We start from the raw sequence: 54,273 nt of genomic DNA, 5'->3' as shown, positions 1-54,273 counted from the left end.
CCCAGCCCCGGTCCTGGTCACCGAGGAGGCGGTGCATGGCGAGCGCCTCGGAGGCACGGGCGCCCAGCACCCGGCCGAACTCCTCCGGGCCGTGGTAGCCGAAGAGCACCAGGCGCCCCCACTGCCGGCCCCGCGCCTCCAGCGGGGCGACGACCCAGCCGTCCGGGCCGACCGTCACCGCGCCGCTGCCGGCCAGTTCGGCCACCTGGCCGGAGACCCGCTCCCAGTCGCGCAGCAGGTCGTTGAGCGAGCCCTTGTCCCCGGCCGAGGCCAGCACGCGCTGCGCGAGGTTGACGACGACGGCCGGGCAGCCGCTGTGCGCCGCTATCTCGTCCAGGACCTGCTGGAGGCTGGCGCCGGAGAGGTTGAGCGCGGTCAGCGAGGAGCGGACCCGGTCGGAGAGGTCGAGCGCGGCGAACCGGCCGTGCACCAGCCGCGCGTGCACCTCCTCGGTGAGCCGCGCGAACGGTGCCGGCCGGTGCAGCACGATCAGCGGCACCCCGCAGCGCTCGGCGGCCCGCCGCATCGGCTCGGGCGTGGTGCGGAACGCCCGGCCGAGGCCCAGGACGACCGCCGCGACGTCGGCGCGCTGCATCGACTCGACGTACTCGCGCTGCGCCCGCTCGTCGCCCGCCAGCAGCAGCCCGGTGGTCAGCACCATCTCCCCGCCGCTGAGCATGACCCCGACGTCCAGCGCCTCGGCCACGTGCAGCCAGCGCACCGCGCGGTGCAGATGGGCGGAACCGGCCACGACCTCCGGCACCCAGGGCGTCACGAGGTCGAGGTCGAGGACGTCGCGCACGGTGAGCCGCCCCGCCGTGCTCGCCGGGGGTGTGTCCGGTCTGCCGTCGCTCACGCGCCCACGCCCGTCCCTCGTGCTGCCAGGGGTGGGAGTCTAGTCACCCGCACCCCGCCCGGGGCCGGTCCGCGCGGGGGATCAGAGGCCGTAGACGCGCCGGGCCGTTCCGGAGAAGACCTCCTGCCGCTCGCCGTCGTCCAGCGCGTCGGTGAGGGCGTGGGCGGCGTCGACCACCTCGGCGTACGAGGCGGCGAGCCGGCACACCGGCCAGTCGGAGCCGAACATCAGGCGGCCGGGCCCGAAGGCGTCGAGCACGGTGGCGGCGTAGGGCGCGAGGTCCGCCGTGCTCCAGGTGTCCCAGTCGGCCTCGGTGACCATGCCGGACAGCTTGCACACGGTGTTGGGCCGTGCGGCCAGCGACCGCAGGTCGTCGCTCCAGGGCCGCGTCCCGCCCTCGGAGATGGGCGGCTTGCCCAGGTGGTCGAGGACGAACACCAGCTCGGGCACGAGGCCGGCGGCGCGGGTCGCCGCGGGGAGCTGGCGGGCGAGCACCACCAGGTCGTAGACGAGCCCCGCGTCTGCCACCGCGCGCAGCCCGCGCAGCACGTCGGGACGGAGCAGCCACTCGGGGTCGGCTTCGCCCTGCACCTGGTGGCGGATCCCCACCAGGTGCTCGCCGCCCGGCAGTTCGCGCAGGGCCGCGAGCCGGTCCGCGACCGCGGGGTCCGTCAGGTCGGTCCAGCCGACCACCCCGGCGACCAGGTCGCTGCCCGCGGCCAGCGCCAGGAACTCCGGGGTCTCCGCGGCCACCGTGACGGTCTGGACGAGGACGGTCGCGGTGACCCCGGCGGCTTTCGCCTCCGGCTCCAGGTCGGCGAGGGAGAAGTCGCGGCGCAGCGGTGCCAGCTGCTCCCCGGTGATCCAGTCCTGGTCGCGCACCGACAGGTCCCACAGGTGGTGGTGCGCGTCGACGATGCCTTCCACCGCGGTCACAGCTGCCACACCACCGGCAGCGGCGCCCCGGCGCCCTCGGCGGAGTAGTCGTGGGCGACCTCCAGCAGCTCCGCCATCCGCGCCTGCCAGGCGATGTTGACGGGCAGCCGCTCCAGCGCGGCGAGCATCGCCGGGTAGTCGTCGACGTCCAGCAGGTGGAACAGGTCGCCGCCGCTGCGCCAGATCGTCCACTCGCGCACGCCCGCGCCGCGGATGGCGGCGGTCAGCTCGGCGGGCACCTCGCGGTGCGCCGCCTCGTACGCGGCGATCCGGTCCGCTCGCACCTTCGTGTGCAGGGCGACCCTCATGACACCTCCTCGTCCGGTACGGGTACGTCCGCGCGGAGCAGGCCCTCGGCGCGCAGGTCGGCCCACATCGGGGCCGGGAGCGGCAGCCGCAGCATCGCCGCGGTGTCCCGCGCCTCGTCGGCGGAGCGCAGCCCCACCAGCGTGCTCGCGACGGCGGGATGGGCCGCGGGGAAGCGCAGCGCGGCCGCGCGCAGCGGCACGCCGTGCCGGCCGGTCACCGACCGCAGGCGGCGGGCGCGGGCGAGCACGGGCTCCGGCGCGGGGGCGTAGTCGTACGTGGCGTTCTCGCCCGGGTCGATCAGCAGGCCCGAGTTGAAGGCGCCGCCCACGATCACGCTCGCGCCGCGGGCCGCCGCCAGCGGCAGCACCTCGGCCAGGCCCTCCTGCTCCAGCAGCGTGTAGCGGCCGGCCATCAGCACCACGTCGACGTCGGTGTCCCGCAGGAAGCGGGCGAGCATGGCGGTCTGGTTCATGCCCGCGCCGATCGCGCCGACCACGCCCTGCGCGCGCAGTTCCTCCAGCGCCGGGTACGCCTGGCCGAAGGCCTCCTCGGCGTGGTCGTCGGGGTCGTGGAGGTACACCACGTCGACGCGGTCCAGGCCGAGGCGCTCCAGACTCGCCTCGATGCCGCGCCGTACGCCGTCGGCGCTGAAGTCCCAGACCCGGTGCAGCCCGGCGGGCACGGCGAAGCCGTTCGCCAGGTCGTCCCCGCCCGGTCCGCCGGGCTCCAGCAGCCGCCCGACCTTGGTCGAGACGGTGTACTCGGACCGCGGCCGGTCGCGCAGGGCGGCGCCGAGCCGGCGTTCGGACAGGCCGAGCCCGTAGTGGGGCGCGGTGTCGAAGTAGCGGACGCCTGCGTCCCAGGCGGCGTCCACGGCCGCGCGGGCGGCGTCGTCGGCGACCGGGGTGAAGAGGTTGCCGATCGGGGCGGCGCCGAAGCCCACCTCGGTGACGGCGACTTCGCTGCGGCCCAGGGTGGTGGTGCGCATCGCGGTCCGGGCCCTCACTTCCCGGCCGGGCGCAGCCGCAGCCCGGCCATGCCGCCGTCCACGGCGAGCGCGGTGCCGGTGACGGAGGCCGCGGCGGGGCTCGCCAGGTAGACGATGGCGGCGGCGACCTCGTCGGCGGTCACCAGACGGCCCATCGGCTGCCGGGCGTCGAGGGCGGCGCGTTCCGCCTCGGGGTCGTCTGCGGCGTCCAGCAGCCGGGCCACCCACGGGGTGTCGGCGGTGCCGGGGTTGACGCAGTTGACCCGGATGCCCTCGCGGACGTGGTCGGCGGCCATCGCCAGGGTCAGCGAGAGCACGGCGCCCTTGCTGGCGCTGTACAGCGCGCGCTGCGGCAGCCCGGCGGTGGCGGCGATGGAGCAGGTGTTGACGATCGCGGGACGGGCCGAGCGCCGCAGGTGCGGGAGCGCGGCGCGGGTGGTGCGCACCATCCCGAGCACATTGACGTCGAGCACCCGGTGCCACTGCTCGTCGGGGTTGTCCTCGACGGTGCCCGCCGCCCCGATGCCCGCGTTGTTGACGAGGACGTCGAGGCCGCCGAGGGCTTCCGCCGCGGCGTCCACGGCGGCGCGCGTGGAGGCGTCGTCGCTGACGTCGGCCTTGAAGCCCGTCAGCTGCACCGGCAGTCCGTCCGGCGCCAGGTCCAGTACGGCGACGCGGGCGCCGCGCGCGGCCAGCAGCCGTGCGGTCGCCAGTCCGATCCCGGAGGCGCCGCCCGTCACCAGGGCCCCGAGGCCCTCCAGGTCGCGCAACTCCTCGCTCATGCCGTCCCACCTTCCTGCCGTGCCCGGTCCGCCACCCAGAACGTACCGTCGGGGTAGCGGTACGCGTCGATCGATTCCGGCCTCATCTGCGCGGAGAAGCCGGGTGCCACCGGAGCGGTGTAGTGGCCGCGGCGCATGACGACCGGCGTCGTGAAGTGCTCGTGGAGGTGGTCCACGTACTCGATGGAGCGGTCCTCGGTCGTGCCGGACAGTGCCACGAAGTCGAACATCGACAGGTGCTGCACCAGCTCGCACAGTCCGACGCCGCCGGCGTGCGGGCACACCGGGACGCCGAAGGCGGCGGCCAGCAGCAGGATGGCCAGGTTCTCGTTGACCCCGCCGACCCGCGCCGCGTCGATCTGCAGCACGTCGATCGCGCCGGCCTGCAGCAGCTGCTTGAACACGATCCGGTTCTGCACGTGCTCACCGGTGGCGACCCGGACCGGCGCGACCGCCTTGCGGATCGCGGCGTGGCCGAGGACGTCGTCGGGGGAGGTGGGTTCCTCGATCCAGTACGGGTCGAACTCGCCCAGCGCGGTGACCCATGCCACGGCCTCGGCGACGCCCCACCGCTGGTTGGCGTCGATCGCGATGCGCACGTCCGGGCCCACGGCGGCGCGGGCCGTGCGCATGCGCCGTACGTCGTCGCCCAGGTCGGCGCCGACCTTCAGCTTGATCTGGGTGAAGCCGTCGGCCACGGCCTGCTCGGCGAGGCGGGTCAGCTTCTCGTCGGAGTAGCCGAGCCAGCCGGGCGAGGTGGTGTAGCCGGGGTAGCCGTGCTCCAGCAGTTCGGCGGTGCGCGCGGCGGCGCCCTTCCGGCCCGCGCGCAGCAGTTCCAGCGCACGCTCGGGGGTGAGGGCGTCGGCGATGTAGCGGAAGTCGACCTGGGAGACGAGCCATTCGGGCTCGGCCTCGGCCAGCAGCCGCCACAACGGAAGGCCCCGGCGCTTGGCGGCCAGGTCCCACACGGCGTTGACGACGGCTCCGATCGCCATGTGCATCACGCCCTTCTCGGGCCCCAGCCAGCGCAGTTGGCTGTCGCCGGTCAGGTCGCGGGCCACGGAGCCGGGGTCGGCGCACAGCTCCTCGACCGGCCGGCCGACGAGATGGGGGCGGAGTGCCTCGATCGCCGCGACCTGGACGTCGTTGCCCCGGCCGATGGTGAAGACGAAGCCGTGTCCTTCGTGGCCGTCGTCGGCATCGGTCCGCAGTACCACGTACGCGGCGGAGTAGTCGGGGTCCGGATTCATCGCGTCCGAACCGTCGAGCTCCCGTGAGGTGGGGAAGCGGATGTCGTGGGTGTCGATCGCGGTGATGCGGGCGGAGGTTGCGGACAAGTGGCTGCCTTTCACGCTCGGCCTGGCCAAGACATCGGAGGTCTCGCGCCACGGTGACTCTAGGCCCCCGGGACGGGGCTGGCAATCCATTCCTCGGATGTCTCGTCCCTCGAACTCCATTCGATCGTGTCCGTATAAGGGGTTGTCAGGGTCGCGGGACGGACTTACCTTCCTGTCGTCCGGGATACCTCGGATGAATCGCCCCGGCTTACCCGGACAGGGAGAACACGGCATGAAGCCCGCCCGCACGCGCTCCACCGCCGCGATCGCCGCGGCCGTTCTCGTCACGGCCGCGCTCGCCACCGCTTGCAACCGCGGCAGCACCGGCACCGCCGCCGGCTCCGGCGACGACAAGCCCGCCATCGGCATCGACCTGCCGCGCTCGGACTCCGACTTCTGGAACTCCTACGCGCAGTACGTCGAGAAGGGCATCGAGGACGACGGCCTGAACGCGCTGCCGCGGAGCAACTCGCAGAACGACATCACCAAGCTCGTCGCCAACGTCCAGGTCTTCCAGAACACCGGGGCCAAGGCCGTCGTCATGGCGCCACAGGACACCGGCGCCATCGCCTCCACCCTCGACACCCTGGCCGGCAAGAAGATCCCCGTGGTCAGCGTGGACACCCGCCCCGACAAGGGCGACGTCTACATGGTCGTCCGCGCCGACAACAAGGCGTACGGCACCAAGGCCTGCGAGTTCCTGGGCGAGCAACTGGGCGGCAAGGGCAAGGTCGCCGAGTTCCAGGGCGCCCTGGACTCCATCAACGGCCGCGACCGCTCCGAGGCGTTCGCGGCGTGCATGAAGGAGAAGTTCCCCGGCATCACGGTCTTCGAGCTGCCCACCGACTGGAAGGGCGACGTCGCCTCCGCCAAGCTGCAGAGCCTGCTCGCCCAGCACCCCGACCTGAACGGCATCTACATGCAGGCGGGCGGTGTCTTCCTGCAGCCGACGCTGGCCCTGCTCAAGCAGAAGGGCCTGCTCAAGCCGGCCGGGCAGAAGGGCCACATCAGCATCGTCTCCAACGACGGCATCCCGCAGGAGCTGGACGCCATCCGCAAGGGCGAGATCGACGCCACCGTCTCCCAGCCCGCCGACCTCTACGCCAAGTACGCGCTGTACTACGCCAAGGCCGCCGCGGAGGGGAAGACCTTCAAGGCCGGCCCCACCGACCACGACTCGACGATCATCAGCATCCCCAACGGCCTGGAGGACCAGCTCCCCGCGCCGCTGGTGACCAAGGAGAACGTCGACGACAAGGCCCTGTGGGGCAACAACATCGGCTGACCGTCCGTCCGCACCCGAAGAACGGAAGACCACCATGGCGGACCCCGCCACCGCGCCGCCGGCCGTGGCCGAGGCGACCGGGATCAGCAAGCGGTTCGGCGCCACCGTGGCGCTGCGCGACGCGGGCATCTCGGTCGCCCCGGGCGAGTCGCACGCCCTCGTGGGCCGCAACGGCGCCGGCAAGTCCACCCTCGTCGGCATCCTCACCGGCCTCCAGCAGCCCGACGACGGCACCCTGCGCTTCTCGGGCGAACCGGCGCCCTCCTTCGGCGACACCGACGCCTGGCGCTCCCGGGTCGCCTGCGTCTACCAGCGCTCCACCGTCATCGGCGACCTCTCCGTCGCCGAGAACCTCTTCCTCAACCGGCAGAGCCCCGGCGCGCTGCGCCCCATCCGGTGGACGGCACTGCGCCGCCGGGCGGCCGAACTGCTCGGCGAGTACGGGGTCGACATCGACCCCGCCGCACGCGCCCGCGACCTCACCGTCGAGCAGCGGCAGTTCGTCGAGATCGCACGCGCCCTGTCCTTCGGCGCCCGCTTCATCATCCTCGACGAGCCCACCGCCCGGCTCGACGCCCGCGGCATCACCCGGCTCTTCGACAAGCTCCGCGACCTGCAACGGCAGGGCGTGGCCTTCCTCTTCATCTCGCACCACCTGCAGGAGGTCTACGACCTCTGCACCACCGTCACCGTCTACCGGGACGCCCGCCACATCGTCACCGCCCCGGTGGCCGAACTGGACCACGACGCCCTGGTCGAGGCGATGACCGGGGAGAGCGCCGCCGCGCCCGCGGCCGGTGCCCCGGCGGGCGGCCGGGCGGCGGCCACCGGCGGCGCGCCGCTGCTGGACGTGACCGGCCTGACCCTGCGCGGCGCCTACGCGGACGTCCGCCTGGAGGTCCGCGCCGGCGAGGTCGTCGGCCTCGCCGGGGCCACCGCCAGCGGCAACGTCCGGCTGGGGGAAACCCTCGCCGGGCTGCACCGCGCCGACGCCGGGCGGATCACCGTCGCGGGCCGGGAGGTGCGCGGCTCCGGCGTCCCCGCCGCCCTGGCCGCAGGGGTGGGCCTGGTCCCCGAGGACCGCCACCACCAGGGCCTGGTCGGCACTCGCAGCGTGGCCGAGAACGCCACCCTCACGGTCACCGACCAGCTCGGGCCGTTCGGCACCGTACTGCCCTCACGGACCCGCGAGTTCGCCGAGCGCATGATCAAGGACCTGGACATCAGGACGCCGGGCGCGGCGACCTCCGTCTCCGCGCTCTCCGGCGGCAACCAGCAGAAGGTCGTGGTCGCCCGCGCCCTGGCCACCGACCCCCATGTGCTGGTCGCGGTACGGCCCACCAACGGGGTGGACGTGCGGTCCAAGGAGTTCCTGCTGGGCAGGATCCGCAAGGTCGCCGACGACGGGCGGGCCGCGCTGGTCGTCTCCGACGAGCTGGACGACCTCAGGGCGTGCGACCGGATCGTGGCGATGTTCCACGGCCGGGTGATCGCGGAGTTCGGCCGGGGCTGGCGTGACGAGGAACTGGTCGCCGCCATGGAGGGCGTGGCCGCCCGTCCCGCGCAGGAGCGGGACACCGAGCAGGGAGAGGAAGAGGAAGGGTAGCCATGTCCACCACCACTGACGTCACCGAGCCGCCGGTGCCCACCGCCGAGGCGGCCGCGGCCGGGACGCCGCGCCGCGTACCGGGCGGGCTCGCCCGCTTCCGCGAACTGTCCCTCGTCCCCGCCATCCTGGTGCTGGGCGTCATCGGCTTCATCGTCTCGCCGGCGTTCCTCACCTCCGACAACCTCATCGGCGTCGCCCAGCAGTCCACCGAGCTCAGCCTGCTCGTGCTGGCCCAGGCGCTGATCCTCATCGCGGGCCGGATGGACCTGTCGCTGGAGTCCACGATCGGCGTCGCGCCGGTCATCGCCGTCTGGCTCGTCCTGCCCTCCGCGGGCGGCCGCTTCAACGGACTGGAACTGCTGCCGGTCTGGACGGCGATACCGGTGTGCCTGCTGGTGGGCGCGGTCATCGGTGCCGTCAACGGCTTCTTCATCCTCAAGCTGCGGCTGAACGGCTTCATCGTCACCCTCGGCGCGCTCACCATGCTGCGCGGGCTGCAGATCGCCATCTCCGAGGGCCGTTCCATCGTGGAGCTCCCCGGTTCCTTCACCTACCTCGGCCACGCCTCCTGGGCCGGGGTGCCCGCCGCGATCTGGGTCTGCGCCCTGCTCTTCGCGGTCGGCGGCTGCGCGCTCGCGTGGCTGCGGCACGGCCGGGCGCTGTACGCGATCGGCGGCAACCCCGAGGCCGCGCGCACCGCGGGCATCCGGGTGGACCGGATCACCTGGGTGGTGCTCATCGTGGGCGGCGTGCTCGCGGCCTTCGCGGGCGTGCTCTACAGCGGGCACTACGGCTCGATCTCCGCGGACCAGGGCAGCGGCTGGATCTTCCAGGTCTTCGCCGCGACCGTCATCGGCGGGGTCAGCCTCAACGGCGGCCGCGGCACGCTCTTCGGGGCGCTGACCGGTGTCCTCACCCTGCAGCTCGTCGTCAACGTGATGACCCTGGCGGGAGTGCCCCCGCTGTGGAACCAGTTCCTCAACGGGGCCATCATCATCGTCGCCCTGATCATCTCCCGCTTCGCCTCGGGCGAGAAGCAGGAGTGAGGACGCGGGGCCGGGGCCGGAGGGATCAGTAGTAGCCCTCGACCGGGACGCGGGCCTCGTCGTACAGGGCCGGGCCGTCCTGCGGCACGTGCGGGAAACCGGCCTTGGCGGCGGGCGACTTGAGCCCGGTGAGCTGGTCGGTGGACAGGGCGTAGACGACCCGGCCCAGGCCCGAACGCTCGATGGCGCCCGCGCACATCCCGCAGGGCTGGCAGCTGGTGTACAGGGTGGTGGCGGCCGCGGTGGCCGGATCGAGCTCCCGGGCCGCCCACCGCGCCAGCTTCAGCTCGGGGTGGGCGGTGATGTCGTCGTCGCTCAGGCTGCTGTTGCGGTCCTCGGCGAGCACGGCGCCGTCCGGCCCCGCCAGCAGCGAGCCGAAGGGCGGGTTGCCGGACGCACGGGCCTCCGCGGCCAGTTCGACCGCCCGGCGCAGCAGCCGGGTCGTCATCTCGTCGGTCATCGTCACTCCGTTCGTGAGCGGTGGGCGGCGACGGCCGCGAGCGCCTGCCACGCCGTCTGCGGGCGCAGGATCTCGTGGGGGTCGCCGTTGAAGGGGTCCAGGACGACGGTGTCCGCGCCGAGCGCCCGCAGTCCGTCGAGGTCGGCGGTGATCTGGTCGAGGGTGCCCTCGCCGGCGAGCCGGTCCGGCCCGGTCACCGGTTCCGGCGTGAGCCGCAGCGCGATGCGCGGCGCGAGGGCGGGTACGGGCCGCCCCCGCTCGCGTGCCTGGGAGGCGAGGTCGCCGACGGCCTCGCGCAGCCAGGTCAGGGTGAACCGCAGCGGATGCCACGCGTCGCCGACGCGGACCGCCCGCCGGCGTCCCGCCGCGCTGTTGCCGCCGATCCAGAGCGGCACGGGGCCGCCGGCGTAGTCCGCCTCGTCCTTCCAGGCCTCGCGCAGTGCCGCCAGGTACTCGTCCGTCAGCGCGCCGCGCCGCTCGTAGGGGACGCCGAGCGCCGCGAACTCCTGCCGCGCCCAGCCGACGCCCACGCCGAGCACCAGCCGTCCGCCGCTGAGCGCGTTGAGGTTCGCGGCCATCCGGGCGGTCAGCAGCGGATGCCGGTGCGGCAGGATCAGCACCGTCGTCCCCAGCCCGATCCTGTCGGTGACGCCCGCGAGCCAGGACAAGGTGGTGAAGGGCTCGTAGAAGGGCGCCGGGTACTGCTCCGCCACGTCCGGCGTCACCACGACGTGGTCGGAGACCATCAGCAGGTCGAAGCCGAGGCCCTCCACCGTCCGCGCCCAGTCGCGCAGCACGCCGGGATCGGTTCCGGGCCCGAAATTGGGGACGTTCACACCGATTCGCACTCCGTCAGGCTATCCAGCCGGAGGTCCCGCCCGGAAGGCATTCCTCGCGGTGTGGGCGACGCCCGGCCGTGGATCCGCCGGTATCTTCGCCGTATGGCCGAGAATCTCGACGCGACCGACTGGGCGATCCTCACCGAGCTGCAGCGCGACGGGCGGGTCCCCCTCACCGAACTGGCCCGCCGGGTGAGCCTCAGCGCCTCCGCGACCACCGAGCGCGTCCGCCGGCTGGAGACCCTGGGCGTCATCACGGGCTACCGCGCGGAGGTCGACCTCGGCAAGGCCGGCTACCCGGTCCTCGCGGTCGTCCGCCTGAAGTACCCCGGCAGCCGGCACGAGCCCCTGCACCGGCTGCTCGCGGAGCGTGCGGAGATCCTGGAGTGCCTGCGCACCACCGGGGAGGAGTGCTACGTGCTGAAGGTCGCCGCCGCGTCCATGGGCCACCTGGAGGAAGTCATGGACGAGCTGGCGCAGTTCGGGAGCGCGACGACCAGTGTGGTCTACCGGCAGACCCTGCCGTACCGGGGTCCCGGCGGCGCTCCTTCCGGCATGCTGTGAGCGTGGAGTCTGCGAAGGTCGTCGAAGAGCTGTGGCAGCGGATCCAGGCGCGCGACTGGGCCGGTGCCGGTGAACTGATCGCCGAGGACGCCGTGGTGGAGTGGCCCGTGAGCGGCGAGCGCATCGTCGGCAGGGCCAACTTCCTCGCCGTCAACAGCGAGTACCCGGGGGGCTGGTCGATCCGCGTCCTGCGGGTCGTGGGCGACGGCGACCAGGCCGTCTCGGAGGTCGAGGTGCCGCACGTGGACCTCGGGCTCTTCCACGCGGCGTCGTTCTGGACCGTCCGCGACGGGCGGATCGCCGCCGGACGCGAGTACTGGACGAGCCCGGGCACCGACCCCCGCCCGGAGTGGCGCGCCCGCTACGTCGAGCCGATGTAGCGGGCGCGCGCCCTCGTACCGGGCGGGACGGTCAGCCGCCGATCGCCGGGTCGCTGGTGCTCTCCCGGCCCGTCTCGACGTGGCCGGCCAGCCGGCGCCCGAAGGTGGCGTCGTGGTCGGAGGTCACCGACAGGTCGTACCAGCCGTGGCTGCGGTGCGTCTCGGCCACGTGCACGACACGGGCGCCCGGACGCAGCCGGTGGGACGCCGGCTTGTGCTCGCCGTAGCCGTCCCTGACCGTGAGCGTGACCGTCGAGTGGCCGTGGTTGGTCAGGACCAGGCGCACGGCGCCGCTCCCGCCGTCGTGGCGGGCGCTGACCTCGGCACCCGCCGCCGCGGCCCGGCCGGCGAACCGGCGCAGGAAGCCGTTGGGGCCGTGCACGGTGAGGTCGTAGTCGCCGTGGGCGCCCGCGGCGACGTTCCAGGCGCCGGTGAGCGAGTGCCCCGGCCCGACGGTGTACGTCCACGGACCGGAGGCGTCCGTGGTGGAGGTGACCAGGAAACCGGCGCCGGCCTCGCCGTGGGAGGCGAACTCGATCCGCAGCGAGCCCGCGGCGCTGACCCCGCCGTCCGCGGCGAGGTCGTACGGGACGGGCCGCGCGGGGCGCAGACCGCGCTCCTGACGGGGCAGCGAACCCTTCGCGGGAGGGACCGGGGAGTAGTCGGGGTGGCGGTCGCCGTCCGGCGGGAGGTAGCCGTCGGTGCCGGGCAGCCGCGGGGTGCGGCTGTCCTTGTGCCGGAAGTCGAAGGCCGTCGTCAGATCGCCGCAGACGGCGCGGCGCCAGGGGGAGATGTTGGGCTCGGTCACGCCGAAGCGGCGCTCCATGAACCGGATGATGGAGGTGTGGTCGAAGGTCTGCGAGCAGACGTAGCCGCCCTTGCTCCAGGGCGAGACGACGAACATCGGGACGCGCTGACCCAGCCCGTACGGACCCGCCGGGCGCCCGCTGTCGCCGGCGTACACGTCGCGGGTGACGTCGACGGTGGACCCGCCCTGCGCGGACGAGCCGGCCGGGAACGGCGGCACGACGTGGTCGAAGAACCCGTCGTTCTCGTCGTAGGTGATGAACAGCGCGGTCCTGCTCCACACCTCCGGGTCGGAGGTGAGCGCGTCGAGGACCTGCGAGATGTACCAGGCGCCGTAGTTGGCGGGCCAGTTGGGGTGCTCGGTGAAGGCCTCGGGGGCCACGACCCAGGAGACCTCCGGCAGCTTCCCGGCCTTGACGTCGGCGCGCAGGAGGTCGAAGAAGCCCTCGCCCTTGCGGGCGTCGGTGCCGGTGCGGGCCTTGTCGTACAGCGGGTCGCCGGGCTTGGCGTTGCGGTACTGGTTGAAGTACAGCAGCGAGTTGTCGCCGTAGTTGCCGCGGTAGGCGTCCTCGATCCAGCCCCAGCCGCCCGCGGCGTCCAGGCCGTCGCCGACGTCCTGGTAGATCTTCCAGGAGACCCCGGCCTTCTCCAGCCGCTCGGGATAGGTCGTCCAGGAGTAGCCCAGTTCGTCGTTGCCGAGGACCGGGCCGCCGCCCTTGCCGTCGTTGCCGGTGTGGCCCGTCCACATGTAGTAGCGGTTGGGGTCGGTGGAGCCCATGAAGGAGCAGTGGTAGGCGTCGCAGATGGTGAAGGCGTCGGCGAGCGCGTGGTGGAACGGGATGTCCTCGCGGGTCAGGTGCGCCATCGTCGTGGCGGACTTGGCCGGGATCCACTGGTCGTACCGGCCCTTGTTGAAGGCGGCCTGGGTGTCCTTCCACCCGTGCGGCAGGTCCTCAAGGAAGGCCAGACCGAGGTCGTCGGCGTCCGGGTGGAAGGGCAGCACCTCCTTAGTGCCGTCCGACTGGTGCCAGACCGGCTTGCCGCTCGGCAGCGTCACGGGGTGCGGGTCCCCGAACCCCCTGACACCGCGCAAGGTGCCGAGGTAGTGGTCGAAGGAGCGGTTCTCCTGCATCAGGACCACGATGTGCTCGACGTCCTTGAGGGAACCGGTGTTCCTGTGCGCGGGTATCTCCGCCGCACGGGCGATGCTGGTGGACAGCGCGGTCAGGGCGGCCGTACCGCCCGCCAGTTGCATGAACCTTCTGCGGTCAAGGGCGTTCATGAAGGGCCTGTCTCCCGGAAGATGCGATGGGCCGTCGGATGTGCGGAGCCGTCAGCTTCCTCAACTTGTCCGAACAAGTGGGGGCCAGTACACGAACCGTTCGGGAAACCTGCCCCAACCGGGCCACGGTCGGCGGCGCCGTGACCTGGCCTGCCGTGCCGCTGGGGCGTGCGGGCAGAGCGTGCACACTGAGCCCATGAACCGTCTCGAACGCTGGGAGCTGCAGACCAGGGCGCCGCTGCTCGCCCTGGCCGTGGTGTTCGGCGCCGCCTACGCCCTGCCGATCCTGGTGCCGGCCGCCGACCCCGCGCTCATGACCACCGCGCACTGGACGGAGCGCACGGTCTGGGCCCTGTTCGCCGCCGACTACGCGGTCCGGCTGGGTCTGAGCGAGCGCCGCTGGGAGTTCGTCAAGCGCCAGCCGCTCAGCCTGGCGGTGGTCGTCCTCCCGCTGCTCCAGCCGCTGCGCCTGCTGCGGCTGGTCTCCGCGCTCTTCCTGGTCGGCCAGCGGGTGCGGATGGCGGCGCAGGTGCGCCTGACGACGTACGTCGTCGGTGCCGTGCTCGGGCTGCTGGCGTTCGGGTCGGTCGCCGTCCTCGAGGTCGAGCGCAACTCCCCGCACGGCAACATCCGCACCATCGGCGACGCCCTGTGGTGGTCCTTCACCACGATGACGACCGTGGGCTACGGGGACCACGCCCCCACCACCGGCGTCGGCCGGCTGATCGCCGTCGGGCTGATGCTCTCGGGCATCGCCCTGCTCGGTGTGGTCACCGCCAACATCGCCGCCTGGTTCCTGGCCCGCTTCCAGGAGGACGAGGAGGAGAACCGGCGCGTCCAGGAAGTCACCGAGGAACTGCTGCGGGAGGTCCGTGAGCTGCGCCGCCAGGTGGCCGACCTCACGCAGGCCACGGCCGCCGCCCGGGCCGGGGCGTCGGAGCGCGTCCCGAGCAGCGCAGTCGAACAGGGCGTCGAATAGAGCATCGCGTCCGAACGGATCAAGGGCGCACGGGAATGGGCTAGGTCACAGGTGTGCCCCCTGCTGCTCACCTGCTCACGGGCACTAACCTCTGAGCATGACGGTCCTGCCTGATGACGGGCTTTCTCTGGCCGCCGAATTCCCGGATGCGACCCACGAGCAGTGGCGGCGCCTCGTAGAGGGCGTCCTGCGCAAGGCGGGCAAGGACGTCTCGGGTCAGGCGGCGGAGGACGCGCTGTCCACCACCCTCGAAGACGGGCTGACCACGCGCCCGCTGTACACCGCGCCCGACGCGCCCGACGCCTTCGGCGACCGCGTCGGCCTCCCCGGCTTCGCACCCTTCACCCGGGGCGGCGCCCCGGCGGGCGGCGTCCTCGGCGGCTGGGACGTGCGCCAGCGCCACGCGCGGCCCGACGCGGCCCGCGCGAACGAGGCGGTGCTCGCCGACCTTGAGAACGGCGTCACATCCCTCTGGCTCGTGCTCGGCGACGCCGGGCTCCCGGTGTCCGCGCTCGGCGCGGCCCTGGACGGCGTCTACCTCGACCTCGCCCCGGTCGTGCTCGACGCGGGCGCGGACTTCGAGGCCGCCGGGCAGGCGCTGCTCGCGCTGTACGACGAACGCGGCGTGGCCCGTCGGGCCGCGCGCGGCAACCTGGGCGCCGACCCCCTCGGCCACGTCGCCCGCACCGGTGACGCCGACGCGCTCGCCGCGCACACCGCCGCCGCCGCGGGGCTGGCACGCCGGGCCCACGAGCAGTACCCGGGGCTGCGCGCGCTGACCGTGGACGCCCTGCCGTACCACGAGGCGGGCGGCTCGGCCGCCGAGGAACTCGGCGCCTCCCTGGCCACCGGCGTGGCCTACCTGCGGGCGCTCACCGAGGCCGGACTGCCGGTCGACGCGGCCTGCGGTCAGCTGGAGTTCCGCTACGCCGCCACCGCCGACCAGTTCCTGACGATCGCCAAGCTGCGCGCCGCGCGCCGGCTGTGGGCCCGCGTCGCGCAGGTGTGCGGCGCGACCGCGGCGGCGGGGCAGCGCCAGCACGTCGTCACCTCGCCGGTGATGATGACCCGCCGTGACCCGTGGGTGAACATGCTGCGCACCACCGTCGCCACGCTGGGCGCCGGTGTCGGCGGCGCGGACTCGGTCACGGTGCTGCCGTTCGACCACGCGCTGGGCCTGCCCGACGCCTTCGCGCGCCGCATCGCCCGCAACACCTCCACGATCCTCCTGGAGGAGTCCCACCTGGCCCGGGTCGTCGACCCCGCCGGCGGCTCCTGGTACGTGGAGCGCCTCACCGACGAGCTCGCCGGGGCCGCCTGGGCCTGGTTCCAGGAGCTGGAGCGCTCCGGCGGACAGGCCGCGGCCCTCGCCTCCGGCCTGGTCGCCGACCGCCTGGCCGCGACCTGGGCCGAGCGCGCCCGGGCGCTGGCGAAGCGCCGCGAACCGATCACCGGCGTCAGCGAGTTCCCGTTGCTGTCCGAGGCACCCGTCGAGCGCGACCCGGCCCCGGCCGCGCCCTCCGGAGGGCTGCCGAAGGTCCGCCGCGACGAGGCCTACGAGAACCTGCGCGCCCGCTCGGACGCCCACCTGGCCGCGACCGGGTCCCGCCCGAAGGTCTTCCTGGCCGCCCTCGGTCCCGCCGCCGCGCACACCGGCCGCGTCACCTTCGCCGCCAACCTCTTCCAGGCCGGCGGCGTCGAGCCCGTCCACGACCCGGTGACGGTCGACGCCGCGACCGCGGCCGAGGCCTTCGCCCGCAGCGGTGCGCAGATCGCGTGCCTGTGCTCCAGCGACGCGCTGTACCAGGAGCGTGCCGCGGACGTCGCCGCGGCGCTGAAGGCCGCGGGCGCCGGCCGGGTGTTCCTGGCCGGGCGTCCGGGCGAGCACGAACAGGCCTACACGGCGGCCGGCGTCGACGGCTTCGTCTTCGCGGGCGGCGACGCGGTCGCCGTCCTGACCTCCGTTCTCGACCGGATGGGAGTGGCGTGATGCGGATCCCGGACTTCTCGGAGATCGAGCTGGGACCGGGCGCCGGGAACGGCGCCACCGAGGAGCAGTGGCGCGCCGCGGTCAAGGAGACCACCGGCCGCGGCGCCGAGGACCTGGTGTGGGAGACGCCCGAGGGCATCGGCGTCCAGCCGCTCTACACCGGTCGCGACCTGGAGGGCCTGGACTTCCTGGGCACCTACCCGGGCATCGCGCCCTACCTGCGCGGCCCGTACCCGACGATGTACGTCAACCAGCCCTGGACGATCCGGCAGTACGCGGGCTTCTCCACCGCCGAGGAATCCAACGCCTTCTACCGGCGCAACCTCGCCGCCGGCCAGAAGGGCCTGTCGGTCGCCTTCGACCTGCCGACCCACCGCGGCTACGACAGCGACCACCCGCGCGTCACCGGCGACGTCGGCATGGCGGGCGTCGCCATCGACTCGATCTACGACATGCGGCAGCTCTTCGACGGCATCCCGCTGGACCGGATGACCGTGTCGATGACGATGAACGGCGCCGTGCTGCCGGTGCTGGCGCTCTACATCGTGGCCGCGGAGGAGCAGGGCGTACCGCCCGAGAAGCTGGCGGGGACCATCCAGAACGACATCCTCAAGGAGTTCATGGTCCGCAACACCTACATCTACCCGCCGAAGCCCTCGATGCGGATCATCTCCGACATCTTCGCGTACACCTCGCAGAAGATGCCGCGCTACAACTCGATCTCCATCTCCGGCTACCACATCCAGGAGGCCGGGGCCACGGCCGACCTGGAGCTCGCCTACACCCTCGCCGACGGCGTGGAGTACCTGCGCGCCGGGCTCGGCGCGGGCCTGGACGTCGACGCCTTCGCGCCGCGGCTGTCGTTCTTCTGGGCGATCGGCATGAACTTCTTCATGGAGGTCGCCAAGCTGCGCGCGGCCCGTCTGCTGTGGGCCAAGCTGGTCAGGCAGTTCGAGCCGGCGAACGTGAAGTCACTCTCGCTGCGCACCCATTCGCAGACCTCCGGCTGGTCGCTGACGGCGCAGGACGTCTTCAACAACGTCACGCGCACCTGCGTGGAGGCGATGGCCGCCACCCAGGGCCACACCCAGTCGCTGCACACCAACGCCCTCGACGAGGCGCTGGCGCTGCCCACGGACTTCTCCGCGCGCATCGCCCGCAACACCCAGCTGCTGCTGCAGCAGGAGTCGGGCACCAACCGGGTCATCGACCCCTGGGGCGGCTCCGCGTACGTGGAGAAGCTGACGTACGACCTGGCGCGGCGCGCGTGGCAGCACATCCAGGAGGTCGAGGCCGCCGGCGGCATGGCGCAGGCGATCGACGCGGGCATCCCCAAGATGCGCGTCGAGGAGGCCGCGGCCCGTACCCAGGCGCGCATCGACTCCGGCCGGCAGCCCGTCATCGGCGTGAACAAGTACCGGGTGGACAGCGACGAGAAGATCGAGGTCCTCAAGGTCGACAACTCCTCCGTGCGCGCCCAGCAGATCGCCAAGCTGCGCCGGCTGCGCGAGGAGCGCGACGAGACCGCCTGCCAGGACGCGCTCGCCGCGCTGACCACCGCCGCCGAGCGCGGCGCGGGTCGGGGCCTGGAGGGCAACCTGCTGGCGCTCGCGGTGGACGCGGCCCGCGCCAAGGCCACCGTGGGCGAGATCTCCGACGCCCTGGAGAAGGTGTACGGCCGGCACGCCGGGCAGATCCGTACGATCTCCGGTGTGTACCGGAACGAGGCAGGGGAGTCGCCGTCCGTGGACCGTACCCGCGCGCTGGTCGACCGCTTCGAGGAGGCGGAGGGCCGCCGTCCGCGCATCCTCGTCGCCAAGATGGGCCAGGACGGTCACGACCGTGGGCAGAAGGTGATCGCCACCGCCTTCGCCGACCTGGGCTTCACGGTGGACGTCGGGCCGCTCTTCCAGACCCCCGCCGAGGTCGCCCGGCAGGCGGTGGAGGCCGACGTGCACATCGTCGGTGTCTCCTCGCTCGCCGCCGGCCACCTCACGCTGGTGCCCGCGCTGCGCGAGGAACTGGCGGCCGAGGGCCGGGAGGACATCATGATCGTGGTCGGCGGCGTCATCCCGCCGCAGGACGTCCCCGAACTGCTCGGCATGGGCGCGGCCGCGGTCTTCCCGCCCGGCACCGTCATCCCCGACTCGGCGTACGACCTGGTCACGCGGCTGGCCGCCGCGCTCGGCCACGAACTGTGAGCCCATGCCTCCCACCATCGACCTGGACGCATACGTCAAAGGCGTGCTGGACGGCTCCCGGGCCTGGATCGCGCGCGCCATCACCCTGGTGGAGTCGTCGCGGCCCGATCACCGGGAGCTCGCCCAGCGGCTCCTGACCGAGCTGCTGCCGCACGCGGGCAAGGCCCGCAGGATCGGCGTCAGCGGGGTGCCGGGGGTGGGCAAGTCCACCTTCATCGACGCCTTCGGCACCCTGCTCACCGGGCTCGGCCACCGGGTCGCGGTGCTCGCCGTCGACCCCTCGTCCACGCTGACCGGCGGCTCCATCCTGGGCGACAAGACCCGCATGGAGCGGCTGTCGGTGGACCGTTCGGCCTTCGTGCGGCCCTCGCCCTCGGCCGGGACGCTCGGCGGCGTGGCCAAGGCGACCCGGGAGTCCATGGTCGTGGTGGAGGCGGCCGGCTACGACGTCGTGCTCGTGGAGACCGTGGGCGTCGGCCAGTCCGAGACCGCGGTCGCGAGCATGGTCGACACCTTCCTGCTGCTCACGCTGGCCCGTACCGGCGACCAGCTCCAGGGCATCAAGAAGGGCGTGCTCGAACTCGCCGACGTCATCACCGTCAACAAGGCCGACGGCCCGCACGAGCGCGACGCCCGCGCCGCCGCACGCGAACTGTCCGGCGCCCTGCGGATGATGACCCCGGTGGACGCCGCCTGGACCCCGCCGGTGCTGACCTGCAGCGCCCGCGAGGGCACCGGTCTCGACACCCTCTGGGAGCGGCTGGAGCAGCACCGCACGCTGCTGGAGTCCACGGGCCGGCTGGCCGCCAAACGGCGCGACCAGCAGATGGAGTGGGCCTGGAGCATGGTCCGCGAGGAACTGCTGGGCCGCCTGCGCGGTCACCCCGAGGTGCGCAGGCTGACCCCGGAGATCGAACGGCAGGTCCGTGAGGGCACGCTGACGCCCACCCTGGCCGCCGCGCGCATCCTCGACGCCTTCTCGGGCTGAGCCCGCGGACCCTTGGGCTCAGGCCGCCCGGGCCTGGTCCCGGGGCACGGCGCACCGCCCCGCCGACCACAGTGCCCCGGGCATGTTGCAGTCCGGGCCGACCTGGTGGCGGTCGGCGTAGGCGAACAGCCGCCGCGCCTCCTCCATGTGGCCCGGGCACGCGAACGAGCCGTGTCCGGGGAGCCATTGGATGTGCCACCGTGCGGGCTCCCCGCACGGCTGCGTCGCGCCGGTCGCGACGCGGCCGCACGGCGTCATGCCGTCGACGGGGATCGGGGTGAGCCGGGGCGTGATGGGACCGGTCATGGGGCAGGCCTCCTCTGCCGCGTGACGCGACGTGACCTGTGTGCGTGTGGGGGGATGAGCCGCTTGTGCGCACTCGATGTCGGTATGCCCCGTCGTGGCCGCCTCCGACGCATGTGCGAGGGTCAGGAGTTGGTAACCCTGCCGCCCCGGGAGGCCTGGGAGGCGGCCACAATGCGGGGATGGACGACCAGGGTGGGGCTCCGGTGGCGGTGTGGCGGGTGGGCGGGGCGGCTCGTGCGGCGGGCTTCCTGCTCCCGGCGGTCCTGGGCGTGAAGGCGCTCGTCGGCTGGGCCGGCTGGATCTCCTCCCCGGCAGCGGCGACGGCCCGGTCGGCCGGGCTGTCGTCGGGATTCGCCGTCGGCGCGGCGTTGTTCTTCTGGTGGTTCGTCCACAGGGTCCGGCTCGAGGTCGGCCCGGCCGGGATCGTGGCCGTCAATCCGTGGGGCACCCATCGCCTGGGGCTGGACGAGGTGGCTTCGGTGCGGCTCGGTGCCTGGGGTGCGGAGTTCCATCACGGGGACGGCTTCAAGAGCACGGCGTACGCGCTCAGCGAGCTGGCTGCGGGCACGTCGCAGGTCCGGCGCTTCGCCGAGCTGCGGGCCGTTCTGGAAGCGCGCCCCGGACCCGGGGACTGACCGGGCGGGCCCGTCGCGAGGCCGCTGCGCGGGTGCCCGCAGGAGCGCCGGCCTGGTCCGGTGGCCGTTGCGCCGTCCGGTGTGCCAGGAGCCCCGGGGTGGGGCCGGGCCGCTCGTGCGACGCCCGCGGGGCGCCGGGCACTGGTGGCGGCGGGCGCCGGACAGCTGCGCTGTGGTCCCGTGGGGAGCTGTGCCGTCGGGCTGGTCTCGGGCCCCGGGGCGGGTTGAGCTGGTGGTGCCGCGCCAGCGAGGCCGCTGCGCGGCGGTGGTGGCCCTTCGTGGAGGGGGACGCCTGGCCCGGCTGGGCCCGCGGGTGGAATCGGGCCGGGTCGGCCGTGCGACGCCCGCGGGGCGCCGGTCAGCTCGCGTAGGCGGTCGGCGGCACTCCCACGGTCGCGGTGAAGTCCCGCACCAGATGGGCCTGGTCGCTGTAGCCGAGCTCCGCGGCCAGGGCGGGCCAGTCGACGGACGCCTCGGACTCGGCGCGCTCCAGGGCCTCGTGGATGCGGTAGCGGAGGATGACCCACTTCGGGCTCACGCCGACGTACGCCGCGAACAGCCGCTGCAGCGAGCGGGCCGACATGCCCTCGGCGCGGGCGAAGTCCTCGACCCGCAGGATGGACCGGTCGTTCCGGATGCGGTCGGCCAGCGCCGTCGCGAGGGCCGCCTGCGGGTCGGGGGCGGGGGAGAGGGACAGCAGGAAGGCGTCGAGGGCGGCCACGCGGGCGTCCTCGTCCTGCGGGCCGAGCACCGCGCCCGGTACGGCCTCGTGACCGGGCAGCGCCTCGTCCAGGAGGACGCGCCGGCCCGTCCAGTGCGACACCGGCACCGTGGGCGCGAACGGCCGGAAGCCGCCGGGCCGGAACTGGATGCCGCAGACGCGTCCGGCGGCCTCCAGCTTCTGCGTGAACAGCTCGAGCCCGATGCCCGCGACCTCGCCGAAGTCGGGGGTGGTGCCGTGGCGCTGGAAGACGATGTTGACCGAGGGGTGCGGCACGACGTGCGAGGCGTACGGCTCGGCGAGGTCCCAGTCGATCAGCCAGTAGTGCTCCAGGTACGGCCGCAGTGCGGGCGCGGGCGCCCGGCGCCGGAAGCGGACGCGGGCGAAGAGCTCCGGGGCGTCGACGATGCCCCGGGTGTCGCGGCGCGGGCTGTCCGGACCTGCCATACCGGCGATCCTACGGCGCGCCCCTGTCGCGTTTCTTCAAGCCGCCGGGGCCCGCCCCGCCCTAGCGTCGGCCCCATGACGACGAAGACCGGTGAACTGCTCGCCGCGGCCCGCGACCGGGCCCTGCCCCTGGTGCGTGCGCTGCCCGACGAGGCCCTGGACGCGCCCACGCCGTGCGCCGAGTACGACGTGCGGAGCCTGCTCAACCACCTCTTCCACGTGGTCGTGGGCTTCCAGGCCCTCGCGGCCCGGGGGGAGGCCGACTTCTCGCTCACCCCTGACCGTCTCTCCGAGTACGGCGACGGCTGGCGGGCGCGCTTCGAGAAGGAGACGGAGTTGCTGGTCGAGGCCTGGGCGGCGCCGGGCGCCGACGAGGGCGTGGCCGGGTCGATGAACCTGCCGGCGCGCACCGTCGGTGCCATGGCCCTGCTCGACCTGACGGTGCACCCCTGGGACCTCGCCCGTGCCACCGGGCTGCCGTTCACACCGCACGAGGAGGGGCTGCGGGCGCTGGAGGAACTGGTGGCCGCGATGGGGCCGACCGCCCGGCAGATGGGGGTCTTCGGTGAGCCGGCGCCGGTGCCCGCCGGGGCCTGCGCCTTCGAGGCGCTGCTGGCCGGGACGGGCCGCGATCCGCACTGGAGCCGCCCGGCGGTGTAGCCCCGCGCCGTGCGGAGTAGCGCGGAACACTTTTGCAACTGGTTGCATAATCGCCTCCGGGTGGTCTACAAAAGTCGCGAAGACACCGCGCGCCGCCGCCCGAGGAGACCCCGCGATGAGCCCGTACCCGCACCTGCTGAGCCCGCTCGACCTCGGCTTCACCACCCTGCCGAACCGGGTGCTCATGGGCTCGATGCACATCGGTCTTGAGGAGGCCGAGCGCGGCTTCGAGCGGATGGCCGCGTTCTACGCCGCCCGGGCCCGCGGCGGTGTCGGCCTCATCGTGACCGGTGGCATCGCCCCCAACGACCGGGGCCGCCCCTACCCTGGCGGTGCCAGGATGACCACCGAGGCCGAGGCCGCGCAGCACGCCGTCGTCACCGACGCCGTGCACCGCGCGGGCGGCCGCATCGCGATGCAGATCCTGCACTTCGGCCGGTACGCGTACCACCCCGACCTGGTCGCCCCGAGCGCGCTGCAGGCACCGATCAGCCCCTACGTCCCGCACGCCCTCACCGACGAGGAGGTCGAGGAGACCGTCGAGGACTTCGTGCGGGCGGCCGCCCTCGCGCAGCGGGCGGGGTACGACGGCGTCGAGATCATGGGCTCCGAGGGCTACCTGATCAACGAGTTCATCGCCGCCGCCACCAACCACCGCGACGACCGCTGGGGCGGCTCCTACGGGAACCGGACCCGCTTCCCGCTGGAGATCGTCCGCCGCACCCGCGAGCGGGTCGGACCCGACTTCATCATCGTCTACCGGCTGTCCATGCTGGACCTGGTGCCCGGCGGGTCCACCCTGGAGGAGGTCGTCTCCCTCGCCAAGGAGATCGAGGCGGCCGGCGCGACGATCATCAACACGGGCATCGGCTGGCACGAGGCGCGCATCCCCACCATCGCCACCTCCGTCCCGCGCGGCGCGTACACCTGGGTGACGAAGAAGCTGATGGGCGCGGTCTCGGTGCCGCTGGTCACCAGCAACCGCATCAACACCCCCGAGGTGGCGGAGCGGTTGCTCGCCGAGGGCGCCGCCGACATGGTGTCGATGGCCCGCCCGATGCTCGCCGACCCGGACTTCGTCGCGAAGGCCCGCGAGGACCGCGCGGACGCCATCAACACGTGCATCGGCTGCAACCAGGCCTGCCTGGACCACACCTTCAGCGGCAAGCTCACCTCCTGCCTGGTCAACCCCCGGGCCTGCCACGAGACCGAGCTCGTCCTCCTCCCCACCCGCCTGCGCAAGAACGTCGCCGTCGTCGGCGCCGGGCCCGCCGGGCTCGCCTGCGCCGTCGCGGCGGCCGAACGCGGCCACGCCGTCACCCTCTTCGACGCCGCCGACCGGATCGGCGGACAGCTGAACATCGCCCGCAAGGTGCCGGGCAAAGAGGAGTTCGACGAGACGCTGCGGTACTTCCGCACCCGGCTCGCCGAGGAGGACGTGCAGCTGCGCCTGGGAACCCACGTCACGGCGGAGTCCCTGGCGGACCAGGGCTTCGACGAGATCGTCCTGGCCACCGGCGTCACCCCGCGCACCCCGCAGATCCCCGGCGTCGACCACCCGAGCGTGCTGAGCTACCTCGACGTGCTGCGCGACGGCGCCCCGGTCGGCGAGCGGGTCGCCGTCGTCGGCGCGGGCGGCATCGGCTTCGACGTCGCCGAGTTCCTCACCGACGGCGGCGAGGGCGCGAGCCGGGACCCGGAGACGTACTTCCGCCAGTGGGGGGTCGACACCGACTACCGCGCGCCCGGCGGGCTGCGGGCGCCCGAGCGGCCGCGGCCACCGCGCACCGTGCACCTGCTGCAGCGCAAGACCACCAAGGTCGGCGCGGGGCTGGGCAAGACCACCGGCTGGATCCACCGCACCGAGCTCAAGCACCGCGGCGTCACCATGGTCGCGGGCGCCGTCTACGAGCGCATCGACGACGAGGGCCTGCACATCACCGTGGACGGCGAGCGGCGGACCGTGCCGGTCGACACCGTCGTCCTGTGCGCCGGTCAGGAGCCGCGCCGCGACCTGTACGAGGCGCTGCGCGCGGCCGGGCACTCCGTGCACCTCATCGGCGGCGCCGACGTCGCGGCCGAGCTGGACGCCAAGCGCGCCATCCGCCAGGGCACCGAAGTGGCCGCGGCGCTGTGACCCCGGCCCGTCCGTAGGATGCGGGCATGTCGCTGCCGCACGCCATCCTCACCGCCCTGCTGGAGAAGCCGTCCTCGGGCCTTGAGCTGGCACGCCGCTTCGACCGCTCGATCCGCTACTTCTGGTCCGCGACGCACCAGCAGATCTACCGCGAACTGGGCCGGCTGGAGGAGGCGGGCCTGATCCGGGCCCTGCCCGCGGCGCAGCCCGCCCGCGGCCAGCGCAAGGAGTACGAGGTGCTGCCCGCGGGCCGCGCCGAACTCACCGCCTGGGTGGCGGCGACCGAGGACCCCAAGCCCATCCGCGACCCGCTGCTGCTGCGGCTGCGCGCCGCGGCGGTGGTCGGGACCGACGGGCTCGCGGCCGAGTTGCGGCGCCATCTCGAACTGCACGAGCGGCAGTTGGCGGAGTACGCCGAGATCGAGCGGCGCGACTTCCCGCCGGGGCGCGGCGCCGACGAGGACCGGCTGCGGCACCTGGTGCTGCGTGCGGGCATCGACCTGGAGACCTTCTGGTCGCGGTGGCTCGGCGAGGCGGTCGCCGAGGTCGAGCGGATGGGGCGGCCCTGATCCGCCGCCGCGTTCAGTGGTCGGCGATGTCGTTGGCCGCGACGTAGCCGAAGGTCATCGCGGGGCCGATGGTCGAGCCCGCCCCGGCGTAACTGTGCCCCATGACGGCCGCGCTGGCGTTGCCCGCGGCGTACAGGCCCGCGATCGCCGTTCCGTCGGGGCGCAGCACACGGGCGCGGGCGTCGGTGCGCATGCCGCCCTTGGTGCCGAGGTCCCCGGGGACGATCTTGAAGGCGTTGTAGGGCGGCAGCCAGAGCGGGGCCAGGCAGGAGTTCGGCAGCACCGCGGGGTCGGTGTAGTAGTGGTCATAGGCGCTGTCCCCCCGGTGGAAGTCGGGGTCGCGGCCGGTGAGCGCCTGCCCGTTGAAGCGTCCTACGGTGGCGCGCAGGGCCGCCGGCGGCACCCCGATCTCCCCGGCGAGCGCGCTCAGGGTCCAGGCCTTGCGGACGGCGCCGGAGGCGTACCAGTCGTCGGGGAAGGGCAGTGCCGGGGCGACGTCCTTGAAGAGGTAGCGGTTGCGGTGGTTCTGGTCGGTGATCAGCCATGCCGGTATGTCGGGGGCGGCGGCGTTCCGGTCGTACATCACGTGGACCACGTCGCTGTAGGGCGCGGCCTCGTTCACGAAGCGCTCGCCCGCCTGGTTGACGATCAGCCCGCCGGGGAGCGTGCGTTCGGCGAGGCAGAAGTAGGGCTGGCCGGGCAGCGGGACGGCCGGGCCCCACCACGCGTCCTCCATCAGGTCCAGGGCGGCCCCGGCGCGCTCCCCGGCGCGGATGCCGTCGCCGGTGTTCTCCTTCGCGCCGACCGTCCACCCGGTGCCGATGGGCTGCCGCTGGTACCGCGCGCGCATGGCCGCGTCGTGCTCGAAGCCGCCGGAGCCGACCACCACACCGCGCCGCGCCCTGATCAGGGCGGGGGCGCCGCCGTCGGGGGCCACGACCACCCCGGTGACCGCGCCGCCCACGACGTCCAGGTCGACCAGCGGGGTGTTCAGCCGTACGGGCACTCCCGCCCGCAGCAGTCCGGCGCGGAGCCCGGCGGCCAGTGCCTGGCCCATGGTGAGCGGCTTCTGCCCCTTGAGGGCGGCCTCGGTGCCCCGCGCCAGGCACGCGACGGAGACGGCCAGGCCCTTGGCGCTGACCGCGGCCAGGTTGAGCCACTTGTAGTCGGAACTGAAGACGACCAGTCCGTCGGGGACCGGTACGTACGGGGGGTTGAGGCGGTCCAGTTCCGGGCCGAGCACGTTCCCGTCCAGCTGGTCGGGTTCGATGGAGCGGCCGTTCGGCATCCCGCCCGGCAGCTGCGGGTAGTAGTCGCTGTACCCCTCCATCCAGCGGAAACGCAGGGGGCTGTGGGCCATGACGAAGGCGATCATGGCCGGCCCGTGGGTCAGGAACGCCCGCTGCCGCTCCACCGGTACGTCGCCGCCGACGACCGCCGCGAGGTAGGCCGCCGCCTTCTCCGGGGTGTCCGGCACCCCGGCGGCCAGGAGCACCGGGTTGCACGGGATCCAGATCCCGGCCCCCGAGCGGGCCGCGGAACCGCCGAAGGTGGCGGCCTTCTCCACCACGACGCAGCTCAGCCCGCGCGCCGCGGCCGTCAGCGCCGCCGTCATCCCGGCGGCGCCCGATCCCACGACCACGACGTCGTACTCGCCGGCCACCGGAAGGCCGGCACCCCGCGCGGGTGCCGCCGCGGTGAGCCCGGCGGCGAACAGCAGCCCCGCGCCGGTGCCCGTGGCCGCGCCGCGCAGCACCTGGCGGCGGGAGGGCCGCTCCGTACGGTCGTCGGCCAAGGCGGACTCGGGCATGGCGGGCCTCCGGCACTGGTATCTGACATTGCGTCAGAAATGTGCGGCCGGTGCCCGGGGAAGTCAAGACGCACGCGTCCGTCACCGTGTTCGCCACCGCGTCCGTCACCGTGTGCGGCGCACGGCCAGCAGTGCCGCGTCGTCGCCGAGGCCGCCACCGCTCCAGGAGCGCAGATCGGCCAGCACCCGGTCGAGCAGGTCGTCCGGGTCCTGCTCGGGCATCTTCCGCACGCGATCGGCGAGCGGGTAGAAGCGGCCCTGCGGGTCGCGGGCCTCGACCACGCCATCGGTGAAGAACAGCAGCAGGTCGCCGCGGTGGAAGGGGACCGTCTGCGGCTGGTAGCGGTCGCCGGTCAGGGCGAGGAGCCCGAGCGGCGGCGCCGGGGGCTCCGGCGTCAGCTCGGTCACCGTGCCGGCGCGCCGCAGCAGCGGCGCGGGATGGCCGCAGTTGACGAGCACGGCGGCGTCGCCGTCCTCCGGGACGGTCAGCAGCACGGCGGTGACGAAGTCCTCGCTGCCGCCGCTGCGGGAGAGCGCGCCGTCCAGCCGGGCGGCCACCGTGTCCAGACCCGGTTCGGAGCGGGCGGCCTCACGGAAGACGCCGAGGACGTCGGCGGCGGTCTCCACGGCGGTCAGTCCCTTGCCGCGCACGTCGCCGAGCAGCACCCGCACCCCGTGGTCGGTCGGCACCACCTCGTACAGGTCCCCGCCGATACGGGCCTCCGCCTCCGCCGCCACGTACCGCACCGCGACGCGCAGCCGGCCGATCCGGGGCGGCGCGGGACGCAGCAGGGCGCTCTGCGCCGCCTCGGCGACCCCGCGGACCCGGGCCAGCTCCCGTTCCCGCCCGGTGATCAGGACGACGGCGCCGGTGCTGGTGAAGGTCACCGCGAGCACGGTGATCGCGGAGGCCACGTGGACCAGCGCCGGGACCCCGTGGTTCGCCGCCGCGAGCACGAAGACCAGGCCGATCGCGAGCGCCCCGGCCGCCAGCGGCCCACGGGCGCGGCGGGAGTGCGCACCGGCGAGCACCGGAAGGGCCGCCAGTACCGGGGCCAGGGTGGTCTGCGGGCCGCTGGTCAGGTCCAGGACCACGCACGCGGCGATCAGCAGGTAGGCCGTGGCCAGGAAGCAGAGCGCCCCGCGGGACAGTGCGAGCGGGGCTGCCGCGGTGTGCTGGTGCGGGCCTCGGGCCATCGGTGCCGGCCCTCCTGTCGCCGTGCGGGACCCCCTGTCTCCATCTTCGCCGCACCGGGCGGGGAACGGCGGGAATGGACGCGACGGCCCCCGTGTTGAGGGGAACGTCCGAAGAAAATGAAAACCATTATGGAAGAAGAGGGCACCGCATGGCACGCAGCGAGCAGCGCCCGGTGGTCACGCTCCGGTCGACCGCCGGCACCGGCACGACCTACGTGACCCGCAAGAACCGGCGCAACGACCCGGACCGCATGGTCCTGAGCAAGTACGACCCGGCCGTCGGCCGTCACGTGCCGTTCCGCGAGGAGCGCTGACACCGGCGAGGCCGGCCGTCCCCCGTCCCTTCCCCAGACTGGAGCACACCGTGCAGCACACGATCCACCCCGTCTACCGTCCGGTCGTCTTCCGCGACCGCGCCGCGGACCACGCCTTCCTCACCCGCTCCACGATGACCAGCGAGAAGACCGTCGTCTGGGAGGACGGGAACACCTACCCGGTGGTCGACGTGGAGATCTCCTCCGCGAGCCACCCGTTCTACACCGGCAACGCCCGCGTCCTGGACACCGCCGGACGCGTCGAGCGGTTCGAGCGCCGGTACGGGGCCGGCGCCCGCCGGAGCTGACGACGGCCGACGGCCGCGGCGCCGCTCAGGTCTTGCGGAACGTGTAGGCGTCCTGGGCCGCCGCTGCCACGGCGTCCAGGTCGGCGCCCGCCGACGCGGTGACCACCGCGGCCACCGCGCCCTCGGCGAACGGCGCGTCGACCAGCCGGGTGCCGGGCGGCAGCTCGTCATCGTCGGCGAGCAGCGTCTTCACCGTCAGGACCGCGCTCCCCAGGTCGGCGAGGACGGCGACGCCGTCGCCCTGGTCGACCGCGTGCGCTGCGGCGGCGATCTTCGCGGCGTCCGTGCCGAGTCCGCCGTCCGGCGCGCCGCCGGCGGCGGCCACCGGCACCCGGGCCCCGCCGCCGCTGAGGCCGGTCGCCATGCGGGCGACCGACTCGGCGACCTCGGCGCTGTGCGACACCAGCACCACTGCGACCGTCATGACGCACCGCCCCGCGCGGTGCCGGCCAGGGCGCCCAGCAAGAGGGCCGAGGAGGTCGCCCCGGGATCCTGGTGCCCGATGCTGCGCTCCCCGAGGTAGCTCGCCCGCCCCTTGCGGGCCTGCAGCGGCACGGTCGCCAGCGCGCCCTCGTCCGCGGCGATCGCGGCCGCCGACAGCGCCTCCGTGAGCCCCGCACCCTTGTCGAGGGCGAACGACAGCGCCTCCACGGCCGGCGCCAGCGCGTCCAGCATCGTCTTGTCCCCCTGCGCCGCGCCGCCCAGTTGCGCCACGCCGTCGACCCCTTCCCGCAGCGCCTGTGCGAACTCCTCCGGCGCCACCTGGTGGGCGTCGCCCAGGGCCTTGCCCGCCTTGCGCAGCAGCGTCCCGTACAACGGCCCCGAGGCGCCGCCGACCGTACTGATCAGCTGCCGCCCGACCAGCACCAGCACGCCGCCCGGGGTGTCCGGCGGCTCCTTCTCCACCGCGGTGCGCGCCGCGATGAAACCGCGCCGCATGTTCGCGCCGTGGTCGGCGTCGCCGATGGGGGAGTCCAGCTCCGTCAGCCGGTCCGCCTCGCGCTCGATCACCGAGGCCGCGGCGGTGAGCCAACGGCGGAGGAAAGCCGTGTCGATCACCTGGCCCGCTCCGGTGGACGATGCCTCGCTCATCTCTCCCGCTCTCCTTCTGCTCGCTCAGGCGCCCCAGCGCAGACCCGGCGTGCTCACCGGCGCGTCCCACAGGCGCAGCAGCTCCTCGTCCACCTGGCACAGCGACACCGACGCGCCCGCCATGTCCAGCGACGTCACGTAGTTGCCGACCAGTGTGCGGGCCACCGTCACGCCGCGCGCCCCGAGCACACGGTGCACCTCGGCGTTGAACCCGTACAGCTCCAGCAGCGGCGTCCCGCCCATGCCGTTCACCAGCAGCAGCACCGGACCGGTCGGGCGGAAGTCGTCCAGGACGGCGTCGACGGCGAACTCGGCGATCTCGCCCGAGGTCATCATCGCCCGCCGCTCCCGTCCCGGCTCGCCGTGGATGCCGATGCCCAGCTCCAGTTCGCCCGCCGGGAGGTCGAAGGTGGGCGCGCCCTTGGCGGGCGTGCTGACCGCGGTCAGCGCCACGCCGAAGCTCCGCGAGAGCTCGTTGACGCGCCGCGCGACCGCCTCGACGCGCTCCAGCGGCGCCCCCTCCTCGGCCAGCGCGCCCGCGATCTTCTCCACGAAGAGCGTGGCGCCGGTGCCGCGCCGTCCCGCCGTGTAGAGGCTGTCGGTCACCGCGACGTCGTCGTTGACCAGGACCTTGGCGACCACGATCCCCTCGTCCTCGGCCAGCTCGGCGGCCATGTCGAAGTTCAGCACGTCACCGGTGTAGTTCTTCACGATGAACAGCACCCCGGCCCCGCTGTCCACCGCCGCGGCGGCCCGCACCATCTGGTCCGGGACGGGGGAGGTGAACACCTCGCCCGGGCAGGCCGCGTCGAGCATCCCGAGTCCCACGAACCCGCCGTGCAGCGGTTCGTGCCCCGACCCGCCACCGGAGACCAGCCCGACCTTGCCCGCGACCGGCGCGTCCCGGCGCACGACCAACCGGTTCTCCACGTCCACGATCAGCTCGGGATGCGCGGCCGCGAACCCCCGCAGCGCGTCGGCCACGACGGTCTCCGGGACATTGATCAGCATCTTCATCGAACGGCTCCGTCCAAAGGCTGGGTCTGGCGGTGCTGCGCTGTGACATCAGCCTACGGATCAGCTGCGCGCCGTGGGCAGTCCTGATGACGCACGAGTCTCGTGTGCACCGTGCACGAGGCCTTGGGCCGCGTCGTCACATGCCCTCCCCCAGCCTTCGGCCCGGGGGAGTTGTCCAATCGTCCGAGTAGCCCACTACGAGGACGACTCTCCGCCTTGCGACGCACCGCATCTGGGGGCACCTCCCAGCGGTAGCTGGGGGCTCATGTGACGGCACGGCCTAGCCGCGCCCGTCCCCGCCCCCGGCGGGTCCGGAGTACCGGCGGACGAGCTGCGCCTCGGCGTCGTCGAGGTAGGACGCCAGCAGCAGTTCCGCCTTCGCGGGGTCGGCCGCCTCCAGGGCGGAGAGGATCTCCCGGTTGCCGCCCAGGTAGGGCGCGTGGAACTCGCGCGGGTCGTCCATCGCGTGGAAGGCCAGGCGCAGTTCGGCGAGCACGCCCGTCATGAGCCCGGTCAGCCGGGCGCTGCCCGCGAGGTCGACCAGCGCCTGGTGGAAGTGGATGTCGGCCGTGCCGAGCAGGCCCCACCGCTCCCCGTCCGCGGCCCGCTCGCCCTCCGCCACGGCGTCCGCCGCCCCGGTCAGGTCGTACGGCGGGGCCACGAGGCCGCGGATCACGGAGCACTCGACCAGGCGCCGCACCCGGTAGATGTCGACGACGTCCCGCACGGTCAGCACCCGGACGAAGACCCCGCGGTTGAGCTCGTGCACCAGCAGTCTCTCGTGCGTCAGCAGCCGGAAGGCCTCGCGGAGGGTGTTGCGGGAGACGCCCAGCGCCCCGGCGACGACGTCCTCGGCGAGCTTGGCGCCCGGTGGCAGGTGGCCCTCGGAGATCCGGGTGCGCAGCACGGCGGCGACGCGGTCGGCGGTGCTGGAGCGCGCCAGCAGCGCGCGGTCGCCCACGAGGACCGCCGGATCCACCTCGGCTGCCATCGTCCCCGCCCCTCTCCGCTCCGCCGCGGGCCCACGGCGCGGGCCCAGTCAATCCGAGAGCGGGGGACAAGACAACAGGACTCTTGTGGGATTGTTCAACAAGAATCTACGGTGATCGAGCGCCGGGTACCCGTTCGCCACCGGGCCGCCGGACACCGCAGCTCGCGTCGCCCGACCGGACGCGACCCTTCCCGAGGAGCGCGCCGTACCGATGACAGACCTCGTGATCGACCTCAACGCGGACCTGGGGGAGGGTTACGGGCGGTGGGTCCTCACCGACGACGACGCCCTGCTCTCCGTCGTGACCAGCGCCAACGTCGCCTGCGGCTTCCACGCCGGGGACCCCGGCATCATGCGCCGGGTGTGCGACACCGCGGCCGTGCGCGGGGTGCGCATCGGCGCCCAGGTCTCCTACCGCGACCTGGCGGGGTTCGGCCGGCGGGCGATGGAGGTGCCCGCCGACGAACTGGCCGACGAGATCACCTACCAGATCGGCGCGCTGGAGGTCTTCGCCCGCGCCGCCGGGGCCCAGGTGGCGTACGTGAAACCGCACGGGGCCCTCTACAACAAGGTCGTCGTCGACGACGAGCAGGCCGCCGCCGTCGCCGCGGGCACCCGGCGTGCCGACCCGGCCCTGCCGGTGCTCTGCCTGCCCGGCTCGGCCATGGAGCGCGCGGCCCGGCAGGCCGGGCTGGACGTGGTGGGGGAGGCCTTCGCCGACCGCGCCTACACCGCCGCCGGCACACTCGTCCCGCGCGGCACCTCGGGAGCGCTCCTCGCCGACCCCCACGAGGTCACCCGGCAGGCGGTCGCCCTCGCCCGCGACGGCGTCACCACCGCCCTGACCGGCGAGCGGGTGACCGTACGGGCGCGGTCGCTGTGCCTGCACGGCGACTCCCCGGACGCGGTGGCCACGGCCCTGCGGGTGCGGGCCGCGCTCGAGGACGCGGGCGTGCGGCTGGAGGCGTTCGCGTGAGGGTCCTTGACGTCGGGGAGGACGCGCTCCTGATCGACCTCGCCACCGCCGAGGAGGCGCAGTCCTGGCACGCCGAGCTCCTGCGCCGCCGCGGCGAGGGCAGCCTCGGGCCGGTGCGCGAGATCGTCCCCGGCGAGCGGACCGTGCTGCTGTACGGGGTGCCGGACACCGCCGCGCTCCGCGCCGAGCTGCGCGGCTGGTCCGTCACGGCCCGGGCCGCCGGGAGCGGACCGCTCGTGGAGATCCCCGTGCGCTACGACGGGCCCGACCTGTCGGTCGTGGCCGAGCGGTGGGGTGTCGCGGAGGAGGACGTGGCCGACCTGCACAGCGGTGCCGAACACCGCGTCGCCTTCTGCGGGTTCGCCCCGGGCTTCGCCTACATGACCGGCCTCGGCGCACGGTACGGCGTACCGCGCCGGGCCGAGCCGCGCACCTCCGTGCCCGCCGGCTCGGTGGCCGTCGCGGGCCCCTACACCGGTATCTACCCGAGGAGTTCGCCGGGCGGCTGGCAGCTGATCGGCACCACCTCCGTGCGCCTGTGGTACCTGGAACGCGAACCGGCCGCGCTGCTCGCGCCCGGCACCCGGGTGCGCTTCGTCCCCGTGCCCGCCGGGGCCGGCGCATGAGCGGGGGCGAGCTGCGGGTCGTCAGGGCCGGCGCGCTGACCACCGTCCAGGACCTCGGACGGTACGGCCACGCGGCCCTCGGCGTCGCCCGCTCCGGGGCCCTGGACCGGCCGGCGCACCGGCTGGCCAACCGCCTGGTGGGCAACGCCGACGGCGCCGCGACCCTGGAGACCACGCTGACCGGGGTGACCGTGCGAGTCACCCGCCCTGCCGTCGTCGCGGTCACCGGAGCCCCGGCCCCGGTCCTGCTCGACGGCCGTCCCGCCCCCTGGGGCACCCCCGTGCGGCTGCCGGCCGGGGCGGTGCTCGAGGTCGGGCCCGCCACGCGGGGCGTGCGCAGCTACCTCGCGGTCGGGGGCGGTGTGGCCGTGCCCGCGGTGCTCGGCAGCCGCTCCACCGACCTGCTGTCCGGGCTCGGCCCCGCTCCGCTCGGGGACGGTGACGTCCTGCCGCTGGGCCCGGGGTCCGGGCTGCCCGTCCACGCCGACCTGGCCCCGCACGCCGGTCCGCCGCGGGAGCTTGTGCTGCCGCTGCGGCTCGGGCCGCGCGACGACTGGTTCACGGCCGCGGCCGTGCGGACCCTCGCGGCCGGCCGCTTCCGGGTGTCGGACCGCAGCAACCGCATCGGGCTGCGCACCACGGGGCCGGTGCTGGAGCGCGCCGTCCACCGGGAGCTGCCCAGCGAGGGCATGGTCGTCGGCGCCGTCCAAGTGCCGCCCGACGGCAGGCCGGTGGTCTTCCTCGCCGACTCGCCCACCACCGGCGGCTACCCGGTCGTCGGCGTCGTCCCCGAGCACGGCCTGGCCGCGGCCGCGCAGGCCGTCCCGGGGCTGCCGGTGCGCTTCGTGCCCCGACGCTGAGGCCGGTCACGGCCCTTCCGGATTTCTGCAACGCGTTCTACTCTTGCGCCGTCGTCGCTCAGGGACGCGACCGGACCTCTGGAGGGGCCGTGCACCTGGACCACACCCCGGAGCAGCAGCGGCTGCGCGCCGAACTCAGGTCGTACTTCGCCGGACTGGTGCCCGACAACGCCTACGCCCGTCACTTCGACCGGGCCGCGGCCAAGCGCTTCTACCGCGACACCATCCGCCGGCTCGGCGGCGACGGCTGGCTCGGCGTCGGCTGGCCCGAGGAGTACGGCGGCCGCGGCATGACCCCCATGGAGCAGTTCATCTTCTTCGACGAGGCGGCCCAGGCGGGCGTCCCGCTGCCGCTGATGGCGCTCAACACCGTCGGCCCCACGATCATGCAGTTCGGCACCGAGGAGCAGAAGGCCCATTTCCTGCCGCGCATCCTCTCCGGCGAGATCGACTTCGCCATCGGCTACTCCGAACCGGACGCCGGCACCGACCTGGCCGCGCTGCGCACCCGCGCCGTGCGGGACGGCGACGGGGCCACCGGCCACTACACGGTCAACGGCCAGAAGATCTGGACCACCAACGGCGACACCGCCGACTGGGTCTGGCTCGCCGTGCGCACCGACCCCGGCGCCCCGCCCCACAAGGGCATCTCGATCCTCCTGGTGCCGACCACGGATCCCGGCTACTCCTGCACGATCATCAACACCCTCGCCTCCCACGACACCACCGCCAGCTACTACGAGGACGTCCGCGTCCCCGTGGCTCGCCGCGTCGGCGAGGAGAACCAGGGCTGGCGGCTGATCACCACCCAGCTCAACCACGAGCGCGTCACCCTCGCCGCCCACGGCACGATGGCGATCCGCGCCTTCCACGACGTACGCCGCTGGGCCGCCGACACCAAACTGGCCGACGGCCGCCGCGTCATCGACCTCGCCTGGGTCCGCGGCCGCCTCGCCCGCACCCACGCCCGCCTGGACGCCATGAAGCTGCTCAACTGGCAGATGGTCGACGCCCTCCAGCGCGGCACCCTCACCCCGCACGACGCCTCCGCCGTCAAGGTCTACGGCTCCGAGGCCCGCCGCGACGCGTACGCCTGGCTGATGGAGGTCACCGCCGCCCTCGGCCCCATGAAGGAGGGCTCCGCGGGCGCCCTCCTCCACGGCGAGCTGGAACGCGGCTACCGCAGCGCCGTCATCTTCACCTTCGGCGGCGGCAACAACGAGATCCAGCGCGAGATCATCTCCTGGATCGGGCTGGGCATGCCGCGCGTACGGAGGTGAGGCGGCCCGGCCGCGGCCCGGCCGCCGCCGGTCCTACGTCCACCGGCACAGGCACGACGGGACCTCCGCTCGATGCCCGGCCGCCCTGCGCGGCCCTAACGTGCGGTGCATGGAGATCCCCGAGCAGTACAAGTACGCCGTCATCCCGCACGCGTTGGTCGACGGGGCCGCCGAGGCGATCACGTTCTACGCCGCCGCGTTCGGAGCGACGGAGTCCTTCCGGCTCGAAGGCGACGACGGGCGGATCGTGCACGCCGAGATCAGGATCCACCGCTCCACCCCCATGCTCGGCGACGCCGAGGCCCCGGCGTCGCCCCCGTCCGCCGCGGCCGGGCCGTCCGTCGTCCTGCACGTCTACGTGCCGGACGTGGACGCCCTCACCGACCGGGCCGTGGCCGCCGGAGCCGAACTGCTCGCGGCCCCGGCCGACATGCCCTACGGCGCACGCCAGTCGATGCTCCGGGACCCCTTCGGCCACGTCTGGATCCTCCTGACGCCGCTGTCCTGATGCCCTCAGAAGTGGGTGGCGATGCCGAAGGCCTCGCGGAGCCGCAGCATGTCGTGGCGGTCACGGTCGGTCGGCTCGTACCCCTGGTGGAAGTACACCTGCTGCTCGGCCGACAGGCACGGGACGACGGTCCGGTCGACCTCGCCGGTGACGAAGCACGCGGCCGGGTAGACGAAGGGCCGCCCCGGCTCCGGCGACGCCTGCCGCGCGCTCCCGTCGGCGGCGAAGGACAGGGGGTGCAGGTCGATCTCACGACCCCTGCCGTCGGTGACGACGAAGCGCACCGGCCGCCGGTCGAGGGTCTGGGTGAAGCCGGCCGCGGCCAGCGCCGCGACGACGGTGTCCTCCTGCTCGTGACGGTGCATGAGGTCCAGGTCCCGGTGGTCGCGGGTCTGCCTGCGCAGCAGGGCGTCGACGCCCCAGCCGCCGCCCACCCAGACCTCCGCGCCGGCCCTCCGCAGCAGGTGCAGGATCTCCACCACGTCCGGCCCGGTCATCATCGCCGCATCCCCCCTCGCCCGGTGCGAAGCCCCAGGGTGCCACCCCGGAACGGATCACGGGGCCGGGCACTGCGGAGTATGCTGGAGTCGGCGGTGGTCCCTGGTGACCGCCGCGCGGCGGTGGGGCCCGCCGTACCCGAACCGCGGTGAGGATGCCGCCAACGGTCCCTACTTGTGACGGAACGCGCCCGCAGCAGGGCGCCTCACGAGTAGGAGACGCATGACCTCACCAGCCCCCTTCTCCCCGATGACCGAGCCCGTGTCCCCCGACGTCGAGCCGCAGCCGCCCCTGCCGCGATCCGCGCGGATACGGGAACAGGCGCCGGTCGTCGGCGTGGTCGCGGTCGGCGGAGCACTGGGAGCGTGCGCGCGCTACGGCGCGGGCCTGCTGTGGCCCGGTGCGCCGGGCGCCTTCCCGTGGACCACCTTCGGTGTCAACGCGCTCGGCTGCGCCGTGATCGGCGTGTTCATGGTGGTCATCACCGAGAAGTGGTCCGTGCACCGGCTCGTGCGCCCGTTCCTCGGCACCGGCGTGCTCGGGGGCTTCACCACCTTCTCCACGTACGCCGTCGACATCCACGGCCTGGTGGAGGGCGGTCACGCCGGCGCCGGGCTGGCCTACCTCGCCGCCACGCCGCTGGTCGCCCTGGCCGCGGTGTGGGGCGCCGCGCACACGGCCCGTCGCCTGATCGTTCGGAGGCAGACATGACACGGCTGCACGGCACCGCGATGCGGTTGACGATCCTGATCGGCGACAACGACACCTGGCACCACAAGCCGCTGTGCTCCGAGATCACCCGCCGCGCCCACGACGCCGGCCTGGCCGGCGCCAGCGTCTTCCACGGGGTGGAGGGCTTCGGCGCCTCCTCGCTGATCCACACCAGCAGGCTGCTCTCGCTGAGCGACAACCTGCCGGTGGCCGTCGTCATCGTCGACCACGAGGAGCGCGTCCGCGCGTTCCTGCCGCAGCTCGACGAGCTGGTCACCGAAGGGCTGGTCACCCTCGACGAGGTCGAGGTCATCCGCTACGTGGGACGGGGGAACCACGGGTGAACTGGGTGCTCGTCATCGCCGGGGCCGTGGTCGGGGCACCGCTGCGGTACCTCACGGACCGCGCCGTCCAGGCCCGGCACGACACCGTGTTCCCGTGGGGCACGTTCACGGTCAACGTCGTCGGCTGCCTCGTCCTGGGGCTGGTGGCCGGCGCGGTCACCTACGGGGCGGCCTCCCATTCGGTCCAGCTCCTGATCGGCACGGGTTTCTGCGGGGCGCTGACCACCTACTCGACCTTCTCGTACGAGACCCTGCGGCTGGCGGAGACCGGGGCGCGGTTCTTCGCCGTCGCGAACGTCGTCGCCAGCGTGGTCGCCGGGATCGGCGCGGCCTTCACCGGGGCCGCCGTGGCCCAGGCGATCTGGGCCTGAACCGCGCCCGGCACCGCGAGGCCGCAGAACAGGACGTTCCCGGCGACCCACCTAAAATGAGAGGAGTCCACACTCCGGCCCGTCGCCCGGAGCGGACGCGGGTGTGTTCCCCGCCGACAGGCGCCGGGAGGCGTGCGCCAAGTGCCGGGCGACGTTGCTCCCACCGCGGGAGGGCACCATGTCCCTGGCTCAGCGTTCCGCCACCCGGATCCAGACTTCGGGCCACGCCCAGACCCCACCGGCCGACATACGCGACTCGCTGTTCACCGCACCCCTGCTGCTGATCGGCGGGTGGCTGTTCGCCGCCGGATGGGCGCTGGCGTATCCCGACACGCCCATCGGCAACAACGTGCGGATCGTCGACCTGGTCTTCTCGACCATCATCCTGCTCAACGCGATCGCACGCGCGGCCCGGACGCGGGGGCCCGGCAGTGACGTCATCACCATCGTGTGCGGTGCCTGCCTGGTCGCCTCGCCCTTCGTCTTCGGCTACTTCGACGACCCTGGGGCCGGTCTCGCGCCCCTCAACCAGATCGTCACGGGCGTGGGCCTGATCGTCCTGGGCGCGGTGAGCCTGGCCCTGATCGAGCGACGGCGCTCCCACCCGCCGGGTGACGCCGCGCCCGCCCGCTGACACGCCACCGAGGGAGGGCCGCGCGGGGCAGACCCGGCGCCCCGCGCGGCCCTATGCTCGGCGCTGCGGGCACCAGGCCGGAGGCCGCCGCCCCGGTCGCGGGTGGGGCCGGCCGTGGTCGCACGGCGACAGGAGGCTGCGATGCGCGATGCCGACCCCGGGCTCTTCGGGCCCGCATCGGTCACCTGGCAGATGCACGGCGACCCCATGATGTGGATCGCCGGCGTACGGGCGCTGTACCTGCAGGCGCTGCACCCGCGCGCGGTGCGCGGCGTCACGCAGAACTCGGACTTCCGCCGGGACGCGTGGGGCCGTCTGCTGCGCACCGCGGACTTCGTCGGCACGATCACCTACGGGACCACGCTGCAGGCCGAGCGGGCCGGGGCCAAGGTGCGCGGCATCCACCGCCGGCTGTCCGCGACGGACCCGGACAGTGGCGAGCGCTTCCCCGTCGACGATCCAGGACTGCTGCTGTGGGTGCACTGCGCCGAGATCGACTCCTACCTGGAGGTCGCGCGGCGCTCCGGCTTCCCCCTGTCCGACGCGCAGGCCGACGCCTACGTCGCCGAACAGCGCGAGGCCGCTCGGCTGGTGGGCCTGGACCCGGCGGAGGTCCCCGGCGACACCGAGTCGCTCGCCGCCTACTGCGAGAAGGTGCGGCCGGAGCTCGCCGCGACCCCCGAGGCCCTGGAGGTCTTCGCCTTCCTGCAGGGGCCGCCCGTGCCCTGGGCGCTGCTGCCCCTGCGGTTCGCCGTGTGGGGCCGGGCCGCCGCACTGGCCTACGCCGCGCTGCCGCCCTTCGCCCACGAGCTGTACGGGCGGCCCGCCCCGGCCGTCCCGGTCACCGGGCGGCGGCTGCGCGGCACGGGATTGCTGCTGCGCACGGTCCCCTCCTACGTGCGCTGGCAACTGCCCCCCGGGCACATCCTCAAGGCGGTCGGGCGCCTCGGCCCCGGCACGCACCCGTCCACCCACCGGCTGCGCGAACAGGCGCGTTCCCTGGGGTAACGGCGGGTCCCCAAGCGTGCCCCCCGCGGCCATACTGGGTGCGGGGAGAGGCGGACGACCGGGGGCGGCGCACACCATGACGGCAGGTCGGTACGACGGGGGAACACTGCTGCGCGACCGCTACCGGCTGCGGGAGCGGATCGGGCGCGGCGGTATGGGCGAGGTCTGGAAGGCGCTGGACGAGTCGCTGGGCCGGGAGGTCGCGGTCAAGTGCCTCAAACCGACGAGCCCTTCACTGGACCCCTCCGTGCACCGGGTGCTGCGGGAGCGCTTCCGCCGCGAGGCACGGGTCGCGGCGGCGCTCCAGCACCGCGGCGTCACCGTCGTCCACGACTTCGGCGAGAGCGAGGGCGTGCTCTTCCTCGTCATGGAGCTGCTCGAGGGCCGCAACCTGCGGCAGTTGCTCGGTGACAACGAGGGCCGTCCGCTGCCCCTCCCCGACGTCACCGACATCGCCGCGCAGATCGCGGCGGCCCTGGCGTACACCCACGCCCGGGGCATCGTGCACCGCGACCTGAAGCCGGCGAACGTCATGCGGCTCGCCGACGGCGACGTGAAGATCTGCGACTTCGGCATCGCCCGCCTCGGCCACGACATCGGCTTCACCTCGCGGCTGACCGGCACCGGGGTCGCCATGGGCACCCCGCACTACATGTCGCCGGAGCAGATCGGCGGCGAGGACGGGATCGACCACCGCAGCGACCTCTACTCGCTCGGCTGCGTCCTCTACGAGATCGCCACCGGCGCCCCGCCCTTCGACCTCGACGACACCTGGGCCGTCCTCGTCGGCCACCGCGACACCCCGCCCCGGCCGCCGCGCGAGCACCGGCCCGACCTGCCCGGGGAACTGGAGCAGCTCGTCCTCGACCTGCTCGCCAAGAACCCGGAGGACCGCCCGCAGAGCGCCGCCGACGTGGCCGGCCGGCTCAAGACGCTCCGGGACGGCGGGCAGGGCGGGCAGGGCGGGCACGGCCGCCCCTGCGCCGAGCCAGGGCTGCCCTCCTGGGCGCGCCGTCTGGAACTGCGGTCGGGGGCGCCCGGCATGCACGGCACCGCGGCCCTGGCGAGCCGGCACACCGCGGCCGTCGGACTCGCCCGGCTGGGCCGCTGGTCCGAGGCCGAACGGTCGCACCGCGCCGTCGCCGAGGAGCGCGAGCGGCTGCTCGGCGCCACCCATCCCGACACGCTCACCAGCCGCTACGAGCTCGCCCTGTGCCTCAGCCGCGGCGGCCGCCACGCCGAGGCGCTGCGCGCGTACGAGGAGGTGGCCGCTGCCCGGGCGCAGGCCCTGGGCGCGGATCACCCCGCCGCGCTCGCCGCCCGCCAGGAGGCCGCCTACGCCCTCGGACGGCTCGGCCGCCACGAGGAGGCCCGCCAGGGGTACACCACGGTGCTCGCCGCCCGCGAACGGCGGCAGGGCACCGACCATCCCGACACCCTGCACTGCCGGCACAACCTCGCCGTCACGCTCGGGCTGCTCGGCCGCACGCAGGAGGCGTATGCGTTGGCGGCGCAGGTCGCGGACACCCGCACCCGCGTGCTGGGCCCCGCCCACGCCGACACGCTCACCACCCGCTGCGAGGTCGGCCATCTGCTCGGGCTCCTCGACCGCTGGCCGGAGGCCCGCGCCACCTACGCCCACGTCGCCGCGATCCGGGCGGGACTGCTGGGGGCCGACCACCCCGACACCCTGGCCACCCGCCACGAACTGGGCATATGCCTGGGGCGGATGGGCCTGGGCGCCGAGGCCCACGAGGTCTACACCGACCTCGTCGCCCTCCGTACCCGCGTGTCGGGCCCCGCCCACCCCGACACCCTCCGCGCCCGGCACGGCCTCGGGGTCAACCTCGGCCGCCTCGGCCGCTGGAGCGACGCCCTCGCCGAGGCCCGCGACGTCGCGGCGGTCCGCACCCGCATGCTCGGCGCGGACCACCCCGACACGCTCGTCAGCCGCCGCGAGATCGCCGTCGCCCTGGGCTGGCTGGGGGACTGGCGCGAGGCCCTGGCCCTCCACGAGGCCGTGGCGCAGGCCCGCGAACGGACCCTCGGCCCGGAGCACCCCGACACGGTGGCCAGCCACGAGGACCGGGCCCGCTGCCGCGAACAGCTGGGGCTGCCCGGCTGACCGTACGACCGGTTGACCCGTGCGACTCCGGGGACGCAGGGCCCACCGGCCGACCTTCCGGCGCGCCGGGTACCGGGTCGCGGCTGTCCGGGCGGGCGCTCCGGGTTCGGAGGCAGCCGATGGGAAGCCGCCGTGGCGGAGCTCGCCGGGCCTGTCGAGGGCGGCTTCGGCGGTGGTTGCTGTTCCGCCTCTGTGGAAGCGGCGTGTCGAGCAGTCGGTCGCGGCGTCCGGCTGCGGGTCCGGAGTCGCGGAGGAGGGGCCGGCCGGGCCTGCGTCCGGCGAGCCTGCGTCGGTCGTGTTCGCGGCGCCGTGGCCTTGGCGCGCCGGGTACCGGGTCGCGGCTGTCCGGGCGGGCGCTCCGGGTTCAGGGGCGGCCGGTGGGAAGTCGGCGCGGCGGACGTCGTGGCGGAGCTCGCCGGGCCTGTCGAGGGCGGCTTCGGCGGTGGTTGCTGTTCCGCCTCTGTGGAAGCGGCGTGTCGAGCAGTCGGTCGCGGCGTCCGGCTGCGGGTCCGGAGTCGCGGAGGAGGGGCCGGCCGGGCCTGCGTCCGGCGAGCCTGCGTCGGCCGTGTTCGCGGCGCCGTGGCCTTGGCGCGCCGAGTACCCGGTTGCGGCGGTCGGCCGCGGGTTCCGGGTTCAGGGGCGGCCGGTGGGAAGCCGGCGCGGCGGACGCCGTGGCGGAGCTCGCCGGGCTTGTCGAGGGCGGCTTCGGCGGTGGTTGCTGTTCCGCCTCTGTGGAAGCGGCGTGTCGAGCAGTCGGTCGCGGCGTCCGGCTGCGGGTCCGGAGTCGCGGAGGAGGGGCCGGCCGGGCCTGCCTCCGGCGAGCCTGCGTCGGCGGCGTTCGCGGCGCCGTGGCCTTGGCGCGCCGAGTACCCGGTTGCGGCGGTCGGCCGCGGGTTCCGGGTTCAGGGGCGGCCCGTGGGAAGCCGGCGCGGCGGACGCCGTGGCGGAGTCCGCGGTGGCGGCCGCACCGCCGCCGTGGAGGCGGCTGTGTGGCATCGGGTTTCCCGAGCGGTGGGCCGCCGGTTCGTCCGCGCTGGTCGGGGTTGCGAGCGCGCTTGGGACGAGGCTGCGGCGGTGAGCACCGCGGCGGAGTTCGTCCCGGCCGCCGCGGCTTCGGCGGTGGCCGCCGCACCACTTCGGCGGAAGTGCCCGCGGGACCGCAGGGGGCTGCGCTCTTGGCGTGCCCGGGTGTCCGCGCGCGGGGTTCCGGGTTCAGGGGCGGCCGGTCAGGCGGGACTGCGCCGCCTTGCGGAAGGCCGCCACGAGGCGGTTGCCGTCGCCGGCGCGGGTCGCCAGGACGACGTGGCTCGGCTCGACGCCTTCGAGGGGGATCGCGGTGAGGTCGGGGCGCAGGCCGCCGCGGACGCCCGCCGAGATGGTCACGGCCTGCCCGGCGGCGACCACCTCGAACTTGTCCTCGACGGCGTCGATGAGGGGACCGTCCGGCGCGGGGCTGCCGTCGGGCCGGGGGTCGATGCGCCAGAACGCGCTCCACGACGGGTCGGACTGCCGTACCCGGGGCAGGGGTTCGCCGGCGATGTCGTCGAGCGTGACGGACTCCTTGCCCGCCAGGCGGTGGTCCAGCGGCACCACCAGCACCCGGGGTTCGTCGTACAGCACCGTCACGTGCAGCCCGCCGGTGGGGAACGGCAGCCGGGTGACCAGCGCGTCCACCCGGTGGTCCAGCAGTGCCGCGCTCGCCTCGTTCCAGGGCACGTGCTGGGTGCGTACGTCGGCGTCGGGATGCCGGTGGCGCAGCTCCCGCACCGCGGGGGTGACGATGAGGCCCGCGGTGTAGCCCACGGTGATCCGGCTGGGCCGGGCGGCGGCGCGGGTCTCGGCCGCGGCACTCGCGGCGGAGCGCAGCAGCGCCCTGGCGCGGGGCAGGAAGACCTCCCCGGCCTCGGTGAGGACGGTGCCCCGCGGGGTGCGGTCCAGCAGGCGCGCGCCCAGTTGCTGCTCGAGGCGGCGGACCTGCCGGCTCAGGGACGGCTGGGTGACGTGGAGCGCCTCGGCGGCCCGGCCGAAGTGCCGGTGCTCGGCGACGGCCGTGAAGTAGCGCACGAGCCGCAGGTCGAGGTCCGGCGGCGCGGAGGAGGACTCGGACATGACGCCCAGCCTAGTCCGCCCCGACCCTTTCCACCTGGGGTGATGCCCGGAACGCATTGCGCCGTGCAGAACGGGCCTTGGACCGCGGGTGTTCCCGGCCCGCACGATGGAGACCGCCCCCGACCGCGCCGCCGGCACCGCGCGAGGGGGCGGCACCACACCACCTCATCGAAGGATCGCAGCATGCGTGTATTCGTCACCGGCGCCACCGGACACATCGGGACCGCCGTCGTCGCCGAACTCCTCGCGGCCGGGCACGAGGTCGTCGGCCTCGCCCGCTCGGACCGTTCCGCCGCCGCCCTGACGGCCGCGGGGGCCGGGGTCCACCGCGGCAGCCTGGAGGAGCTCGACGGCCTGCGCCGCGGCGCCGCGGAGGCCGACGGCGTCATCCACCTGGCCTTCGGCCACGACTTCTCCGACTACGCGGGCGCGGTCGCCACCGACCTGCGGGCCGTCGAGGCGATGGGGGACGCGCTCGGGGGCTCCGGACGCCCCTTCGTGATCACCTCCGGCACGCTGATGCTCGCCTCCGCCGTCGCGGGCAGCCCCGGGACGGAGGACGAGGCGGCGGCCCCGGCATCTCCCCGTGGTGAGGCGGAGAACGCGGCGGTGGCGCTCGCCGCGCGCGGGGTCCGGTCGTCGGTCGTGCGCCTCGCCCCGTCCGTGCACGGCCCGTCCGACCGGCACGGCTTCGTCCCGCGGCTGATCGGCATGGCGCGCGACAAGGGCGTCTCGGCGTACGTGGAGGACGGCGCCACCCGCTGGCCCGCCGTCCACACCCTGGACGCGGCGCGCCTGTTCCGCCTCGCACTGGAAGCGGCGCCGGCGGGCTCGCGGCTGCACGGGGTCGGCGACGAGGGCATCCCGTTCCGGGAGATCGCCGAGGCGATCGGCCGCGGCTTGGACGTCCCGGTGAAGAGCGTGCCGCGCGAGGCGGCGCAGGAGCACCTCGGCTTCCTGTCCGGCTTCGCGACGCTCGACAACCCGACGTCGAACGCGCGCACCAGGGAGCTCCTGGGCTGGCGCCCGGAGCACCCCGCGCTGCTCCAGGACCTGGCGGAGGGCCACTACTTCGGCCGGTCCGAGGCCTGACCCGCAGCGGCGGGCGGCAGGTAGCCTGCGGCCATGACCGGGAAGTCGTACGACGCTTCGCGCATCACCGTCCCGGACTTCGACGCGGGGGTGCGGGCCCGGCCGGGGATGTACTTCCGGTACGGGCAGGGCGATCCGCGACTGCCGACCGCCGTGCTGTCCGCCGTCGCCGGGCACGTCCTGCACCCGGCGACGGCGGTCGCCCCGTCGCATTCCCTGAACGGCCTCGTCGAGATCACCGGTGACCTCTCCTTCACCGTGACCCTCGACGAGCTGCACTCCTGGGAAGGGCAGGAGGGGCCCGCCCCCGGGTACTTCGGCTCGCTGCTCGGCCCCGAGTGGCTCCTGCCGGCCGCCGCCGCGGCGCTGACCACGCGCACGGTGGTGGAGACGTGGTGCGGCGGCCGAGGCTTCCGCCAGGAGCTGGCGGGGCTGCGGCCCGTTTCGGCGCCGCTGGAGCAGGCGGTGCCCACCGGGTGCGGGAGCCGGTGGGAATTCGCCCTGGACGAGGGGTACTTCGGGCCGGGCGCCGCCCTCACCCGGGAGCCCGGACGGCTCGATCCGTGCGAGCCCGCCTGTGCGGGGCCCGCGGGGCCCGGCAGGGTGGTCGTCCGGGACCTCCGCGACGGCGGATGGGGAGAGGCGTGCTTCCCTAAAATCTGACGCTGCATCAGAAAATCTCTTCCCCCGGCCGGTCCGCTCGGGCATCCTGCCCCCATGGAGACGGAGCTGAGCAAGAGGCTGGGCATCGAGCACGCCATCTTCGGCTTCACGCCGTTCCCCGCCGTCGCGGCCGCGATCAGCAGGGCCGGGGGCATGGGAGTCCTCGGGGCGGTGCGCTACACCGCGCCCGACGAACTGGCCCGCGGCCTGGAGTGGATGGAGGCGCACACCGACGGCCGGCCGTACGGGCTGGACGTCGTCATGCCGGCCAAGAAGGTCGAGGGCGTCACCGAGGCGGACGTCGAGGCGATGATCCCGCAGGGGCACCGCCAGTACGTACGCGAGGTGCTGGCCAAGCACGGCGTGCCCGAGCTGGAGCCGGGCGACCCCACCGGCTGGCGCATCACGGGCTGGATGGAACAGGTGGCCCGCTCGCAGCTCGACGTCGCCTTCGACTTCCCGATCGGCCTGCTCGCCAACGCGCTGGGCTCCCCGCCCGCGGACGTCGTACGGCGCGCCCACGACCGGGGCGTCCCCGTCGCCGCCCTCGCCGGCAGCGCCCGGCACGCCCGCCACCACCAGGAGGCGGGCATCGACATCGTCGTCGCGCAGGGCTACGAGGCCGGCGGCCACACCGGTGAGATCGCCGGCATGGTGCTGGTGCCCGAGGTCGTCCGTGCCGTGGACCCGCTGCCCGTGCTCGCCGCCGGGGGCATCGGCACCGGTGAGCAGGTCGCCGCGGGACTGGCGCTGGGCGCCCAGGGCGTGTGGCTGGGCTCGGTGTGGCTGACCACCACGGAGGCCGAACTCCCCTCCTCCGCCCTGGTCCGCAAGCTCCTCGCGGCCGGCTCGGGGGACACCGTCCGCTCGCGCGCCCTGACCGGCAAACCGGCCCGCCAGTTGCGCACCGAGTGGACCGACGCCTGGGACGGCCCGGCCGGGCCCGGAGCGCTGCCGATGCCCCTGCAGGGCCTGCTGGTCGCCGATGCGATCACCCGGATCCAGAAGTACGAGGTGGAGCCGCTGCTGGGCACGCCGGTCGGCCAGATCGTGGGCCAGATGCGCGAAGTGCGCAGCGTCCAGGCGGTCTTCGACGATCTGACCCGCGGCTTCGAGCGGGCCGTCGACCGCATCAACCGCATCGCCGGACGCACCTGAGGAGGCGGCACCCATGACACCGACCACGGCGAACGCCCCCAACGGGTTCTGGGCCCAGGCCGCCGCCGACCCGGAACGGGTCGTGCTCACCTCTCCCGACGGCGACCGGTGGAGCGCCCGGCGGCTGCACGAGGAGTCCAACCGCCTCGTCCACGGGCTGCGCGCCGCAGGCTTGCGGACCGGCGACGCCTTCGCGGTCGTGCTGCCGAACGGCGCCGAGTTCTTCACGGCGTACCTCGCCGCCTTCCAGGCCGGGTTCTACCTCGTCCCGGTCAACCACCACCTGGTGGGGTCCGAGATCGCCTGGATCGTCGCCGACTCCGGCGCGAAGGTGCTCGTCGCCCACGAGCGCTTCGGCGACCAGGCACGCGCCGCCGCCGACGAGGCGGGACTGCCCGGGCCACGCCGGTACGCCGTCGGCGCCACGGGCATCGACGGCTTCCGCCCGTACGCGGACCTGCAGGCCGGCATGCCCGGCACCCCGCCCGGGGAGCGCACCACAGGCTGGGTCATGAACTACACCTCCGGCACCACCGGCCGCCCACGCGGCATCCGGCGCGCCCTGTCCGGCAGGCCCCCCGAGGAGACCCACCTCGGCGGCTTCCTCGGCATCTTCGGCATCCGCCCCTTCGACGGGAACGTCCACCTCGTCTGTTCGCCGCTGTACCACACGGCGGTGCTGCAGTTCGCGGGCGCCGCGCTGCACATCGGCCACCCGGTCGTCCTGATGGACAAGTGGACGCCCGAGGAGATGCTGCGGCTGATCGACGTCCACCGCTGTACGCACACCCACATGGTGCCGACGCAGTTCCACCGGCTGCTGGCCCTCCCGGAGGAGGTCAGGAGCCGCCACGACGTCTCCTCGATGCGGCACGCCGTCCACGGCGCCGCGCCCTGCCCCGAGCACATCAAGCGGGCCATGCTGGAGTGGTGGGGGCCGTGCGTCGAGGAGTACTACGCGGCCAGCGAGGGCGGCGGCACCTTCGCCTCCGCCGCCGAGTGGCTGAAGAAGCCCGGCACGGTCGGCAAGGCGTGGCCGATCAGCGAGATCGCCGTCCACGACGACGACGGCAACCGGCTGCCGCCCGGTGAACTCGGCACCGTCTACATCAAGATGAACACCCCCGGCTTCCGCTACCACAAGGACGAGGCCAAGACCCGGGCGAGCCGCATCGGCGACTTCTTCACCGTCGGGGACCTGGGCTACCTGGACGAGGACGGCTACCTCTACCTCCGCGACCGCAAGATCGACATGATCATCTCCGGTGGTGTCAACGTCTACCCCGCCGAGATCGAGGCCGCGCTCCTCAGCCACCCCGCGGTCGCCGACGCGGCCGCCTTCGGCATCCCCCACGACGACTGGGGCGAGCAGGTCAAGGCCGTCGTCGAACCCGCCCCCGGCCACGCGCCCGGGCCGGAGCTGGCCGCCTCTGTCCTGGCCCACTGCGAGGAGCGCCTGGCGGGCTACAAGCGCCCCCGTTCGGTGGACTTCGTCGCCGAGATGCCGCGTGACCCCAACGGCAAGCTCTACAAGCGCCGGCTCCGCGACCCGTACTGGGAGGGCCGCGCGCGGCCGCTGTGACCGCGGGGCCGCCCGGCCCCGTACGGCCCGGGCGGCCGTGTCCGCCGGGGCGCCGGGCGGGGCGGCGGCGCCTACTGTGGAGGCGAGGGAGGCACATCCGATGACCCGACCCGTCACCGTGGGCCTGGACGGCTCGCCGGAAAGCCACGCCGCCATGCACTGGGCGGCGGGGGAGGCACTGCGGAGATCGGTGCCGCTGCGCCTGGTGCACGCCGGGGGACACCCGTACGGCGACGCGGTGGTGCGCGACGCCGCACAGGACCTCGCCGAGCGGTATCCGGACCTGCCCGTGACGACCGACGTGGCCGACGGCCCGCCGGCGGAGCTGCTGGTCGCGGAGGCGGGCCGCAGCGAGTTGCTCGCGCTCGGCTCGCAGGGGCTGAGCGGGCTCAGCGGCTTCCTCCTCGGGTCCGTGGGGCAGGCGACGCTGGCCCGCGCTGAAGGTCCCGTCGTGGTCGTCCGCACCGGCCAGGACGAGGGGGACGGGGACGACCGGCGGCCGGTGGTGCTGGGCTTCAGCCTGCGGAAGGGCGCCGACGACGTGATCGCCTTCGCGGTGGAGGACGCGCGGCGGCGCGGGGTGCAGCTGCGGGTGGTCCACGCGTGGTCGTACCCGCCGACGTACGGGTACGTCCCCGCGGCCATGGACCCCACGTGCGGCGCGGAGATCTCGGCGGCGGAGCGGCACGCGGTGCAGGCCGCCCTCGCGCCGTGGCAGGAGAAGGCGCCCGGTGTGGAGATCACGCAGGAGGTCGCCGCGGGCAACGCCGCGCAGCCCCTGGTGGACGCGGCGGCCGGTGCCTCGCTGCTGGTCGTCGGACGGTGCCGGAACCGGCACGGAGGCGCGGGCCCGCACCTGGGCCCCGTGGCGGCCGCGGTGCTGCACCACGCGGCCTGCCCGGTGGCCGTCGTCCCGCACTGACGCCCGCGGGAGCGGACCGTTCGGGGCCGTTCGCTGCGGGCGGACCGGAACGGGTGACGCCCGGACGGGTGAGGTCTCCCGGCGGCGGGTAGCGTCGCCCGGGTGAGCGATCTCCACACCGTGCAGGTGAACGGCATCCGGATGGCCTACCGCGCCTGGGGCGAGGCGGACGCGCCGCCGCTCGTCCTGCTCCACGGACGCGGCTCGGACGGCGCCGACTGGCAGCCGGTCGCGCCCGCGCTGGCCTCGGCCCACCGGGTGTACGCGCCCGACCTGCGCGGCCACGGCGCCAGCGACTGGCCGGGCGACTACGCCTTCGAGGCCATGCGCGACGACGTCGTGGCCTTCCTGGACACCCTCGGCCCGGAGCGGGTGGTGCTGGCCGGGCACTCGATGGGCGCGGTCGTCGCCTACCTGGTGGCGGCGAAGTCGTCGCCCCGGCTGACGGCCCTCGTCCTGGAGGAGCCCGTGCCGCCGGACCCGGAGGTGCCGCCGCGGGCCGTGCCGTCCGGCCCCGAGGGGGACGAGACGTGCGACTGGCGGGTCATCGCGGCCGTCAACCGCTGGCGCAACGCCCCCGACCCGGGCTGGTGGGACCTGCTGGCGACGATCGACTGCCCCACCCTGGTCCTCGCCGGCGGGGCGGCCAGCCACGTCCCCCAGGACGGCATCGCTGCCGTCGCGGCCCGGGTGCCGGGGGCGCGGCTGGTGACGGTGGAGGCGGGGCACCTGGTCCACCAGGAGCGCCCGGCGGACTTCCTCGCCGAGGTCAGGGGGTTTCTTCCGGCGCCCCGCCCTTGACCGGCAGCCCGGCCCGCAGCCACGCCTGGAAACCGCCCTCCAGGTCGGTGGCCCGGGTCAGGCCGACGTCCTGCAGCGAGGCCGCCGCCAGGCTGGAGGTGTAGCCCTCGGAGCAGGCCACGATCCAGCGCACGTCGTGGCCGGTGGCCTCGGGGACGCGGGCGTCGCTCAGCGGGTCAAGCCGCCATTCGAGGACGTTGCGCTCGATCACCAATGCGTCCGGGAACTCGCCCTCCAGGGCCCGCTGCGCGGCCGGGCGGATGTCGACCAGCAGTGCCTGGCCCGCGGCGATCTCGGCCGCCGCGTCGTCGGGCCCGACCCGGTCCAGCCGGGCCCGGGCGCGGTCGAGCATCCGGTCGATGCCGGACCTGACGGTGGCGGACGGGTTCATCGGACGGCCTCCGGAGCGGTCGTGGACGCGGACGCGGTCACGGCCAGGGTGCGTGACAGGGGGACGGCGCGGGGCACCGCGGAGGGCTCCGGCTCGTCCGTCAGCACGGTACGCGTGCGCCGCAGCGAGCGCGCGGCGTCGACCGCGTAGTACGACATCGCCGTCAGGGGCGGCGAGTAGGCGTGCACGCTCACCGCGGGCGCGGCGGAGACGTTGACGACGTCGTGGACGTGCCCGAGCGGGAAGGCCGCGCCGCCGCCCGCGGCGAGTTCGCGGGTCGCGATGCTGCCGTGGCCCCGCTCGTCGTGGAGCCAGCGGTGCTCGGTGAGCGTGCCGCCGACGACGGTCAGGGCACCGAGGGAGCCCGCGTGGTCGTGCAGTTCGGTGGAGGTGTCGCACGGCCAGGTGATCAGCCAGACGTCCACGTAGGGGTCCTGGTGCAGCCGGGTGTACCAGCGGCGGTCGGGCAGGTGGACGGGCAGGTGCACACCGGCCTCGACGGCGGCGGCGTAGCCGCGGACGAGCGCGCGCAGTTGGGGGAGGACGAGCGGGGTGGGACCGCTCGCCCGGTGGTGCAGGGCCATGGGAAGGGCTCCAGAGCGGGAACACGACGTGCCCCGCCTGGGCGGGGGCAGGTCATGGGGTGGTCGGGGCTACGGAGGTCAGCCCCGGCGACAGCTCTGGTCGAAGTGGTGCGCACGGCGTCCCGGCCACAGGGGGCCCAGGTTCCAGATGTTCGTGCGCATGGACCCATGCAAGCACACGGACCAGCGGTCTGTCCCCTCCGGAGTCGGGTACGTCACACAGGTGACACATGGGCCGCGACGGCCCGCGCGCACTCCATGGACTCCATGCGTGTCGTGTCCACTTCGATGTCGTAGACGACTCCCCGGTGGACCGCCTCCGCCTGCGCCGCCGCCATGCCCGGCACCCGGTCGCCCCGGGCGATCTCCCGGCCCGCCGCCACCTCGGGGGCGCAGCGGACGCCGACCCACAGCACTTCCAGGCCGTCCAGGGCCCGCCGCCAGCGGTCCTGCGAGACGGGGCCGCCGAGGAACACCTCGTCGACGACGATCCGGGCACCGGCCCGCGCCATGGCCGCGACGCCGGCCGTCCAGGCCTCGTCCAGGGCCCGGAAGACGTCGCCGACCGACACGCTCCCGTCGGCACCGAAGCCGATGCCCGCGCCGGCCCCGGAGCCCCGCAGCCCGGCGGGCAGGCCGTCGACGAGCGTGTCGGTGCCGAAGGTCAGCCACGGGTCCGGCAGGAGCACCGCCTGCAGGCAGCGCGCGATGCCCGTCTTGCCGGAGCTGGAGCCGCCGTTGAGCACGATCACCTGGTGGGCCATCGGCCCAGGCTAGGGGCGGTGCCGGAGGGTCCGCGAGTCAATTGCCGTGTGGCGCGCGGCGGGCGAAGCGCCGGAGTCGGTGTTCCTCGGCGGGCAGCAGATTGGGGTTGGCGAGGCGCGCGGCGATCGCCTCGGCCATTCTCGGCGCCGGGTCGGCGGGGGCGGCGTGGAGGAACCCGGCGACGAAGACGCGCAGGCCGACGTTCCGGACGGGGCCCAGGCCGACGCCGCGCAGGATGGCGACGGTCAGCGCGGTGTCGGCGGCGGGGTCGCCCGCCGCGGCGTTGCTCCAGTCGATCAGCACCGGTCCCTCCGGGGTGAGGATGACGTTCTCCGGGTGCAGGTCCAGGTGGAGGACGCGGTCCCGGGCGGGATCCCCGGTGGTGAAGCGGCGGTCGAGCCAGCCGGGCGCCGGGACGGCGTGGAGGGACGCCTGCAGCCCGGCCAGCAACCGTCCGTGGGCGTACGCCCGCCAGGGCCTGCGGGCCAGGTCCTGCGCCATGGTGGGCCCCGTCAGGCGGTCCATGACGAGGTCGGTGCCGTCCGCGTCGTGCACCCGGGGCACCGCGAACCCCTCGCCGGCGAGGTGGGCCATGAGGCGGGCCTCCTCGTGGGCCGAACCGCCGTGCCGGTAGCGGCGCAGGACCCGCGTGCCGTCCAGGGCGTAGACGTCGGCGTCGCGGCCCGCGCCGATCAGCTCCACAGGGCCTTCGCCAGCTCCGCGGCCGGGGCCACGGTCCCGAAGCGCGGGAGGGCGAGCGTCACGGCGGCCTCGTGCTCCGCCGCGCTCAGTGCGGTCATCGCGTCCTCGGCGAAGTGGAGTGCGTACCCGTGGTCGGCGGCCGCGCGGGCCGTGGACTCGACGCCCATGTTCGTCGCGATGCCGGCGATCACGAGGGTGCCGACGCCGCGCTCCCGCAACTCCCCGTCCAGGCCGGTGCCGTGGAAGGCGCCCACGGTCCGCTTGACGACCACCAGGTCGCCCTCCCGCTCCAGCCCTTCGACGAGCTCGCTCCCCGGCGGCTGCTCGTCGACCCCGGGGCGCTCCACGCGCACCAGCACGACCGGCGCCCCCGCCTCCCGGAAGGCCGTCGCGAGTCCCAGCGACGCCAGCACGACCTCCTCGCCGGACCGCGGAGCCAACGGCAGCTCCACGATGCGTTCCATCAGGTCGATCACGACAAGTGCGGTGCGTTGGGGCTCGAGACGCGTCATGGGCACACCTTAAGTACCCCCGCCGCGCGTGCGCAGGGGCTCGCGGCCATCTGGTGCCCCCGCGCCCGGCTCACCTCGGTGTTCGGCCGCCGGCCGCTCCCTGGGCGGCCGTCTCGCGGGCCCAGCGGTAGTCGGCCTTGCCGCTGGGGGAGCGCTGGATGAGGGGGGTGATGACGAGGCTGCGCGGCACCTTGTAGCCGGCGAGACGGGCCCGGCAGTGCGTCTGGATCTGCGCCAGGGAGGGCGCCGGGGCGCCTTCGCGCAGCTGGACGACGGCCGAGACGTGGTGGCCCCACTTCGGGTCGGGGACGCCGGCGACCAGGGCGTCGTACACGTCGGGGTGGGCCTTCAGCGCCTCCTCGACCTCCTCCGGGTAGACCTTCTCGCCGCCGGTGTTGATGCACTGCGAGCCGCGTCCGAGCACGGTGACGATGCCCTCGTCGTCGACGGTGGCCATGTCGCCGAGCAGCACCCAGCGCTCGCCGTCGCGCTCGAAGAAGGTCTGGGCGGTCTTGCCGGGGTCGTTGTAGTAGCCGAGCGGCACGTGGCCGCGCAGCGCGATGCGCCCCGGTTCACCGGGGGCCACGGGCCCCAGGGAGGCGGGGTCGACGACGGCGATGTGCGCGCTGACGCGCAGCCGGAAGCCCCTGCGCGGACCGGAGTCGTCCGTGGCGGTGCCGTTGAAGCCGGACTCGGACGAGCCGAAGTTGTTGAGGATCATGCAGTTCGGGGCGAGCGCCTGGAACTGCGCGCGCACGGTCTCGGAGAGGATCGCGCCGGAGCTGGAAAGGCTGAACAGCGAGGAGACGTCGGTGTCCTTGAGCGGTCCGGCCAGGGCGTCGGCGAGGGGGCGCAGCATGGCGTCGCCGACCAGCGAGACGCTGGTGACCTTCTCGCGCTCGATCGTGCGCAGCACCTCCACGGGCGCGTACTTGCTGTGGACGACGACCTTCTGGCCGTAGTGGAAGCCGATGAAGGCGGTCAGCGTGGAGGTGCCGTGCATCAGCGGCGCGGTGGGGAAGAAGACCAGGCCCTCGCCGCCGGCCGCGACCCGTTCGGCGAGTTCCTCGGGGCGGGAGACGGGGACGCCGGTGGGGGCGCCGCCGCCCATGCCGGAGAAGAAGAGGTCCTCGTGGCGCCACATGACGCCCTTGGGCATGCCGGTCGTGCCGCCGGTGTAGATGATGAAGCGGTCGTCGGCGGAGCGGG

Annotated in this window: 57 protein-coding genes (2 of these 57 running past the window's edge); 32 read left to right on the top strand and 25 right to left on the bottom strand. The window is 74.2% G+C overall.

Going from position 1 to position 54,273, the window contains the following annotated elements:
* The 6 genes from AC1VWI_RS10290 to AC1VWI_RS10265 form a co-directional block, all read right to left on the bottom strand.
* Positions 1-856, bottom strand: the 5' portion of a protein-coding gene (locus AC1VWI_RS10290) for a PucR family transcriptional regulator (protein ID WP_499510663.1). The gene continues 788 nt to the left of window position 1, outside the view; only the first 856 of its 1,644 coding nucleotides appear in the window; its start codon is at positions 854-856; the stop codon falls past the left edge of the window.
* Positions 857-937: 81 nt separating this feature from the next.
* A complete protein-coding gene (locus AC1VWI_RS10285) occupies positions 938-1,792 on the bottom strand; it encodes an amidohydrolase family protein (protein ID WP_499510662.1) in 855 nt (284 codons plus the stop codon).
* The gene (locus AC1VWI_RS10280) at positions 1,789-2,100 is read right to left on the bottom strand and encodes an L-rhamnose mutarotase (RefSeq protein ID WP_499510661.1); all 312 of its coding nucleotides are present in this window, start codon (positions 2,098-2,100) and stop codon (positions 1,789-1,791) included. The genes AC1VWI_RS10285 and AC1VWI_RS10280 overlap by 4 nt, the downstream gene beginning before the upstream one ends.
* Positions 2,097-3,089, bottom strand: coding sequence for an aldo/keto reductase (locus AC1VWI_RS10275; protein WP_499510660.1), 993 nt, complete (start codon positions 3,087-3,089; stop codon positions 2,097-2,099). The genes AC1VWI_RS10280 and AC1VWI_RS10275 overlap by 4 nt, the downstream gene beginning before the upstream one ends.
* A gap of 14 nt (positions 3,090-3,103) precedes the next feature.
* Positions 3,104-3,871, bottom strand: a complete 768-nt coding sequence (locus AC1VWI_RS10270) for an SDR family NAD(P)-dependent oxidoreductase (RefSeq protein ID WP_499510659.1) — start codon at positions 3,869-3,871, stop codon at positions 3,104-3,106.
* Complete coding sequence (locus AC1VWI_RS10265; RefSeq protein ID WP_499510658.1) at positions 3,868-5,208, bottom strand: enolase C-terminal domain-like protein; 1,341 nt, start codon at positions 5,206-5,208, stop codon at positions 3,868-3,870. The genes AC1VWI_RS10270 and AC1VWI_RS10265 overlap by 4 nt, the downstream gene beginning before the upstream one ends.
* A gap of 232 nt (positions 5,209-5,440) precedes the next feature.
* On the opposite strand from AC1VWI_RS10265, the gene AC1VWI_RS10260 reads away from it, so the two are divergent.
* The 3 genes from AC1VWI_RS10260 to AC1VWI_RS10250 are packed head-to-tail and all read left to right on the top strand — an operon-like array spanning position 5,441 to position 9,148.
* Positions 5,441-6,493, top strand: a complete 1,053-nt coding sequence (locus tag AC1VWI_RS10260; RefSeq protein WP_499510657.1) for a sugar ABC transporter substrate-binding protein — start codon at positions 5,441-5,443, stop codon at positions 6,491-6,493.
* Positions 6,494-6,527: 34 nt separating this feature from the next.
* Entirely contained in the window at positions 6,528-8,099 is a 1,572-nt protein-coding gene (locus AC1VWI_RS10255) for a sugar ABC transporter ATP-binding protein (RefSeq protein ID WP_499510656.1), read from the top strand.
* Between the two features lie 2 nt (positions 8,100-8,101).
* Complete coding sequence (locus AC1VWI_RS10250) at positions 8,102-9,148, top strand: ABC transporter permease (protein WP_499510655.1); 1,047 nt, start codon at positions 8,102-8,104, stop codon at positions 9,146-9,148.
* A 25-nt stretch (positions 9,149-9,173) separates the two neighbouring features.
* Here AC1VWI_RS10250 and AC1VWI_RS10245 read toward each other — a convergent pair whose 3' ends face one another.
* The gene (locus tag AC1VWI_RS10245; protein WP_499510654.1) at positions 9,174-9,608 is read right to left on the bottom strand and encodes a nucleoside deaminase; all 435 of its coding nucleotides are present in this window, start codon (positions 9,606-9,608) and stop codon (positions 9,174-9,176) included.
* Between the two features lie 2 nt (positions 9,609-9,610).
* Complete coding sequence (locus AC1VWI_RS10240; protein ID WP_499510653.1) at positions 9,611-10,456, bottom strand: TIGR03619 family F420-dependent LLM class oxidoreductase; 846 nt, start codon at positions 10,454-10,456, stop codon at positions 9,611-9,613.
* 93 nt (positions 10,457-10,549) lie between these two features.
* On the opposite strand from AC1VWI_RS10240, the gene AC1VWI_RS10235 reads away from it, so the two are divergent.
* Both AC1VWI_RS10235 and AC1VWI_RS10230 read left to right on the top strand, forming a co-directional pair.
* Positions 10,550-11,011 (top strand): Lrp/AsnC family transcriptional regulator, encoded by a 462-nt coding sequence (locus tag AC1VWI_RS10235; protein WP_499510652.1) that lies wholly within the window; start codon positions 10,550-10,552, stop codon positions 11,009-11,011.
* A 2-nt stretch (positions 11,012-11,013) separates the two neighbouring features.
* The gene (locus AC1VWI_RS10230; protein ID WP_499510651.1) at positions 11,014-11,391 is read left to right on the top strand and encodes a nuclear transport factor 2 family protein; all 378 of its coding nucleotides are present in this window, start codon (positions 11,014-11,016) and stop codon (positions 11,389-11,391) included.
* Positions 11,392-11,422: 31 nt separating this feature from the next.
* On the opposite strand, the gene AC1VWI_RS10225 is transcribed toward AC1VWI_RS10230, so the two are convergent.
* On the bottom strand, positions 11,423-13,480 hold the full coding sequence (locus AC1VWI_RS10225) for a phosphocholine-specific phospholipase C (protein ID WP_499510650.1): 2,058 nt from the start codon (positions 13,478-13,480) through the stop codon (positions 11,423-11,425).
* Between the two features lie 196 nt (positions 13,481-13,676).
* Between AC1VWI_RS10225 and AC1VWI_RS10220 the strand changes: the two genes are divergently transcribed.
* The 4 genes from AC1VWI_RS10220 to meaB all read left to right on the top strand — a co-directional run bounded on the left by AC1VWI_RS10220 (position 13,677) and on the right by meaB (position 19,638).
* Entirely contained in the window at positions 13,677-14,459 is a 783-nt protein-coding gene (locus tag AC1VWI_RS10220; RefSeq protein WP_499510649.1) for a potassium channel family protein, read from the top strand.
* 97 nt (positions 14,460-14,556) lie between these two features.
* Positions 14,557-16,449: a methylmalonyl-CoA mutase small subunit gene (mutA, locus tag AC1VWI_RS10215; RefSeq protein WP_499510648.1), complete on the top strand. Its 1,893-nt coding sequence runs from the start codon at positions 14,557-14,559 to the stop codon at positions 16,447-16,449.
* Positions 16,449-18,650, top strand: coding sequence for a methylmalonyl-CoA mutase (gene scpA, locus AC1VWI_RS10210; RefSeq protein WP_499510647.1), 2,202 nt, complete (start codon positions 16,449-16,451; stop codon positions 18,648-18,650). The genes mutA and scpA overlap by 1 nt, the downstream gene beginning before the upstream one ends.
* A 4-nt stretch (positions 18,651-18,654) precedes the next feature.
* On the top strand, positions 18,655-19,638 hold the full coding sequence (gene meaB, locus AC1VWI_RS10205; RefSeq protein ID WP_499510646.1) for a methylmalonyl Co-A mutase-associated GTPase MeaB: 984 nt from the start codon (positions 18,655-18,657) through the stop codon (positions 19,636-19,638).
* 18 nt (positions 19,639-19,656) lie between these two features.
* On the opposite strand, the gene AC1VWI_RS10200 is transcribed toward meaB, so the two are convergent.
* Positions 19,657-19,944 (bottom strand): hypothetical protein, encoded by a 288-nt coding sequence (locus AC1VWI_RS10200; protein WP_499510645.1) that lies wholly within the window; start codon positions 19,942-19,944, stop codon positions 19,657-19,659.
* Between the two features lie 179 nt (positions 19,945-20,123).
* Here AC1VWI_RS10200 and AC1VWI_RS10195 point away from each other — a divergent pair, with 179 nt between their 5' ends.
* The gene (locus tag AC1VWI_RS10195) at positions 20,124-20,579 is read left to right on the top strand and encodes a PH domain-containing protein (RefSeq protein ID WP_499510644.1); all 456 of its coding nucleotides are present in this window, start codon (positions 20,124-20,126) and stop codon (positions 20,577-20,579) included.
* 358 nt (positions 20,580-20,937) lie between these two features.
* On the opposite strand, the gene AC1VWI_RS10190 is transcribed toward AC1VWI_RS10195, so the two are convergent.
* Positions 20,938-21,747, bottom strand: coding sequence for a DUF6597 domain-containing transcriptional factor (locus AC1VWI_RS10190; protein WP_499510643.1), 810 nt, complete (start codon positions 21,745-21,747; stop codon positions 20,938-20,940).
* A gap of 75 nt (positions 21,748-21,822) precedes the next feature.
* Here AC1VWI_RS10190 and AC1VWI_RS10185 point away from each other — a divergent pair, with 75 nt between their 5' ends.
* From AC1VWI_RS10185 to AC1VWI_RS10175, 3 genes are all read left to right on the top strand, one after another.
* On the top strand, positions 21,823-22,407 hold the full coding sequence (locus AC1VWI_RS10185; RefSeq protein WP_499510642.1) for a TIGR03086 family metal-binding protein: 585 nt from the start codon (positions 21,823-21,825) through the stop codon (positions 22,405-22,407).
* Between the two features lie 115 nt (positions 22,408-22,522).
* Positions 22,523-24,544, top strand: a complete 2,022-nt coding sequence (locus tag AC1VWI_RS10180; protein WP_499510641.1) for an FAD-dependent oxidoreductase — start codon at positions 22,523-22,525, stop codon at positions 24,542-24,544.
* A gap of 26 nt (positions 24,545-24,570) precedes the next feature.
* On the top strand, positions 24,571-25,113 hold the full coding sequence (locus AC1VWI_RS10175; RefSeq protein ID WP_499510640.1) for a PadR family transcriptional regulator: 543 nt from the start codon (positions 24,571-24,573) through the stop codon (positions 25,111-25,113).
* A gap of 13 nt (positions 25,114-25,126) precedes the next feature.
* Here AC1VWI_RS10175 and kstD read toward each other — a convergent pair whose 3' ends face one another.
* On the bottom strand, positions 25,127-26,923 hold the full coding sequence (kstD, locus tag AC1VWI_RS10170; RefSeq protein ID WP_499510639.1) for a 3-oxosteroid 1-dehydrogenase: 1,797 nt from the start codon (positions 26,921-26,923) through the stop codon (positions 25,127-25,129).
* A 105-nt stretch (positions 26,924-27,028) separates the two neighbouring features.
* Positions 27,029-28,120, bottom strand: coding sequence for a PP2C family protein-serine/threonine phosphatase (locus AC1VWI_RS10165; protein ID WP_499510638.1), 1,092 nt, complete (start codon positions 28,118-28,120; stop codon positions 27,029-27,031).
* Between the two features lie 149 nt (positions 28,121-28,269).
* Here AC1VWI_RS10165 and rpmG point away from each other — a divergent pair, with 149 nt between their 5' ends.
* Positions 28,270-28,434, top strand: a complete 165-nt coding sequence (rpmG, locus tag AC1VWI_RS10160; protein ID WP_499510637.1) for a 50S ribosomal protein L33 — start codon at positions 28,270-28,272, stop codon at positions 28,432-28,434.
* 50 nt (positions 28,435-28,484) lie between these two features.
* On the top strand, positions 28,485-28,742 hold the full coding sequence (locus tag AC1VWI_RS10155) for a type B 50S ribosomal protein L31 (RefSeq protein WP_499510636.1): 258 nt from the start codon (positions 28,485-28,487) through the stop codon (positions 28,740-28,742).
* Positions 28,743-28,767: 25 nt separating this feature from the next.
* Here the strand turns inward: AC1VWI_RS10155 and AC1VWI_RS10150 are convergent, their stop codons facing one another.
* From AC1VWI_RS10150 to AC1VWI_RS10135, 4 genes are all read right to left on the bottom strand, one after another.
* Positions 28,768-29,166: a PTS sugar transporter subunit IIA domain-containing protein gene (locus AC1VWI_RS10150; RefSeq protein WP_499510635.1), complete on the bottom strand. Its 399-nt coding sequence runs from the start codon at positions 29,164-29,166 to the stop codon at positions 28,768-28,770.
* On the bottom strand, positions 29,163-29,834 hold the full coding sequence (dhaL, locus tag AC1VWI_RS10145; protein ID WP_499510634.1) for a dihydroxyacetone kinase subunit DhaL: 672 nt from the start codon (positions 29,832-29,834) through the stop codon (positions 29,163-29,165). The genes AC1VWI_RS10150 and dhaL overlap by 4 nt, the downstream gene beginning before the upstream one ends.
* 24 nt (positions 29,835-29,858) lie before the next feature.
* Positions 29,859-30,851, bottom strand: coding sequence for a dihydroxyacetone kinase subunit DhaK (gene dhaK, locus AC1VWI_RS10140; protein ID WP_499510633.1), 993 nt, complete (start codon positions 30,849-30,851; stop codon positions 29,859-29,861).
* 280 nt (positions 30,852-31,131) lie between these two features.
* On the bottom strand, positions 31,132-31,842 hold the full coding sequence (locus AC1VWI_RS10135) for a GntR family transcriptional regulator (protein WP_499510632.1): 711 nt from the start codon (positions 31,840-31,842) through the stop codon (positions 31,132-31,134).
* A gap of 211 nt (positions 31,843-32,053) precedes the next feature.
* On the opposite strand from AC1VWI_RS10135, the gene AC1VWI_RS10130 reads away from it, so the two are divergent.
* The 5 genes from AC1VWI_RS10130 to AC1VWI_RS10110 all read left to right on the top strand — a co-directional run bounded on the left by AC1VWI_RS10130 (position 32,054) and on the right by AC1VWI_RS10110 (position 36,092).
* Positions 32,054-32,818: a LamB/YcsF family protein gene (locus AC1VWI_RS10130; protein WP_499510631.1), complete on the top strand. Its 765-nt coding sequence runs from the start codon at positions 32,054-32,056 to the stop codon at positions 32,816-32,818.
* A complete protein-coding gene (locus AC1VWI_RS10125) occupies positions 32,815-33,444 on the top strand; it encodes a 5-oxoprolinase subunit B family protein (RefSeq protein ID WP_499510630.1) in 630 nt (209 codons plus the stop codon). Before AC1VWI_RS10130 ends, AC1VWI_RS10125 begins: the two co-directional genes overlap by 4 nt.
* Complete coding sequence (locus tag AC1VWI_RS10120) at positions 33,441-34,304, top strand: 5-oxoprolinase subunit C family protein (RefSeq protein WP_499510629.1); 864 nt, start codon at positions 33,441-33,443, stop codon at positions 34,302-34,304. Before AC1VWI_RS10125 ends, AC1VWI_RS10120 begins: the two co-directional genes overlap by 4 nt.
* A gap of 89 nt (positions 34,305-34,393) precedes the next feature.
* A complete protein-coding gene (locus tag AC1VWI_RS10115) occupies positions 34,394-35,584 on the top strand; it encodes an acyl-CoA dehydrogenase family protein (protein WP_499510628.1) in 1,191 nt (396 codons plus the stop codon).
* Between the two features lie 109 nt (positions 35,585-35,693).
* Complete coding sequence (locus AC1VWI_RS10110) at positions 35,694-36,092, top strand: VOC family protein (RefSeq protein ID WP_499510627.1); 399 nt, start codon at positions 35,694-35,696, stop codon at positions 36,090-36,092.
* A 5-nt stretch (positions 36,093-36,097) separates the two neighbouring features.
* Here AC1VWI_RS10110 and AC1VWI_RS10105 read toward each other — a convergent pair whose 3' ends face one another.
* The gene (locus AC1VWI_RS10105) at positions 36,098-36,589 is read right to left on the bottom strand and encodes a nucleotidyltransferase domain-containing protein (protein WP_499516761.1); all 492 of its coding nucleotides are present in this window, start codon (positions 36,587-36,589) and stop codon (positions 36,098-36,100) included.
* Positions 36,590-36,812: 223 nt separating this feature from the next.
* On the opposite strand from AC1VWI_RS10105, the gene AC1VWI_RS10100 reads away from it, so the two are divergent.
* The 6 genes from AC1VWI_RS10100 to AC1VWI_RS10075 all read left to right on the top strand — a co-directional run bounded on the left by AC1VWI_RS10100 (position 36,813) and on the right by AC1VWI_RS10075 (position 41,783).
* Complete coding sequence (locus tag AC1VWI_RS10100) at positions 36,813-37,301, top strand: fluoride efflux transporter FluC (RefSeq protein WP_499510626.1); 489 nt, start codon at positions 36,813-36,815, stop codon at positions 37,299-37,301.
* On the top strand, positions 37,298-37,645 hold the full coding sequence (locus AC1VWI_RS10095) for a DUF190 domain-containing protein (RefSeq protein ID WP_499510625.1): 348 nt from the start codon (positions 37,298-37,300) through the stop codon (positions 37,643-37,645). Before AC1VWI_RS10100 ends, AC1VWI_RS10095 begins: the two co-directional genes overlap by 4 nt.
* A complete protein-coding gene (gene crcB, locus AC1VWI_RS10090) occupies positions 37,642-38,016 on the top strand; it encodes a fluoride efflux transporter CrcB (protein ID WP_499510624.1) in 375 nt (124 codons plus the stop codon). Before AC1VWI_RS10095 ends, crcB begins: the two co-directional genes overlap by 4 nt.
* A gap of 178 nt (positions 38,017-38,194) precedes the next feature.
* Entirely contained in the window at positions 38,195-38,650 is a 456-nt protein-coding gene (locus tag AC1VWI_RS10085) for an SPW repeat domain-containing protein (protein ID WP_499510623.1), read from the top strand.
* A 141-nt stretch (positions 38,651-38,791) separates the two neighbouring features.
* Positions 38,792-39,658: an oxygenase MpaB family protein gene (locus tag AC1VWI_RS10080; protein WP_499510622.1), complete on the top strand. Its 867-nt coding sequence runs from the start codon at positions 38,792-38,794 to the stop codon at positions 39,656-39,658.
* A 76-nt stretch (positions 39,659-39,734) separates the two neighbouring features.
* Complete coding sequence (locus AC1VWI_RS10075) at positions 39,735-41,783, top strand: serine/threonine-protein kinase (protein WP_499510621.1); 2,049 nt, start codon at positions 39,735-39,737, stop codon at positions 41,781-41,783.
* A gap of 1,212 nt (positions 41,784-42,995) precedes the next feature.
* Here AC1VWI_RS10075 and AC1VWI_RS10070 read toward each other — a convergent pair.
* The gene (locus tag AC1VWI_RS10070) at positions 42,996-43,892 is read right to left on the bottom strand and encodes a LysR family transcriptional regulator (RefSeq protein ID WP_499510620.1); all 897 of its coding nucleotides are present in this window, start codon (positions 43,890-43,892) and stop codon (positions 42,996-42,998) included.
* Positions 43,893-44,075: 183 nt separating this feature from the next.
* Between AC1VWI_RS10070 and AC1VWI_RS10065 the strand changes: the two genes are divergently transcribed.
* The 6 genes from AC1VWI_RS10065 (at position 44,076) to AC1VWI_RS10040 (ending at position 50,110) form a co-directional block, all read left to right on the top strand.
* Positions 44,076-44,984, top strand: coding sequence for an SDR family oxidoreductase (locus AC1VWI_RS10065; RefSeq protein ID WP_499510619.1), 909 nt, complete (start codon positions 44,076-44,078; stop codon positions 44,982-44,984).
* A gap of 33 nt (positions 44,985-45,017) precedes the next feature.
* Positions 45,018-45,647 carry a hypothetical protein gene (locus tag AC1VWI_RS10060; RefSeq protein ID WP_499510618.1) on the top strand — a complete coding sequence of 210 codons (630 nt, stop codon included), beginning with the start codon at positions 45,018-45,020 and terminating at the stop codon, positions 45,645-45,647.
* Positions 45,648-45,701: 54 nt separating this feature from the next.
* Positions 45,702-46,805, top strand: coding sequence for an NAD(P)H-dependent flavin oxidoreductase (locus tag AC1VWI_RS10055; protein WP_499510617.1), 1,104 nt, complete (start codon positions 45,702-45,704; stop codon positions 46,803-46,805).
* Positions 46,806-46,818: 13 nt separating this feature from the next.
* Positions 46,819-48,387 carry an acyl-CoA synthetase gene (locus AC1VWI_RS10050; protein ID WP_499510616.1) on the top strand — a complete coding sequence of 523 codons (1,569 nt, stop codon included), beginning with the start codon at positions 46,819-46,821 and terminating at the stop codon, positions 48,385-48,387.
* Between the two features lie 100 nt (positions 48,388-48,487).
* Positions 48,488-49,309, top strand: coding sequence for a universal stress protein (locus tag AC1VWI_RS10045; RefSeq protein WP_499510615.1), 822 nt, complete (start codon positions 48,488-48,490; stop codon positions 49,307-49,309).
* Between the two features lie 102 nt (positions 49,310-49,411).
* Positions 49,412-50,110, top strand: a complete 699-nt coding sequence (locus AC1VWI_RS10040; protein WP_499510614.1) for an alpha/beta fold hydrolase — start codon at positions 49,412-49,414, stop codon at positions 50,108-50,110.
* Here AC1VWI_RS10040 and AC1VWI_RS10035 read toward each other — a convergent pair.
* From AC1VWI_RS10035 to AC1VWI_RS10010, 6 genes are all read right to left on the bottom strand, one after another.
* Positions 50,079-50,501, bottom strand: a complete 423-nt coding sequence (locus AC1VWI_RS10035) for a rhodanese-like domain-containing protein (protein ID WP_499510613.1) — start codon at positions 50,499-50,501, stop codon at positions 50,079-50,081. The genes AC1VWI_RS10040 and AC1VWI_RS10035 overlap by 32 nt on opposite strands.
* The gene (locus AC1VWI_RS10030) at positions 50,498-51,085 is read right to left on the bottom strand and encodes a cysteine dioxygenase (RefSeq protein WP_499510612.1); all 588 of its coding nucleotides are present in this window, start codon (positions 51,083-51,085) and stop codon (positions 50,498-50,500) included. Before AC1VWI_RS10030 ends, AC1VWI_RS10035 begins: the two co-directional genes overlap by 4 nt.
* 215 nt (positions 51,086-51,300) lie before the next feature.
* Positions 51,301-51,849 carry a chloramphenicol phosphotransferase CPT gene (gene cpt / locus AC1VWI_RS10025; protein ID WP_499510611.1) on the bottom strand — a complete coding sequence of 183 codons (549 nt, stop codon included), beginning with the start codon at positions 51,847-51,849 and terminating at the stop codon, positions 51,301-51,303.
* A gap of 37 nt (positions 51,850-51,886) precedes the next feature.
* Positions 51,887-52,552 carry a phosphotransferase gene (locus AC1VWI_RS10020; RefSeq protein ID WP_499510610.1) on the bottom strand — a complete coding sequence of 222 codons (666 nt, stop codon included), beginning with the start codon at positions 52,550-52,552 and terminating at the stop codon, positions 51,887-51,889.
* Entirely contained in the window at positions 52,543-53,064 is a 522-nt protein-coding gene (locus tag AC1VWI_RS10015) for an isochorismatase family protein (protein ID WP_499510609.1), read from the bottom strand. Before AC1VWI_RS10015 ends, AC1VWI_RS10020 begins: the two co-directional genes overlap by 10 nt.
* Before the next feature lie 70 nt (positions 53,065-53,134).
* Positions 53,135-54,273, bottom strand: the 3' portion of a protein-coding gene (locus AC1VWI_RS10010; protein ID WP_499510608.1) for an acyl-CoA synthetase. It continues 505 nt past the right edge of the window; the window shows 1,139 of its 1,644 coding nt (coding positions 506-1,644); its start codon lies off the right edge, out of view — the gene reads right to left on this strand; the stop codon is at positions 53,135-53,137.

The organism is Streptomyces sp. TOM-9, from assembly GCF_056858595.1.
This window is presented reverse-complemented; position numbering and strand designations above follow the sequence as displayed.

Coding starts and splice junctions, on each gene's coding strand:
- AC1VWI_RS10280 (WP_499510661.1), bottom strand. CDS start 2,100: ATGAGGGTCGCCCTGCACACGAAGGTGCGAGCGGACCGGATCGCCGCG.
- AC1VWI_RS10275 (WP_499510660.1), bottom strand. CDS start 3,089: ATGCGCACCACCACCCTGGGCCGCAGCGAAGTCGCCGTCACCGAGGTG.
- AC1VWI_RS10270 (WP_499510659.1), bottom strand. CDS start 3,871: ATGAGCGAGGAGTTGCGCGACCTGGAGGGCCTCGGGGCCCTGGTGACG.
- AC1VWI_RS10260 (WP_499510657.1), top strand. CDS start 5,441: ATGAAGCCCGCCCGCACGCGCTCCACCGCCGCGATCGCCGCGGCCGTT.
- AC1VWI_RS10255 (WP_499510656.1), top strand. CDS start 6,528: ATGGCGGACCCCGCCACCGCGCCGCCGGCCGTGGCCGAGGCGACCGGG.
- AC1VWI_RS10250 (WP_499510655.1), top strand. CDS start 8,102: ATGTCCACCACCACTGACGTCACCGAGCCGCCGGTGCCCACCGCCGAG.
- AC1VWI_RS10245 (WP_499510654.1), bottom strand. CDS start 9,608: ATGACCGACGAGATGACGACCCGGCTGCTGCGCCGGGCGGTCGAACTG.
- AC1VWI_RS10235 (WP_499510652.1), top strand. CDS start 10,550: ATGGCCGAGAATCTCGACGCGACCGACTGGGCGATCCTCACCGAGCTG.
- AC1VWI_RS10225 (WP_499510650.1), bottom strand. CDS start 13,480: ATGAACGCCCTTGACCGCAGAAGGTTCATGCAACTGGCGGGCGGTACG.
- AC1VWI_RS10220 (WP_499510649.1), top strand. CDS start 13,677: ATGAACCGTCTCGAACGCTGGGAGCTGCAGACCAGGGCGCCGCTGCTC.
- mutA (WP_499510648.1), top strand. CDS start 14,557: ATGACGGTCCTGCCTGATGACGGGCTTTCTCTGGCCGCCGAATTCCCG.
- scpA (WP_499510647.1), top strand. CDS start 16,449: ATGCGGATCCCGGACTTCTCGGAGATCGAGCTGGGACCGGGCGCCGGG.
- meaB (WP_499510646.1), top strand. CDS start 18,655: ATGCCTCCCACCATCGACCTGGACGCATACGTCAAAGGCGTGCTGGAC.
- AC1VWI_RS10200 (WP_499510645.1), bottom strand. CDS start 19,944: ATGACCGGTCCCATCACGCCCCGGCTCACCCCGATCCCCGTCGACGGC.
- AC1VWI_RS10195 (WP_499510644.1), top strand. CDS start 20,124: ATGGACGACCAGGGTGGGGCTCCGGTGGCGGTGTGGCGGGTGGGCGGG.
- AC1VWI_RS10190 (WP_499510643.1), bottom strand. CDS start 21,747: ATGGCAGGTCCGGACAGCCCGCGCCGCGACACCCGGGGCATCGTCGAC.
- AC1VWI_RS10185 (WP_499510642.1), top strand. CDS start 21,823: ATGACGACGAAGACCGGTGAACTGCTCGCCGCGGCCCGCGACCGGGCC.
- AC1VWI_RS10180 (WP_499510641.1), top strand. CDS start 22,523: ATGAGCCCGTACCCGCACCTGCTGAGCCCGCTCGACCTCGGCTTCACC.
- AC1VWI_RS10175 (WP_499510640.1), top strand. CDS start 24,571: ATGTCGCTGCCGCACGCCATCCTCACCGCCCTGCTGGAGAAGCCGTCC.
- kstD (WP_499510639.1), bottom strand. CDS start 26,923: ATGCCCGAGTCCGCCTTGGCCGACGACCGTACGGAGCGGCCCTCCCGC.
- AC1VWI_RS10165 (WP_499510638.1), bottom strand. CDS start 28,120: ATGGCCCGAGGCCCGCACCAGCACACCGCGGCAGCCCCGCTCGCACTG.
- rpmG (WP_499510637.1), top strand. CDS start 28,270: ATGGCACGCAGCGAGCAGCGCCCGGTGGTCACGCTCCGGTCGACCGCC.
- AC1VWI_RS10150 (WP_499510635.1), bottom strand. CDS start 29,166: ATGACGGTCGCAGTGGTGCTGGTGTCGCACAGCGCCGAGGTCGCCGAG.
- dhaL (WP_499510634.1), bottom strand. CDS start 29,834: ATGAGCGAGGCATCGTCCACCGGAGCGGGCCAGGTGATCGACACGGCT.
- dhaK (WP_499510633.1), bottom strand. CDS start 30,851: ATGAAGATGCTGATCAATGTCCCGGAGACCGTCGTGGCCGACGCGCTG.
- AC1VWI_RS10135 (WP_499510632.1), bottom strand. CDS start 31,842: ATGGCAGCCGAGGTGGATCCGGCGGTCCTCGTGGGCGACCGCGCGCTG.
- AC1VWI_RS10130 (WP_499510631.1), top strand. CDS start 32,054: ATGACAGACCTCGTGATCGACCTCAACGCGGACCTGGGGGAGGGTTAC.
- AC1VWI_RS10120 (WP_499510629.1), top strand. CDS start 33,441: ATGAGCGGGGGCGAGCTGCGGGTCGTCAGGGCCGGCGCGCTGACCACC.
- AC1VWI_RS10110 (WP_499510627.1), top strand. CDS start 35,694: ATGGAGATCCCCGAGCAGTACAAGTACGCCGTCATCCCGCACGCGTTG.
- AC1VWI_RS10105 (WP_499516761.1), bottom strand. CDS start 36,589: ATGACCGGGCCGGACGTGGTGGAGATCCTGCACCTGCTGCGGAGGGCC.
- AC1VWI_RS10100 (WP_499510626.1), top strand. CDS start 36,813: ATGACCTCACCAGCCCCCTTCTCCCCGATGACCGAGCCCGTGTCCCCC.
- AC1VWI_RS10095 (WP_499510625.1), top strand. CDS start 37,298: ATGACACGGCTGCACGGCACCGCGATGCGGTTGACGATCCTGATCGGC.
- AC1VWI_RS10085 (WP_499510623.1), top strand. CDS start 38,195: ATGTCCCTGGCTCAGCGTTCCGCCACCCGGATCCAGACTTCGGGCCAC.
- AC1VWI_RS10080 (WP_499510622.1), top strand. CDS start 38,792: ATGCGCGATGCCGACCCCGGGCTCTTCGGGCCCGCATCGGTCACCTGG.
- AC1VWI_RS10075 (WP_499510621.1), top strand. CDS start 39,735: ATGACGGCAGGTCGGTACGACGGGGGAACACTGCTGCGCGACCGCTAC.
- AC1VWI_RS10070 (WP_499510620.1), bottom strand. CDS start 43,892: ATGTCCGAGTCCTCCTCCGCGCCGCCGGACCTCGACCTGCGGCTCGTG.
- AC1VWI_RS10065 (WP_499510619.1), top strand. CDS start 44,076: ATGCGTGTATTCGTCACCGGCGCCACCGGACACATCGGGACCGCCGTC.
- AC1VWI_RS10060 (WP_499510618.1), top strand. CDS start 45,018: ATGACCGGGAAGTCGTACGACGCTTCGCGCATCACCGTCCCGGACTTC.
- AC1VWI_RS10055 (WP_499510617.1), top strand. CDS start 45,702: ATGGAGACGGAGCTGAGCAAGAGGCTGGGCATCGAGCACGCCATCTTC.
- AC1VWI_RS10050 (WP_499510616.1), top strand. CDS start 46,819: ATGACACCGACCACGGCGAACGCCCCCAACGGGTTCTGGGCCCAGGCC.
- AC1VWI_RS10045 (WP_499510615.1), top strand. CDS start 48,488: ATGACCCGACCCGTCACCGTGGGCCTGGACGGCTCGCCGGAAAGCCAC.
- AC1VWI_RS10035 (WP_499510613.1), bottom strand. CDS start 50,501: ATGAACCCGTCCGCCACCGTCAGGTCCGGCATCGACCGGATGCTCGAC.
- AC1VWI_RS10030 (WP_499510612.1), bottom strand. CDS start 51,085: ATGGCCCTGCACCACCGGGCGAGCGGTCCCACCCCGCTCGTCCTCCCC.
- cpt (WP_499510611.1), bottom strand. CDS start 51,849: ATGGCCCACCAGGTGATCGTGCTCAACGGCGGCTCCAGCTCCGGCAAG.
- AC1VWI_RS10015 (WP_499510609.1), bottom strand. CDS start 53,064: ATGACGCGTCTCGAGCCCCAACGCACCGCACTTGTCGTGATCGACCTG.